We start from the raw sequence: 56104 nt of genomic DNA, 5'->3' as shown, positions 1-56104 counted from the left end.
CTCAAGAAACCCGGCAGCGTCGGTGTTAGCCCCCACCAGGCGCCGATCGAATGCGGGATAGATCGTGTTTACAGCGCCAATACGCTTCGCAGCATCGTCAACAGAGGCGAGATGCGCCATCACCGCCTGTTTGTGCGGCATAGTAACGTTGCAGCCGCGCCAATGGGGATCGTCAGAGACACGGTCGCAATAGGCCGCCAACTCTCTAGCAGCGACGCATTCGGCGGTGTAATCGGCTTCAATTCCAAGCTTTTCCAGCCAGAAGCCGTGAATGGCCGGCGATTTCGATTGCGCGATGGGGTCGCCGATGACTTGGGCGTAGGGACAGGTCATCCGAGCAAGGCACCCTCTTCGCGCAAGGCTTGGAGCACGGGTAGCAAAGGCATGCCGAGAATTGTGAACTGATCGCCCTCGATCCGCTCGAACAGCTGCACCCCCATCGCCTCGATCCGAAACACGCCAACCGTGTGACCCACTTCGGGCCATTCGGCGTCGAGATAGCGGTCGATGAAGGTCTCGGACAACTCGCGCACGTGCAAAACTGCCCGGCTCGGCGCGCTCCACACGCAGGTATCACCGCGCACAAGCGCGGCGGCGCTGTGCAGTTCAAGCGGTCTGCCCGAAAAGAAGCGCAGATGCTCGACCGCGTTGTCGCGACTGGTGGGTTTGTCGAAGCGCTGTCCATCCACGACCACAAGGGAGTCGCTGCCCAGAACCAAGCGATCCGGATGAAGCGCGGCGAGCGCCGCTGCTTTGGCCACGCTGAGCGCTTCGGCAACCTCCGGGGGGCTTGCGCCGGTCAGTCCTTCTTCGATCGCGCGCTCGTCCACTTGCGCCGGGATCGCCTCGTACTCAACGCCCGCCGCGTCGAGCATGGCCCGGCGCGAGGCCGACTTGGAGGCAAGAATCAGTTCGGGAGCGCTCATATCGGTTTTGAGACGCCGCCTTCCGCCGGTTTTTGCGGGCGTCGGCGATCCTGAACCAGTCGGATAATGGCGGCCGCGCTTTCCTCGATCGAGCGGCGGGTCACGTCGATTACCGGCCAACCGTTGTCCGCAAACATCCGGCGGGCAAAGAGCAGCTCCTCTTTCACGCGCTCATTGTCGACATAGGACGTTTCCGTCCCTTCGTTGAGCGACAGCAATCGGTTGCGGCGGATTTGCACGAGGCGTTCGGCCGCTGTGGTGAGGCCGATGACAAGTGGATGGCGCAATCCGAAAAGTTCGGCCGGGGGAGGGCTTTCGACGACCAGTGGGATGTTGGCGACCTTGTAGCCGCGGTTCGCCAGATAAATGCTCGTCGGCGTCTTGGAGCTGCGCGACACGCCGGCAAGAACGATATCGGCCTCTTCCCAGTCCTGATAATTCACCCCGTCATCATGCGCGATCGTGTACTGGATCGCGTCCACGCGCTTGAAATAGTCGGCGTCCATCGCGTGCTGGCGTCCCGGACGCGCTACAACCTCCTGCCCCAGCTGCGATTCCAGCGCGGTTGTCACCTGATCGAGGACGGCCACGGCGGGCAGGCCCAGATGACGGCAATGCTCTTCCAGCCGCTCGCGCGTCTCCGGGTTCACAAGCGTGTAAAACACGAGACCCGGATTCTCGGCGAGATCGGTCACAATGCGATCGAGGTGCTGCCTCGAGCGGACCATTGGCCAGAAATACCGGCTAACGCTCGGGTTCTCGAATTGCGCGAGCGAGGCTTTCGCAATCATTTCAAGCGTTTCGCCTGTCGAATCCGAAACAAGATGGAGGTTGAGCCGATTCATGCGATTCGTCGGGTGTTGATGCGTTGCCCTGTGGAAAGTCGCGCGCATAAACCACGGGAGAGCGCCGACGACAAGCTGAGGAGCGAATTGGCTCCCCGCTCGCAGCAAATTTACCCGGGTGGTTTCTCGACACGAAATCGCGTTTGCACACAGGGTGACAAGACCGGGGATAGATTGCGATTGACACAGGACGCGTGCGGATTCGCCCCTGTGCGCAAAAGCTGTTCACAGTCGAACAAATCGTGCAGGGAATTGCAATTCCCGCTTTCCACAGGGCCAACCAAACCCATCATCCCTTTATAAATATCATTTATTTGTTTTAAGGATCGCCCATGCCTGGCCCTTTGCTCGACACCTTGAAGGGTGTGAAACAACCCGTCGCTCCCGTATGGCTCATGCGTCAAGCGGGGCGCTATCTTCCCGAATATCGAGAGCTGCGTGCGGAAAAAGGGGGGTTTCTCGAGCTCGTCTACGACAGCGAGGCCGCCGCTGAGATCACGGTCCAGCCAATCCGTCGGTTTGCGTTTGATGGGGCCATCTTGTTCTCCGATATCCTGATCGTCCCCCATGCGATGGGTCAGGGATTGGCGTTTCTGGCCGGGGAAGGGCCCAAGATGAGCCCGACTCTGCTGGAGGCCGACCTGTCTGACTTTGCGCCAGCGCACGAACGCTTTGATCCGATTTATGAAACCGTGCGTCGAACCCGCGCCATGATCGGTGATGAGGTCACCATGCTTGGCTTTGCGGGGTCTCCCTGGACAGTTGCAACCTACATGATCGCAGGCGAGGGATCGAAAGATCAGGGCCCGGCGCGCTTGCTCGCTTATCGCGATCCGGGCCGTTTGCAGGCCATTTGCGACGCGATTTCAGAGGTTTCGATCACCTATCTGCGCGGTCAAATCGATGCAGGGGCCGAGGCGGTGCAGTTGTTTGACAGCTGGTCGGGAAGTCTGGCACCCGATGAATTTGAACGCTGGGTGATCGCGCCCAACGCCAAGATCACCGAAGCTCTCAAGCAATCGCACCCGGATACGCCGGTTATCGGTTTTCCAAAGGGTGCGGGAGCGAAACTGCCTGCCTACGCGCGAGAGACCGGCGTGGACGCCGTGGGTCTTGACGAAACCCTGGATCCTGTGTGGGCGCACACTTCGCTGCCAGACGGAATGCCGGTTCAGGGCAATCTCGATCCGTTGCTGGTCGAGGCCGGGGGTCCCGCCTTGCCCGAGCGATGCCGAGCGATCCTGAAGGCGTTCGAAGATCGCCCGCACGTCTTCAACCTTGGCCATGGGATCGGGCAGTTTACGCCGATCAGCCACGTTGAAGAGCTTCTGTCGGCGGTGCGAGGCTAGAGTGATGGACGCTCTTCTGTCTGTCAGCGACTGGCTACGCGTTGGTCACGTGATCTTTATGGTGTTCTGGCTCGCCGGGCTTTTCATGTTGCCGCGACAATGCATCTACATGCTGGATCACGCGCCGGGGTCTCCGGGCGAAGTGAAATGGGCCAATCGCATGGGCAAGCTGCGCAAGATCATTCTCACGCCCAGCCTCATTCTCGTCTGGGTGCTTGGGTTGGCGATCGCGATACCGGGAGGCTATTTCAGCGGCGCGGGCTGGTTGCACGCCAAAGTCGCTCTGGTTGTGATCTTGTCGGGCTATCACGGTTGGCTGGTGGCGCAGACCAAGAAGATGGCCCGCGGGGAGCGGCCCTTGAGCGAAAAAACGCTGCGCATCATTGGCGAAGTGCCGGGCCTTTTGCTCGTGCTGATTGTGGCTCTCGTTTACATCAAGCCGTTTTGAGCTCGATTGCCCGGACCACGCCGTAATCTCGGATTGACCGCAGGGCTTTCGAATCGTATTTTGTGTTTGTCACCCCGGATGTAGGTCTGCGCGATCCGCGCGCAGCCGGTCTGCTTTCTCCAAGCCCAGCTATTTGTCGCCCATTCGCGGCAAGGCGCCTCCTTCAAAGAGGTACTGACCACCGGTTCTTCCCTGGCGCTCCGATGCAGCGGGCGCTTCTAGTGTCTGGAAATATTTTCTAATGCATCTCAAAGACTTAAAACAGAAAACGCCGGCGGAGCTCGTCAAGATGGCGGAAGAGCTCGGGGTTGAAGGCGCCTCGACCATGCGGCGCCAGGATCTGTTGTTCAGCATCCTGCGCGAACTCGCAGAAGACGACGAGTACGAAGAGAAGATCATGGGGATCGGCACGATCGAAGTGCTGCAAGATGGCTTCGGCTTTTTGCGTTCGCCCGAGGCAAACTACCTCGCCGGCCCGGACGATATCTATGTTTCGCCCAACCAGATCCGCAAATGGGGCCTTCGCACCGGCGACACTGTTGAAGGCGAGATTCGCGCACCGAAAGACGGGGAGCGGTATTTCGCGCTGACAAGCCTCAGCACGGTCAACTTCGAAGATCCCGAAGCGGTTCGTTTGCGAACCAATTTCGACAATCTCACCCCGCTCTATCCTGAGAAGAAGCTTAGCCTCGACACGCTTGATCCGACGGTGAAGGACAAGTCGGCCCGCGTGATCGACATCGTCGCTCCGCAAGGAAAAGGTCAACGCGCGCTGATTGTCGCGCCGCCGCGCACGGGTAAAACGGTTCTTCTCCAGAACATCGCCAAGGCCATCACGGACAATCACCCAGAGGTGTTCCTGTTGGTTCTCCTGGTTGATGAGCGTCCCGAAGAAGTCACCGACATGCAACGCAGTGTAAAAGGTGAGGTGATCTCCTCTACCTTTGACGAGCCAGCCAATCGCCACGTCCAAGTTGCTGAAATGGTTATAGAAAAGGCGAAAAGGCTGGTCGAGCATAAGAACGACGTCGTCATTCTTCTCGATTCGATCACGCGTCTTGGTCGCGCCTACAACACCGTGGTTCCCAGTTCGGGCAAAGTGTTGACCGGCGGTGTCGACGCGAACGCTCTTCAGCGGCCCAAACGCTTCTTTGGGGCGGCGCGCAACATCGAGGAGGGTGGGTCACTCTCAATCATCGCGACCGCGCTCATCGATACCGGTAGCCGCATGGATGAGGTCATTTTCGAAGAGTTCAAAGGTACCGGCAACTCGGAAATCGTCCTGGATCGCAAAGTGTCCGATAAACGGATCTTCCCCGCGCTCGATGTCGGCAAATCCGGCACTCGCAAGGAAGAGTTGCTGGTCGAGAAGGACAAGCTTTCGAAAATGTGGGTCTTGCGGCGCATCCTGATGCAGATGGGTACCGTAGACGCTATGGAGTTTCTCTTGGATAAAATGAAGGATTCCAAGACGAACGAGGATTTCTTCGATACGATGAACCAGTAAGCGCGGGGTCAGGGGAGGGCCCGCTTCCAGTGATAAGCCAATATCTTTACATCAGCACCGCGCCCAGTCTGTCGCGGGAAGACGTTGACGCGATCCTGGCCGCCAGCCAGCGGAACAATGCCGCGCGGGGCGTGACGGGATTGCTTCTTTATAATGGGCGCAATTTCCTGCAGCTCCTGGAAGGCGAGGAATCCGAACTCGTATCGCTGATGGTGAAGATCAGTCACGATTCGCGTCACACCGGCATATCGATGATCGACCGTAGGCTGGTCGAGAAGCGGGCTTGTCCGAACTGGGCGATGCGCCGCGTGATGATCGCGGAAAGTGTCGAGAAGCGGCGTGACCTTTTGAAAGCAGACCTTCCAGAAGGTCTTGACGCGCAGACGAGCAAGATCATCACCAATTTTGTCGTGCTGAATTGACGGCCTTGGCCCGGTACGGGCCCATGCGCTGCCCGCGCTCCATTGCGCGACATTGGCTATAGCCTCTAGTTAAGGCGGAGCATCGCCAAGAAAGGTTAAGGCCATGAAGATCACCATAGAAGTCGATTGCACACCCGAAGAGGCTCGCGCGTTCATGGGGCTTCCGGATGTGACCGAGGCCAATTCGGTGTACGTCGATAATATGACCAAGGTCATGAAAGGCGTAAGCGATCCTGGCCAGTTGAGGGAATACGCGGAAAGCCTCGCGCCCATGGGACAGGCGGGCCTGAAGCTGTTTCAGAATTTCATCGAAGGCGCGATGGCCGGTGGAGCGGTTCGATCGGCTCCCTCGTCGCGGCGCGAAGACAAGACAGACTAACAAGGTACCGGGGAAGCGATTCGGGTTTTGAACTCGAGGTGAGGTCATGACGTCTGCTCGCGATGGCGGTTCCACGATTGTTGCCCTTTCGAGCGGTGCCCCACCGGCGGCAATCGGCGTAATTCGCGTGAGCGGGCCGAAGGCAAAAGGCGCAGCGCGGGCGCTTGTCGGTCGTTTGTTGGAGCCACGACGCGCGACCTTGGCGCGTTTGCGGGATGCCGATGGCGCGCTTTTGGACGAGGCCTTGGTCCTGTGGTTTCCCGGTCCGCGTTCGGCGACGGGTGAAGATTTGCTTGAATTGCATTGCCATGGCGGCCGTGCGGTTGTGGACGCTGTGCATCGGGCTCTGGTCGCATTACCGGGCCTGAGGTCCGCTGAGGCAGGGGAGTTCACACGTAGAGCCTTTGCAAACGGCCGAATGGACCTGGCCCAGGCCGAGGGGCTTGCGGACCTTTTGGCCGCGGAGACCGAGCTTCAGCGTTCAACGGCTTTGGCGAGCGCGCAAGGGCAGTTGTCTGGACAGATCGGAGAATGGCGTGAGGCCGTTCTCAAGCTAAGCGCACAGGTCGAAGCGGCGCTTGATTTTTCCGATGAGGACGATGTCGAAGAATTGCCCGAGGGTTTCACGAAAAGCCTGGAAGAACTGGGCAGGGCGCTTGGGAACTGGCTGTCGCGAGCCCGAGCTGAGAAGTTGGGGGAGGGGTTCCGTGTGGCGCTGGCCGGCCCTCCCAATGCGGGCAAATCGAGCCTTTTTAACGCCCTTGTGGAGAGCGAGGCGGCCATAACCTCGCCAATTGCGGGCACAACCCGCGACGCTATCGAGCGGAATGTCTCGATTAACGGCATTCCTTTGAGTTTTGTCGATACCGCAGGTCTTCGCTCCGACAGCGAGGACGCCATTGAGCAGGTGGGCATCGATCGAGCCAAGTCCGAACTGGACCGGGCGGACCGTGTCTTGTGGCTAGGTCCGGAGGGTGAGGGCCCACGCGACGCTTGGGAGATTGCCTCCCGTTCGGATGCGGCCGACTTCGAGCCAAAGGCAGGCGCGCGCTTCAAAGTATCGGCGAAGACCGGGGAAGGCGTATCCGAGCTCAAAGTCGCGTTGGTGAAGGCCGCAGGCGGAACTCTGCCAAAGCCAGGCGAAGCGGCGCTCAATGCGCGCCAACATCATCTCCTATCCGAAGCTCACACCGCGCTTTGCGCCGCGTCGGATTCCACGGACCTTCTGATTGTCGGGGAGGAGTTGCGGACGGTGCGGCTCGCTTTCGACAGGCTTGTCGGTAGGACAACGACCGAAGATATGCTGGATGCCTTGTTCGGGCGTTTTTGCATAGGGAAGTAGCGGATTAGTACTTCTAGGCGTTGCGCGATGGCGTTTCACGTGAAACATCTTTGACCCCCAGACCGCAAATCCCTATTTGACCCGCCATGCAACGGTATGATGTTCTCGTGATCGGTGGCGGACACGCCGGTGTCGAAGCGGCGTGTGCGGCCGCGCGGATGGGCGCGCGCTCGGCGTTGATTAGCTTCGATCTTGGTGCGGTGGGCGCGATGAGTTGCAATCCCGCCATTGGAGGTCTCGGCAAGGGACACCTCGTTCGTGAAGTGGACGCTCTTGATGGTGTTCTGGGGCGGGCCGCGGATGCCGGAGCCATCCACTACCGCATGCTGAACCGATCCAAGGGGAGCGCGGTGTGGGGGCCGCGCGTCCAGGCCGACCGCGTGCTTTTCAAGGCGGAAGTTCAACGCCTGGTCCAAGCTCAGGCCAATCTCGACCTTGTCGAAGGGGAGGCGGCTGCTCTCGCGCTTCGTGGCGGACGTGTTGCAGGGGTCGAATTTGCGGACGGCGCGATTCTCGAAGCACCGCGTGTCATACTGTGCACAGGCACGTTTCTTGGCGGCGTTCTGTTTCGAGGGGAAGAGCGATTTGAGGGTGGGCGCGTCGGCGAGAACGCGGCAACCCGCCTTGCCGAGCAGCTTCGAGCGGCCGAATTGCCAATGGCTCGGCTCAAGACCGGTACTCCGCCGCGTCTGGACGGGCGGTCAATAGACTGGGCGTCCCTGCCCGAGCAGCCTTCGGATGATGAGAACTGGACCATGTCCGCGTTGTCCGAGCGGAGGGTCAACCCTCAGGTGTTCTGCGCGATCACGCGTACAACATTGGAAGCGCATGACGTTATTCGCGACAACTTTCATCGCTCACCACTGTTTTCTGGCGCTATAGATGCCGCGGGGCCGCGGTATTGCCCCTCGATTGAAGATAAGATTCACCGCTTCGGCGATCGCGACGGGCATCAGGTGTTTCTTGAGCCGGAAGGCTTGGACACGCATTTGGTCTATCCAAACGGGATCAGCACCTCGCTTCCCGTAGATGTCCAGCGCGCGGTCGTGCGCAGTATGCCGGGCCTTGACCGCGCTGAGATCGTCGAACCGGGCTATGCGGTGGAATACGATCACATCGATCCGCGCGCGCTAACCCCTGATCTCCAACTTCGTGCCATCCCCGGTCTGTATTGCGCAGGTCAGATCAACGGTACAACGGGCTATGAAGAGGCCGCTGCGCAGGGCTTGGTCGCCGGACTCGCCGCCGGAGGCGAGGCTATGGGACGCGCGCCTCCAAAGCTTGACCGCGCCAATTCCTACATCGCCGTCATGGTTGACGATCTGACCTTGCAAGGCGTGTCTGAGCCTTACCGGATGCTCACTTCTCGCGCGGAATACCGCTTGCGTCTTCGGGCGAACAACGCGTCCTCGCGCCTCACGGCTTTGGGGATAGCCGCCGGATGTGTCAGCGAGGAGCGGCGGCGTTGGTACGAGCGTCGTGAGGAGCTGCGCGCGCGCTTCATCGCCGGGTTCGAACGCGAAGTTGGCGCAAAGGATCTTGTCGATCACGGGTTGAAGGTGCGCCGTGATGGCGGGCAGAAGCGTATCGAAGAGTGGCTGCGGCACGACGGCATCGATCTCACTGTGCTTCAACCGTGGATCGGCGAAAATGTTGATCAAGATCTTGAGCTGGCTCAGGAGATGGCGGAAGATGCCGTCTACGCGCCTTACCTTGCGCGTCAGGATGCCGAACTCCAGGATCTGCGGGCGAGCGAGGGTTTGGCGCTGGCGCCTGATTTTCCGTACGCTCAAGTCCCCGGCCTTTCAAACGAAATGGTAGAGCGCCTCAGCGATGCCTCCCCGCCCACACTTGCCGCGGCGGGCCGGGTGTCTGGCGTCACCCCCGCAGCGCTAGCGGCGCTGCTTGTCCACGCTCGGCGAAGGGAAGCCGAAAAAGCCGACAGCGCGCCGAAAGCGGCGTGAGCGCGATCCTCCAGAACGAGGGCGCGGCGCGCGCTTATGTCGAGCGATGGGCGGACCGTGATGCGATGGCTCGCCTCGATCGCTTCGCGAGGCTTCTTCTTGAAGAGAACAAACGCCAAAACCTCATAAGCAAAGCGTCTGAAGGCGAGCTGTGGTTGCGGCACATTGCGGACAGCGCCCAGCTGATGGAGCATGTTCCACGTGAAACCTTCGAACATACCACTCCTGACCCGTGGCTCGATCTTGGAACGGGGGCGGGCTTTCCGGGTCTTGTGATCGCGTCCTTGCGACCGAATTCGCCCGTTGCTCTTGTCGAATCGCGCGCTCGGCGCGTCGAGTTTCTGGAGCGCTGTGTTTCAGAGTTGGGGTTGGCGCGCTGCCAAGTGCTGGGAGATCGGCTCGAGCGCATCGAACCGTTTCCGGCGAGTGTAATCTCCGCGCGAGCTTTTGCCCCGCTTGAAAAGCTCCTGCGTTTATCCGCACGCTTCTCCACAAGAGCGACGCGGTACATCTTGCCGAAGGGGCGCTCTGCGGCGCACGAATTGATTTCACAAAAGAAATCGATTCGGATGATGTTTCACGTGGAACAGTCGTTGACCGATTGCGACGCAGGCATCATCGTGAGCCGATAATCTACGCGATCAACTCTGGATTTCAACGAATCTGGTGCGGAAAAGGCCCGAAGGGGGGCACTAAAGCCATGCTTACCATCGCTGTAGCCAATCAAAAGGGTGGAGTGGGGAAGACGACCACCGCCATCAATGTTGCGACCGCAATGGCGGCGACAGGCTGGCGGACATTGCTTGTTGATCTCGATCCGCAGGGGAATGCATCCACGGGTTTGGGGGTTGACCCCTCGCATCGCGAGGTTTCGAGCTATGATCTGCTCGTGGAAGGCGCTCCGCTGGATGCGGCCATTAAAGAGACAGTCATCCCCGGCCTCGATATCGTCCCGGCCACGGTGGATCTGAGTGGGGCTGAAATTGAACTGGTTTCGGCGGACAATCGAACCGCGCGGCTCCGCAAAGCGCTGAGCGCGCATCGCGGTCACGATATCTGTTTTGTCGATTGCCCGCCCTCTCTGGGACTTCTGACGCTCAACGCGCTCTGCGCGGCCGACACGCTGTTAGTGCCCCTGCAATGCGAATTCTTTGCGCTGGAGGGGCTGAGCCAGCTTCTCCAGACCGTTGAATTGGTTCAGCAGCGTTTCAACCCCTCACTGGGTATCATTGGTGTCGCTCTGACCATGCACGATCGTCGCAACCGACTGACGGATCAGGTGTCGGACGATGTGCGCGATTGCCTCGGAAAATTGGTGTTCGAAACCGTGATTCCTCGCAATGTCCGACTGTCCGAGGCGCCTAGCCATGGGCTGCCCGCCCTTGTTTACGATCACGGATGCAATGGCAGCCGGGCTTACATCGCTTTGGCGCGCGAACTGATTGGACGATTTCCCCCCGAGAGGCAGGCCGCGTGAGTAAGGATTCGGACCCTATCCGCTTTTCCGTCCCGCAGCGCAGCGCCGCGGAGAGGAAAGGGATGAAGAAGCTTGGCCGTGGTCTCGGAGCGTTGATGGGTGAAGCGCAGCGGGAGGAACCTCTCGTGCAAAGCGCGCCGAGCGATCAAGACGGCGATGGCGCTGACGCCTCAGGCCCCGGCGCTTCGCCGCTAAGGTCGCTAAGTGTTGCGTCGATCGAACCCTTGCCGGGTAACCCGCGCAAGCGTTTCGACGAAGCGGCTCTTGAAGAGCTTGCAGGTTCGATTGCCGCGCGCGGTGTCATTCAGCCTATAATCGTGCGGCCCAGGGGGCAGGGCAAGTATCAGCTCGTTGCGGGTGAACGGCGTTGGCGGGCGGCGCAAAGAGCGCGTCTGCACCACATTCCTGCACTGGTTCGAGAATTGAGCGAGCGCGAAGTGGTCGCCTTGGCCCTCATCGAGAATCTTCAGCGAGAAGATCTGAATCCGGTTGAAGAAGCTCGGGCTTATCAAAGGCTTGCGGAAGAAGAGGGGATGACGCAGGCGGAAATCGCCCGCATGGTCGAGAAATCGCGCAGCCACGTCGCGAACCTCCAACGCTTGCTCGCTTTGCCCGAGGCGGTGCTTGACCTTGTGGAGGGCGGGAAGTTGTCCATGGGCCACGCCCGCGCCTTGATCGGCCAGGAAGACGCCGCAGAGCTTGCAAGACGTGCGGTGAACGACAACCTCTCCGTGCGGGACATCGAAAAGCTGGTTCGCAAACTTGCGCGCGATGTCCGCAGTTCGGGCGGAGCGTCGGTGCCCGAGACCGCACCAAAGTCTGACAACGCCGATATAGAGGCGGTGCAGACCCACTTGGAGGAATTCCTCGGGCTTCCCGTTCGAATCAAAGCCGACGCCGACCCGCGTTCAGGCCAGGTCACGATTCGCTATAAGACGCTCGATCAGCTTGATCTCGTATGCCAACGCCTAACCGGCGGCGATTTCTAGATCGCGCCTAAACCGAGAATATAAGAGCTTCTCCCTCGAAGCGCGTTCCTTTTCAACGGCTTGAGAAGAAACAAGCCGGCGCTCCTAAGGGCTTGGTAACCATACCTAAAAACGAAGGCTGAACCCGGGACTTCTACATAGGTGGCGATCGGACACGTTTGTCCGTTCGGCTAGCGCGTCCATTGGGGGCTACTTCAAAGGCGCGTCTGCAACGGCACAAAGACCACGCTTGGAAGGACCAATAATGACCAAGACCATTCGTTTCGGCGCCGCCGGCATTGCCATGCTCAGCGCGCTTGGTATGAGCACCGCCGCTCACGCTGACACCGCCACGGCCGACGCCACCGCGGAAATCCTCGAAGCTCTCCAGCTCGACCTCACCGACGGTGCGCTCGACTTTGGCGCGATCGTCGTGAACGGCGCCGACACGCTTACGCTTCAAGCGAACGGTGTGATGGACTGCGCGAACAAGCAGGTTGTCTGCAGCGGTGCTGTCGATAACCCGCTCTTCACGGTTCAGGGCACGGACGGCAAGGCCGTTACCATCAACCTTCCCACCGCATCGATCGATCTGACCCGCGTTGGCGGAACGGTCGGCACCTCGGCTGACACTCTCACGGTGGACAATTTCACTTCGAGCGAGGCCGGCAACGAAGTGACCCTTTCTGGTGGCAGCGCAACCTTCACCGTCGGCGGTACGCTGGACATTGGTGCCACGCAGAACGCCGGTATCTACGAAGGTACATTCGACGTTTCGGTCGACTATTCCTAAGCTTAGCTGATCGTCGGCGACACCTTTGGTCGCCGCTCGATCCGAGCCAAAAGGCGAAGCCGCGTCTCTTGCCCGGAGGCGCGGCTTTGTTTGTTTCATGCGAAATTTCAGACCGTTGATCGATGAGCGGCTCCGCGTGCGGCTCGGCGTTTAAGCGATCTTAACTCTGTTTGCTTACCACCCTCCGTAAATGCACGTGAACCGCTCTCTTGGGGGAGGTTCGATCTCCAAGGGGGGCTAATACCTGTAATGTCTTTCGCTTCACTGCGTCGCTTTGCGAGCCACGCGGCCATTGTCGCCGCGCTCTCCACCGTCAGTCTGACTGCGCCGGTCAACGCGCAAGGCGACCTTCTGGTTGCGCCGACTCGTGTTGTCTTGGACGGCAGCCGTGGAACCGAGATCATTCTCAGCAATATCGGCGCGGAAGACGCGACGTATCGCATTGGGCTCGAGCTGCGGCGTATGCAGGAAAACGGTCGGCTCGTCCCGATCGTAAAGACCGAGGCGACCGAGGCCGAAGAAGCCGCTTTGGGCATGATACGCTACGCCCCGCGCCGCATTACCCTTCCGCCGGGTCAGCCCCAGGCTGTGCGTCTGGCGGCCCGTCCGGGCCCGGATCTGCCCGATGGCGAGTATCGCGTGCACATGTCCTTTAAGGCCATCCCCAAGCCGCGCGAAGTTACGGATGAAGCGCCAAGCGACACAAGCGGTGTCGCCATTCAGCTCATCCCCATCTATGGCGTGACAATCCCGATCATTGTTCGCCACGGCCGTGTTCAGGCGCAAGTTGCGATAAACCAACCAAGGGTTGTTCAAACAGAGGCTGGTCCGCAATTGGCGCTGACCATGACCCGCGCTGGCGACAGCTCTACCTATGGAGAGCTGCGCGTGACCAAGCCGGGTGTGAAAGACCCGCTCGTTGTCAGCCGCGGTCTCGCCATTTATCCCGAGTTGGGGAGCCGCGATGTGCTCATCCCTCTGACAAGCGAGCAGGCTGCGAGCCTGACGGGTCAACTGCGCTTTGAATATCGCGAAATGCCTGATGCAGGCGGAAGGTTGATCGCTGCCGTAGACGCTGCGGTCGGCTGAACCGGGCGCCGAGGGAGCGAGCAAGCTACCCATTGGCTTAGCGGACCGATCTGATGTTTTTCCATCGCCACCGTTTCAGAAACGTCGCTGCGAGCATCGCCGCGACGCTTTCTGCGTTCGCGATGATCGCTCCTGTTTCGGCCCAGGCTCAAGACGCGACTGTCTCCCCGCCGCCGACCTGGGAAGCCAGCGAGGATGATTTCCTCCTGCTTCAGTTGCGGATAAAGCAGTACAAACTCACCTTCGACGTGCGCGGCTACCGCACCAATCAGGGCGTGTGTCTTGATCTGGCCGATGTCATCCAATCGCTCGACTTGCCCATCCGGATCGACAAGAAGTCGCGCCGCGCAACTGGGTGGTTGTTCGCCGAAGACCAGAGTTTCACGATCGATCTCGACTCCGATATGGTACAAAGCGTGAACAGTTCGGGTTCGAACGCCCGCGGCCCAATCGGGGACGACATCTATCAAACACCAGAGGGGTGGTGCGCCGATACGAAAGCGCTGTCGCAATGGTTTGGAATTGCATTCAAACCGGATCTCTACAATTCGATCGTTCTTCTCGAATCCGAGGAGAGCCTTCCCTTCATGCAGGCGATCGAGCGCAGAAGTCGCGCCGCGCGACTCCAGAAGAGGCGTCCCGCAACCTTCGATCTGTCCAAGTATCCAACGGCCGACATGGAGTACAAGCCTTGGCGCACGCCATCGGTCGATATCGTTGCGCGCGCTGGCACACGAACGGGCGGGCTCGGAGGGGATCAGACGACCGCGAATGTGGAAATCTTTGCATCGGGCGAAGCTCTGGGAGCCAGCTACAATGCGCGCTTTGCCACCGATGAGACGATGCGTCCGCAATCGCTGCGGCTAAGGGCATATCGGAACGATCCGCAGGGCGAGTTACTGGGACCGCTCAAAGCCACCGAAGTCGCCGTCGGCGACGTTGAAACGCTCGCGGGGCAGTTGACTGGCCAGACGGCGATTGGTCGCGGGGCCTTTGTGACCAACCGGCCCCTGGGGCGTCCGGCACGCTTCTCGCAGACCAGCTTGCGCGGCGTGCTCCCCACAGGCTGGGACGCGGAGCTGTATCGGAATGGTCAGCTTATCGCGTTCCAGGATGACCGTGGCGACGGTCGCTACGAATTTCTAGATATCGATCTGTTTTTTGGCCGGAACGACCTTGAGGTGGTTCTCTACGGCCCGCAAGGCCAGATCCGGCGAGAGAGATCGACGATCCCCGTCGGCCTCAATCAGATCGAGCCCGGGCAGACCTATTACTGGGCTGGCGTCGTCCAGAACGATCGCGATCTGATCGAGCTCGACGATGAAGCTGTCACGTCACCACAAAGATGGCGATGGGGCGTGGGGGTCGAGCGTGGCCTCGATCAACGGACAAGCGCCGCGATCGGTGCCCAGTCCCTCTTCTTTGCTGGCAAGCGTCGCACTTACGCAGAGGGCGCGCTTGCGCGCACCATTGGTAGCCTGCAGTTCGAGCTTGCGGGTGCGCACGAGTTTGGCGCGGGCAGCGTTACAGAGCTGAACGCCCTTGGTCGGCTTGGCAAATTCAACTTCGGGGCCGATGTGACGGTCGCCTTCGGAAATTTTCAGAGCGAGTTCGTCGATGGCGAGATTGATCACCGGGTTGGTTTCAATTTCGACACCTCGCTGCGATTGGGTCGATTGGCCGTGCCGGTTCAAGGATCGGTCAGCCGTTTGCGGCTGCGCGACGGATCAAAGGTTAATCAAATCCTAACCACCGCTTCAATCACGGCCGGCCGTCTCGCGCTGTCCGCGCAGATCGACCACCAGAGCGAAGTCGCCGGTGGGGCCAGTGGCGGTGGCGAGGGGCCAGGGCGCGACGATACGCGCTTCCGGTTGCTGGCTAACACCCGTTTTCGGGACGTGCGATTGCGTGGCAACGCGACGTTCCTGGTCGATGGGCCCGACGCGGGTCTGGAAACGGTCGATGTGCGAATGGATATGGACCTTGATGAGCGGTCCGAGCTTCAGGGGCAGCTGGAATACGCCTCGGTCAACGACGAGTTTCGCCTGACTGCGGGGTACACCAGGCGCTTCGACCAGCTTTCCTTGCGTGGCAACGGCTTTGTGACCTCGCTCGGCGGGGTGGGAGCGAACGTGCAGCTGGCCTTTAGCCTGGGACCTGACCCCGTATCGGGTGGCGTGCGTGTCACGCAAACCAAGCTTGCGCGCAGCGGTCAGGCGGCGGTCACCGTATTCCGAGATGAGGACGGCGACGGCCAGCGCGACCCGGATGAAGAGCTGCTCAAGGACGTGCTGGTCGAGGCGGGACTTCGCCGGACAAACGCTGTTACCGGCGAGAACGGTCGTACAATTGTCGATGATCTCAACCCCTTCCAGCCCGTGCTTGTGGGAGTCGACGAAAGCTCGCTTGGCGATCCCTTCCTGGCTCCGGCGATCAAGGGAGTTGTGGTAACGCCAAGACCCGGAGTGATTGCCAAGATCGAACTGCCGATCTCGCCTTCGGGAGAAATCGAGGGGCTACTGCTTAACCCCTCGGGGCTCGAGCAGCCCGGGGTCAAGCTTGAGCTGATCAATAAGGATGGGGCCGTCACGGCCGCAACGATCAGCGAATTCGATGGCTTTTTCTTATTCGAGCGTGTGCCCTACGGGCGCTACTCGCTTAGAGTCGCTGAGCACGCGGCGAAGACCCTTCAGGTCGCTCCCAACCTCCCAGGATCCGAGGGTGCAGACAGTGTCGAAGTGAAGCGCGGCTCAGACCTGGTGAGGCTCGGCGCGGTGAAATTGACACCCTTGGCCAATGAAATGTCCAACAACCCGCGCGACGGACCGAAGGAAGAGGAGCGCCCGCCGAAGGTTGCGGCGATCCAGCCAAGGGAAACGTCGGACTAGGCCACGCGCCACGAACTCAGTTCCCGATCATTTTGGGTGAAGGCCCCGGCGTCAGCTCCGGCGTCTGATCTTGCCGAGGAATGGTGCGAAGGGCGCCCGGTGCCGTTTCCTCGCGGATCGTCTCGCGCACTATCACCCTTTGCGGCTGATAGGTGGTGACCGGGATCATTGTCATCGTCTGCTGCTGAGGATAGCCGCCGACCGGTTGCTCGTATCCGTAGGTCGGATAGGTCTGATAATAGACCGGCTGACCAACAGGTGCGCGGCTTGGAATGGCGCGAGCCGCAACACGGGTCGTGCCCTGGCCATACTGGTCGAGATAGTTGTTCAACGCGGCCGCGCAGTCGTAGCGGTCTTCATCGTCTTCGCCGTCGAACAGGCTCCCGATGAGCACGCCGGCCAATCCTCCCACGCCTGCTCCGATGAGCGTGCCGGCGAGGGCTTCGCCCGATGCGGCGACCACGTTTCCGACAATTCCTCCGCCGATGGCCCCCAAGAGACCGCCAATGATAATGCCCTTGTCATCGTCGCTTTGCCCGACGGTTCGGCGCTCGCATTCGGCGATCCATTGTTCCCGGTTCAAAACCGCGGGAGCGTAACCAACGGCTGGATACACATTCGCGGGATAGTTTGCCGGGTAATACTGCGTCGCGGCTGGCGCGTTTCTGCCGATGCGGCGCGTGCGCGTGATCGTTTCCACACCGTCCTGACCCACGGTGGTCGTCGTAATCTCCTGATTGAGCGGGAGGCTCCTGTATTCCTCGGGAAGGGTGTCTATTTCGGCTTGCGACATCGGCTCCACAGAGCTGCTTTCGACCGGCGGCAGCGCGTCCTCTTGGGCGGCGGCGGGCAGGGCGAGCGCGAGGGCGGCCAGTCCGGTCGCAGCGCGGAGCGAAGTGCGGGTCGAAGGCATGTGTTTCCCCCCTTGAGAGAGGGCAACGCGACTCGCGGCCCTGGATCAGGTTATGGTTAGTTTTCAGTTTATCATCACGTTCACGCGCGAACCACGCGTCGCGGACGCCCTGTCTCGATTCGGGGCGAATGCGCGCGGGCTGCGCAGCGCCTTATCCGATGCGATCCGCGAGAAGTCTGGCGAGCGCCTCAATCCCCTCGGCGTCGGCCTCGGCGAAACGCGAGCGGCGTGGGCTGTCGAGATCGATCACCGCAATCACCTCGCCACCGCGCTTTATCGGGACGACCAATTCCGACTGGCTGGCCGCGTCGCAGGCGATGTGGCCCGCAAAAGCATGCACGTCCGCCACGCGCTGGGTCTCCCCGCTGGCTGCGGCCGTGCCGCACACCCCGACGCCAATGGGAATACGGATGCACGCCGGCCGACCAACGAACGGGCCGAGGACCAGTTCGCGGGCTTTGCCCGATTTGCTGTCGGCTAAACGATAGAACCCGGCCCAGTTGAGATCGGGAAGAAACTCCCAGAGAAGCGAAGCGATATTCGCCATATTCGCAACACTATCCGGTTCATCGGCGGTGAGCGCGTCGGCTGCCTCGCGCAGCTGACGATAAAGTTCTTGGGGGTCTGCGCCGGCTTCAGGTTTGAAATCATACATCACGTGGTCCTGTCGTGTTTCGCCGGTCACGCGAAGCGCGATGTTGTCTCGCGCGTGCGGCTCCCTTATCGCTTCTGTGTATGGGAATTCTTCGCAAGCTCGCAATCGCCTTGGTTGTCTTTCTGCTGTTGGCAGGCGGCGCTCTCTTCCTTCTGTCGCGCGGTGACACGGCGGACCTTTCCGTCGATGACGTGGCTGGCACCGATCCGACGCTGGAGGAACCGAATTCCGAAACCTTTCCCACAATCAACGTCGCGAAACCCGTGGGCTGGGGCGAGAGCGAAGCGCCGACAACCGCCGACGGTTTGAGCGTCAATCGCTTTGCGGAAGGGCTGGATCACCCCCGCGTGCTCTACGCGCTTCCCAATGGCGATGTGCTGGTCACACTCACCCGCGCTCCAGCAAAGGATGAGGGCAAGGGCGATGGCGGCGTTATGGCTGCAATCGAATCCTGGGTGGCCGAATACCTTTTCGAGCGGGCCGGCTCAGCGGGGCAATCGGCCAACCAAATCGTCCTTTTGCGCGATGCGGACGGGGACGGCGTCGCAGAAATCGAGAAGACCCTTTTGAGCGAGGGGCTGGATTCGCCTTCGGGCATGAGTTGGGCAAACGGCACGCTGTATGTGGCGAACCACAACGCGGTTCTGGCCTTTGACTACGAATTGGGCGCGGACGCCGTCACGTCGGCTCCCGAGAAGCTTATGGATCTGCCTCCGGGCGGCGGCCACTGGATGCGCAATATGGAAATCCACCCCGATGGCGATCGCCTGTTCATCGCCGTGGGCTCGGTCAGCAATATCGGCGAGAAGGGCATGGACGTCGAAGAGGGGCGAGCCATGATCTGGGAGTACAACCTCGAGAATGGCAGTTATCGTCCTTTTGGCGCTGGAATGCGCAACCCCAACGGCCTCGATTTCAGCCCCTGGTCGGGCGAATTGTGGACGACGGTGAACGAGCGCGACATGCTGGGTTCGGACCTCGTGCCCGATTACCTCACCAATGTTCCGATCGGTGTGCAGTATGGTTGGCCCTGGGTCTATTACCGCGACAATATCGATCGGCGCGTGGAGGCGCCCCGGCCCCGCTTCCTCATGGAGTACACGCGCCGCCCGGTTTACGCGGTCGGGCCACACGTTGCCGCGCTTGGCCTGGTCTTCACGAAAGAAGGGCATCGAATGGGCGGCGAAATGGCCAGCGGAGCCTTCATCGCCCGCCATGGGTCATGGAACCGAAAGCCCGCCTCGGGTTACGATGTTGTTTATGTTGCGTTCGATGAGCGGGGCTCGCCCACTGGAAAGCCGGTGCCGGTTCTTGAGGGATTCCTCAAGGACGATGGCACAACGCGCGGTCGTCCGACCTGGGTGGAGTGGGCGGGTGATGGCTCGCTGCTTGTCTCCGATGACACGGCGGGGATTATCTGGCGCACGCTTGCGCCGGGGTCGCAGCCTGGTGCCGGGATTGAGCCCATCGTGACCGAGAAGATCCCGCCGCCGCGTGAACTGCGCGATCCGCGCGCGACCCTTGAAGAGGATTATCTGCGCCGGCAGTCCGGCAACTAGGCGTTACAGCGATAGCCCGGCGCGTCCGGCAAGCTCGGTTGCGAATTGGAGCGCGGTGCGCCCGGAACGGTTCCCGCGTGCGATCGCCCAGGCCAACGCCTCTTCCTCATCAACCTCAAGGCCCAGCGGATCGGTGTAGGCGCGCAGGATCTCCAGATAGGTCTCCTGGTCGCTGGGATGAAACCCGAGGGTCAGGCCGAACCGATCCGCCAATGCCAAGGCGTCATCGCGCGCGTCGCGTTCGTGCAACGCGTCGTTTTCGCTGGCGTCGCGCTCGACTATGGCGCGGCGGTTCGATGTGACCGCAACCCTGACGCGCGGCGGGCGAGGCGACAGACCTCCATCAAGCAGACTGCGCAGGCTCAGCGTCTCGGCGCGTTGGTCTGCGCCAAACCCGAGATCGTCGATGAACAGCAGAAAGCTGCGCGGGACTTGGCCCAGCTCGGCAAGCAAGGCTGGCACGGAGTGGAGTGCCCTATTCTCGATCTGGACCAGAGCCAGCGCATCGGGCCGCTTGGATTGAACATGCGCGACGGCAGCGCGCACCAGAGCCGACTTGCCCATTCCGCGGGTTCCCCAGAGCAGAACGTCCTGCGCGGCGGCACCCTTGGCTAGGCGTTCGATATTGGCCGTGAGTGCGGCCTTTTGGTCATCAACACCGCGCAGGGTCGACAGCGGCCGGGCGTCGATCGGATCGACAGCCTTGGTCCGCTCGCCGTCCCAGACATAGCCGGGAGCGCGACTCCAGTCTTGAGGTGGGGCAAGAGGAGGAGCCAGCCGTTCGAGCGCGGCGGCAATTCGTTCGAACACCTCTCGCTGCGCGCTCACTCGGGTCAGCCCGCAAGTTTCTCGGCGGGCAGCGAATACAGCAGGTCCGCTCCGCCCACTGCACCGGCCTTGAGGCCAAGCGCCTCGGGCACGACGCGGTCAAGAAAGAACCGTACCGTCACCGGTTTGGTCTCGGCCAGCGCGGGAGCAGCACCGCCGGCAACCGCCTGGGCCTGCTTCATCAGCTGCCATCCGCTCACTGCTACCGCGGCCATAGTGCAGAACGGAACGCTGCCAGCCAAGCGATCGTCGAGGCTTGCCTCGTTACGCATCCACCGTGCAATCCCTGCGCATTCGTCGGCAAGAGCCGCCAAAGCGCCCTCATTGGCTGCGTCGCGCGCAATATCATCGAACAGCGAAATCATCGCTTCGCCGCCTTCAAGTCCCAGTTTGCGTGTAACCAGGTCGGCGGCCTGAATGCCGTTCGTGCCTTCGTAGATCGGCGCGATGCGCGAATCGCGCCAGTGCTGCGCGGCGCCCGTTTCCTCGACAAAGCCCATGCCGCCGTGGATCTGGATTCCAATTCCGCAGATTTCGACGCCCACATCGGTGCCCCAAGCCTTAAGTAGCGGGACGAGGATTTCGGCGCGGTTGGCAGCGTCCTTGTTGCCCACGGTTCCAAGGTCCACCTGGCCCGCGCAATAATAGAGCAGCGCTCGCGCGCCCTCGGTCAGGGCCTTCATCCGCACAATCATGCGGCGGACATCGGGATGTTCGATAATCGCAACCGGCGTCTTGTCCGGCGATCCGGCGCGCGCGGACTGCACGCGCTCCATCGCGTAGGCCATGGCCTGCTGCGTCGCGCGCTCTCCGATCTGAACGCCTTGATTTCCGACATTGATGCGCGCGTTGTTCATCATCGTGAACATCGCCATCAGGCCGCGATTTTCCGCCCCGACCATCTCGCCGATGCAGTCATCGTTATCGCCATAGGACATGACGCAGGTGGGCGATGCGTTGATGCCCAGCTTGTGCTCCAGACTGACCGGTCGCAGATCGTTACGCGGACCCAGCGAGCCATCGTCGTTCACATGGTACTTGGGCACTACGAAGAGCGAGATGCCGCGCGATCCTTCCGGTGCGTTTGGCAGGCGAGCGAGCACCAGATGAACGATGTTCTCGGCCAACTCGTGATCACCCCAGGTGATGTAGATCTTCTGGCCCTTGATCTTGTACTTGCCCGCGTGCGGGCCTTGCGTAATCGGTTCTGCGGTGGAGCGCAACGCTCCGACGTCGCTGCCGGCGGCGGGTTCGGTCAGGTTCATGGTGCCCGACCATTTGCCGCTGACGAGATCCGGGAGGTATTTGGCCTTTTGATCCCTGGAGCCATGATGCTCGAGCGCTTCGATCGCGCCGACCGAGAGCATCGGCAGCAGGTTGAAGGCCATATTGGCCGCGCCGAGGTTTTCGAGCACGTTGCACGAAAGCGTGAAGGGCAGGCCCTGCCCGCCAAAATCGATTGAGCTCGCGATCGAGTTCCAACCTTGTTCCACATAGGCGTCATAGGCTTCCTTGAACCCATCGGGCAGGCGCACGACCCCGTTCTCTAGGCGAGCGCCTTCGAGGTCGCCGACGCGGTTGAGCGGGGCGAATTCTCCGGCCGCAAATTGCCCGACGCCTTCGACAATGGCCTCCACCAGATCCGGCTCAGCGTGCGCGAACTTTTCATTCTGCGCAATTTCTTCGATTCCCGCGTTTACGCGGATGGCGAGCAGCTGGTCTTGGGTAGGGGGCGTGTATGCGTTCACGATGTTCGATCCCTCGAGTGGCCTGAAAAAGGAGACGGCGCACACTGGCAGCGCTCTTGGCTCCGGTTGCCGCAGTCTATAGCGCACGAGGCATGAGCGGCAAGAATGTAACCGAAGTCGTTTCGGCGAATAAGCAAGGTGTCTCGCGCGCCGCGAGAATCCTGGAACGCGGTGGGCTCGTCGCCGTGCCAACCGAGACGGTCTACGGCCTCGCCGCGCGCGCCGACAACGCCGAGGCGGTCGCCCGGATTTACGAGGCCAAGGGAAGACCCGACTTCAACCCGCTGATTGTGCATGTCACGGGTATCGATCAGGCGCAGGCGCTGGCCCGGATGCCATCGGCCGCGATCGATCTGGCGCGGCGGGAATGGCCCGGACCTCTCACCCTCGTTCTGCCCTTGCGCGATGGCGCGCGCTTGGCCCCGGCTGTCACGGCTGGCCTCCCAACCGTGGCCGTGCGGGCGCCGCGGCATCCGGTCATGCGCGCTTTGCTCAAGCGCGTCGCTTTCCCCCTGGCCGCGCCGTCGGCGAACCGCAGTGGGTTCATCAGTCCGACACGCGCCGAGCATGTGCTCGAATCCCTCGACGGTCGGATTGATCTCATCCTGGACGCCGGCGAAACCGAGGCAGGGCTTGAGTCCACGATTCTCGCCTGGCGCGCCGATGGAAGCTGGGACGAGCTGCGGCCGGGGCCGGTCGATTGGGCGAAGCCTGCGGGCACCCCTCGGGCTGCGCGAAGGGTTGAAGCCCCCGGCCAGCTCGCGAGCCACTATGCCCCGGGCAAGCCCGTTCGTCTTGATGCCGATCGCCCTGAGCCGAGCGAGTTCTTCATCGGGTTCGCGGCAGAGCATGGCGACTGCAATCTCTCTCCGACCGGCGATCTGAAAGAGGCCGCCGCGCGGCTTTATGACTGTCTTCATAAGGGCGCGGCCTCTGACAAGCCCTGCATTGCGGTAGCGCCTATTCCGCAATCGGGTATCGGGCGAGCGATCAACGACCGCCTGCGGCGGGCGGCGGCTCCTCGGGAGTAGGCGCCTTGGAAAGCGCGCTGAGTTGCTTCCTCAGTTCCTGAATGTCGGCGTAGGTGACGCGGGCGTTGTCGCAGGCCCGCCGATCCGGGCGATCCGGTCCTGAACAGCGTCTGAGCAGCTTGTCGTAACGGTTTTCTAGTTTGGAGATCGCCTCCTGGAGCGCGCGCATCTCTTGTTCGCGTTTCGACCCCGGGTCGTTCGCCAAGGAGGGAGTGATCAGCACCGCGAACCAGACGCTTGAAAGCAGAACGATTTGAACGCGACGCATGCGGCACCTTCGCGCCATCCTTCGATCAGGGCAAGGGCAGCCAAAGGTGCGCTTGAGGGATCCGATCTCGGCTATGCACCGTCTTCGTCTGGCTCCGCAGGGATCGTGGGAAGGAGCTCGTCGATCTCGGCTTTTACTTCTTCCGCTCTTTCGCAGGCGTCTTGATCGCCGCGCTCGCAATCCTCGCGCTCTTCTTCATGGTTGCGCTCAAGCTTGCCGAGCCTTTCTTCACGCTTGCGTAGCGCCTTGCCCCGATCTTCATCGGCCTCAGACTGGGTCGTGGTGGCCGCATCCACGCCCGCTGACGCCGCCTTGATCGGGGCCGTTACCACCTTGCTCGCAACGCAGCCGGATAGGCTCAAGGATAGGCCCAGGCAAAGCATCAAGGGAAGGATGAGCCGCATACGCCCATACTTCGCCAACAACCGGCGCTTTTCAACCCAAAGATGCGGCGTGTCTCTCAGCCTGTCTTATTCTGCTGACTCCGTGTCGCGCTCCGGATCGGCTTGCGACCCCGCATCCGCTGTTTGCGCAGGGCGGCAAGTTACAGCGCCCGAGCCAAACGAGCTTGTCTCACATGTCGCTTGGCCGGTGACGTTTACATTGCCAGAGCCCGCGATAGAGGTTTCGACACGGCCGTCCGACAGCAAGGTCACATCTCCTGAGCCGGCTATCGAGATCTCCACATTTTCGGCCTTAAGCTTCGAGAAGTCGACATCGCCTGAGCCGACGATGCTGATCTCAAGATCCGCCACCGTGCCGCTGGCGGTTAACGAACCCGATCCGGCGGACGAGACTTCCAGGTCGGCGGCGTCAACTTCGGCGACGATCACGGCCCCCGAACCCGCTATGTTGATCTCGGCTTTATCGGCGAGGGCTTCAGAGTCGATCGAGCCGCTACCAGCGAGCGAAATCTCGCGCGGTGGCGGCATGGTAATGCGCACGGTTGCGGTGCCGTCTGCGCTGCCTTCGCGACCAACGGCAAGGCTTTCGTCCGAGCGCTTGAAGCGCAGATCGTCGACAGCATCGCTGTCGCCTTCGACCTGAATATCAAGTGCATCGCCCACGGTAAGTATCAGATTATCCGGTCCGGCAAGAGCGATTTCGGTCGGGGCGCTGCCCGAAGTGTCGAGGTCCGCAAGGGGCTCCCCACCAAAGCCGGTGTCGAGATTGACGCAGCCCGACAGGCCTGCGCTCGACGCAATGAGCGCGGCGGCTCCCACAAGGCTTCGGGCGTGAAGGGTGGTGGCGATCTTCATGGCGTTTCTACTCCCGGTCGAATTGGTCAAAGGGCCAGATGCCCGACTAAGCGTATTGCACATGTAATACAGCAAGGCGGCCATGACAAGCCATCATGGTCACAGCCGCGTCCGTTCCTGCCACAAAAAAGGGCCACCCAAAGGGCGGCCCTTTTGGATGACGAGAGGCGTCGAGAGGTTCAGCTCTCTTCGGCGTTCTCGTAATATTGCGGAGCGTGCTCACGCAGAACTTCGAGGATCTTTTCCAGCGCGGTCGGCTCGTCCGTCTCTTCCATCGCCGCAAGCTCGCGCGCAAGGCGGCTCGAAGCCGCTTCGAAGATCTGTCGCTCCGAATAGCTTTGCTCGGGCTGATCGTCCGGGCGGAAGAGATCGCGCGTCACCTCGGCGATCGAAACCAGATCGCCTGAATTGATCTTGGCTTCGTATTCCTGTGCGCGGCGCGACCACATGGTGCGCTTGACCTTCGGTTTGCCCTTGAGCGTTTCGATCGCTTCTTTAAGCGTTTTATCCGAAGACAGCTTACGCATACCGATCGACTCAACCTTGTTGACCGGAACACGCAGCGTCATGCGCTCCTTTTCAAAGCGCAGCACGTACAGTTCCAACTGCATGCCGGCAATTTCTTCGCTCTGGAGTTCAATCACCCGGCCAACCCCGTGCTTGGGGTACACAACATAATCGCCTACGGTGAAAGCATCAGCGCTCGAAGCCATTCGCATTCCTTTCTTTTCGCACTCATCGGGCGCCGCCATAAGCGGTCAAGCGACGGGAGAGGTGGTAAAAACCGGGCTGGTCGGTGCCGCGTATACACGGCCCTCACCGCGAGGACGTGCCGGTCCGAAGCCGACGCGAATTCGCTGGCTGGTGCCCCGATACCAGTGTCGCTTTTGGTGAGTGACCTTTCTAATATTCGTACCCGTCACCGATCACCTCAGCGCGGTTGGTCGATTATATAACACAAATGCAACAATATTGCGAGTCGCTTGTGTTGCAATGCGGCGCGCCTTGCCCCACGCCATCGATCCGGGGGTGTCAGCCGCCGGAGCGGCCCTCGACAGAGCGCCTAGTCGCCTTCGCCGGGCTCCGGGCTGAAGTATTTTTCGAACTTGCCCTTTTCACCCTTGTGATCGTCGGCGTCTTCCGGCGGCTCTTTCTGGCTGGTGATGTTGGGCCAGGATGCCGAGTACTTGGTGTTCAGCTCCAGCCACTTTTCCAGCCCGTCCTCGGTATCCGGGAGGATCGCTTCCGCCGGGCATTCCGGCTCGCACACGCCGCAGTCGATGCACTCGCTGGGATTGATGACCAGCATGTTCTCGCCTTCGTAGAAGCAGTCCACCGGGCACACTTCCACACAATCGGTGTATTTGCATTTGATGCAGTCATCCGTGACGACGTAAGTCATTGAGGGGCTTTCATTCCATTGGACGCCGATGAACCAGCGCAACGCAAGCGCGCTGCTATGGTCATTTGCCGTGTCCAGTCAAGGTTACAGTCTATGTGTTCAGGCGCGATCGCGCTCTCGATAGAAGGTTTTCGCCAAGGACGGTGACAAACGCCGTTCCGGCAACGAGATAACTTCGACCACGCGTATGTCGTTCCCGACAGCGAATGTCAGGACGTCCCCTATACTCACCGTCTCGCTGACGCGCCGCACACGTTTTCTGTTGCACCGCAAAGATCGACCTTCAATCATCGCGCGGGCCAGCAAGCGTGTGCGGGCAAAGCGCAAATAGACCAAAAGTCGGTCGATCCGGAGTCCCTCGCCCCCTTTCTTGCTCATTTGCCAAGCAGGTCCGCCAACGCATGGAACGCTCCGCCTGCGCGAGCGGGGCCCGTCTCATCGCGTTTTGAGCGCTGGCGAGTTTGCGGCCCTTTCCTGGCATTGCCTGTCTTTGGCTCGGTCTTCTTACGGCCCTTTCGGCCTCCCGCCTTGGACGTTGCGCGCGTGTGGCCGCGTCCCCGCCTTTCCTCCGCGCGTCGTGGGCGCCATGTCCAGAAATCCGGTGCTGGCGGGCCCGCTGCGCCGTCGGCAAGCGATCGGCCACGCTGCAAGCGAAACCCGGCGCTTCCCAACAGGCGGCCCGCGTTCTCCGCCTCAAGACCAATCGAAATCGCCAACGCCAAGTCGATGCGAAAGCGCGGCGTGCGGGCTTTGCGCTCTTTGGGCAGAGCGTCTTGCGCTTGCACGGCCTTGGCGCGGCTCTCGAACGCGGCGCGAAGGATCTTTTCGGCAAGGTCAACACGAATGGCTTGCGAACCCGCCGGGCGATACCCCGCAGGCAAGCGCGTCGACCCGGAAAGCACCGGAAGCATGGCGGGTTCCAGTGGCCGGGTGTCGAGCCCGAGCGCGTGCAGCATCCGCCTTGGAGCGGGCTTCAGCAAAGCCGCCGCAAAGATATCGAGCGCGCCAAACGTCACGCCCAGCTTCCTGAGGAACGGACGCATTTCCTTGGGCAAATGTTCAAGCCCGGCCTTTTCGCGGCTGACGACACCGCGCGCATCGATCAATGTAATCAGCAACGCTCTGGCCTGGCTGCCCGCGTCTGGATTCCTCGCGGCCTCGGCCAGCGTTCGCAGCGGCGAAAGCGGCTCAAGCTGGCCTTCGAGCCAAGCGCTCAGCCCGGCCTGAAGGCGCCTGCGCGGCCCCTCGGGAAGGAGGGAAATCTCGCGCGCGAGCGCCAGCCGCGGGGCGCCAAGGTCCTCGGGCATCGCGATCTCAGCCAGCGAGCGCCCTTCCCAGCGGATTGCGCCATTGGTGATTTCCAGCTCGCCGAGGCCTTCTTCCAGCAACCAATCCGCCCGCTGCGACAGGATGTCAGGCAGAGCTTTCTCGCCCGCGGCAAGGAGCATCTTGCGATCCGCCAGCGTCGCGTCGGGGTCCACCGCGAAGCGAAAGCCATCGAGGCGCCCGATAGTCTCGCCCTCGACGCTCATCCGCCCGTCGGCTTCCAGAGTCACGGGCAGCGCACCGGCGTTTTGTCCCAGCGATTTCATCAGCAAGGTTGTCCTTCGGTTTACAAATCTCTCGGTCAACCGCGCGTGCAGGGCGTCGGAGAGCTTGGCTTCAACGCCCCGCGCGCGGGCCGCCATTTCGTCGCGCGCCAGCACCCAATCGGGACGTTGGCAGATATAGGCCCAGGATCGAATCGCCGCGATGCGGCCTTGCAGCGTGTCGATATCACCGCTCGTCCGGTCAAGCTCGGCGATGCGAGCGGCGACGAAATCGGCGCCGAGATAACCGCCCTGCAAATCCTCCCAAAGCCGGACCACAAACCGAGCGTGCGGATCAACACCCACCTGACGAAAATCGGGAAGCGAGCACGCTTCCCAGAACCGTCGGACCGCGCCCGCCCCCCGTATCGTGTCCGCGAACGGTTCGCTCACCAGACGCTTGAGCACAGCAAGATCAATCGCCGGCGGCGCCGCTTTGAGCACATCGTGGCGCGGACGGTGTTCGAGATCGCCGATCAGCACCTTGAGCGTATCAAAGCGTGGTTCGGCCTCGCGCCAATGGAGCTTGGTGAGCGGCGCGAATTTGTGCTCTTCGATCGCGAAGATCTCTTCGTCGGTGAATTCAAGAGGGGCGCCCGATCGCGTACCGCCTCCGGTCAGCGTGCCGAAACTGCCATCGCGCTGGTGCCGGCCCGCACGCCCGGCGATCTGTGCCATTTCGGCGGGCGAGAGCCGACGCTTGCGATTGCCGTCGAATTTCGAGAGCGCGGCGAAGGCGACATGGTTGAGGTCGAGGTTGAGACCCATCCCGATCGCGTCGGTCGCTACGATGTAGTCAACCTCACCGTTTTGGAACAATTCGACCTGTTTGTTACGTGTTTCCGGTGAAAGAGCGCCCATCACAACCGCTGCGCCGCCACGAAAGCGCCGAAGCGCCTCCGCCATCGCGTAGACCTGCTCCACCGAGAAGGCGACCACCGCGCTGCGCGGCGGCAGGCGCGAGAGTTTGGTGCTGCCCGAATGCGTGAGGGTCGAAAAGCGCGGCCGCTCGATAAGCTCCGCGCGAGGGATCAGCGCCCTGACAAGTGGCTCAAGCGTCGCGGAGCCAAGGATCATGGTCTCCTCGCGTCCGCGCGCGTGCAGCAGCCGGTCGGTGAAGATATGCCCGCGTTCGGGATCCGCGCCGATTTGCGCCTCATCCAGCGCAACAAAGGCATGACCGCCGCCAAGGCGGTCCATCGCTTCGGCCGTGCAGCAAAAGTAGCGCGCGTCTGGCGGTTCGATCCGTTGCTCTCCGGTTATCAGCGCAACCTGATTGTCGCCTTTGATCGCGCGCAATCGATCATAGACCTCGCGCGCGAGCAGCCGAAGCGGAAATCCCATCATCCCCGAGGAGTGGGCGCACATCCGCTCTATCGCGAGATGCGTCTTGCCGGTGTTGGTTGGACCAAGCACCGCGCGCACGCGCCCCGTGCCCGCAACTGGGCGAGAAATGTCGGACGAAGAGGGGATCACGCGAATAACTGTGTCAGGCTTATGCAGCGGGGGCAACAGGGCCTATCTAAGCGTTTTCCTGTTCTGGATAACCCCTCGTCGCATCGGTGACGCGGCTGGTCGATCCTTAAACGCGTGTTTACCGTAATGCGCCAAGGCATGATGTAACGGACCAGACCGCGCTATGCGCGCGGATCGACAGGCCAAGACAACGAACGGGACACCGTGGACCGAGGGCGCAACATCAATCGCGAAGATCTGCATTCGGAAAGTGCATCGAGTGTTGCTGCGGCTCGCACCGGTCGAGACGTGGCCGACTATCTTCAGAACGCGAGCGATCACGCGGCGTCCGGCAGACCTCCCAGGGCAACGCGCCAGGCCCTGGCGCGCGTGCGCGGTTGGAAGGATCGCTTCGACGAATGGAAGCTGCGCGCGGGAAGCACTCTCAATCGTTTCGATCTCACGCCGGATCTGGCCGACAACATCGGCAGCGCACGCTGGTTTCGTGGTCTGGTGACAATGCTCGGCCTGGGGGCTGTGGCCTTGATGTTCTGGCCCGATCTCACGCCGCTTGAGGCGCGCTCCGCCATGCCGCTGGACGACGCGATCCGGACCGAGTTGCGCCGCCATGCCATCACGCCCCTGGCTCTTGGAGCGGACACAGGCCGCCGCATGGCCCCGACCGACGCGGTTATCCCGCTGGCGAGCGCTCCCGAACGCCCACGCATCGAACTGGTCTCGAAGCTGGCTCCCGGTGACAGCTTTGCCAGCGCCCTGCGCCGCGCCGGTGTGTCGGCGAGCGATATCGATCGGGTCAGCGCGCTGATCAGCCCGGCGATCACGCTCAGCGAGGTCGAGCCCGGGACCACCCTGGACATCGTGCTTGGTCGGCGCTCGGAGCAGGGCGCGCCGCGCCCCCTGGACGCGCTATCGTTTCGAGCGCGATTTGATCTTGAACTCAAGGTTGACCGAACGGGACGCGACGAGCTGGGCAATCCGATCGGTCCGCTAGCGCTTGAGCGCAATCCCATCCGCGTTGACGAGACACCGCTGCGTTTGCGCGGGAAAGTGGGCTCTAGCCTTTACCGTTCGATGCGCGCCGCGGGCGTCCCGGCGAGCGCGGTGCAGGATTACCTTCGCGCGCTCGACGCGCAGCTCGACATGAATCGCGAAGTCGCAAGCAGCGATGAATTCGACATTATCATCGCCTACCGCCGCGCAGCGACGGGCGAACGCCAGGCCGGGCAGCTGCTCTACGCCGGCATTGATCGCGGGGGGCAGCCCAAGGTGCAACTCATGCGCTGGGGAAGCGATGGACGTTTCTACGAAGCATCCGGCACCGGCGAGGAGCGCACCGGCCTCGCGCGGCCCGTGCCGGGCGCCGTGACATCGGGCTTTGGGATGCGTCGCCACCCGATCCTCGGTTATCGCCGCATGCACGCCGGGCTGGACTTCCGCGCCCGCAGGGGCACGCCGATTGTCGCTGTTACCGACGGGCGCGTGGTTTCCGCCGGCCGTGCGGGCGGGTGCGGGATCACCGTCAAGCTGCAACATTCGGGCAACCTCGCCACGCGGTATTGCCATATGAGCCGTCTCGCCGTTCGCCGCGGCGCGCAGGTGAAGCGCGGGCAGGTCATTGGCTATGTCGGATCGACCGGCCTCTCCACCGGACCGCATCTGCACTACGAAATGTATCGCGGGGGCAAGGCCATCAACCCGGCCAGCGTGAAATACGTGACGCGATCGACTTTGAGCGGCACCGAACTCATCGATTTCAAGCGGCAGCTGATCAAATTGAAGGAAATCGAGGTGGGTGTCGCGCTGGAAGACCTGGTTCCGATGGAGAGCGAGATCGGCGAGCCCGAGCGCGAGATCGAGAAGATCAGCGGCGACGCGCGCGAATAGCCGCCAGGACCGGTGCATCATTGCCAGCCGGCCCGCTTTACGGCTACCTGCGTCAGCATGACTGGACGCTATCCTAACACACGCCTGCGCCGCACCCGCGCTACCGGTTGGAGCCGTGCGCTGCATCGCGAAACACTGCTGACGCCCGCGGACCTGATCTGGCCGCTCTTCATCACGGAAGGAGAGGGGGTTGAGGAGCCGATATCCAGCCTGCCCGGTGTTTCGCGCTGGTCCATCGACGGGATCGTCGCGCGCGCCAAGGAGGCGGTGTCGCTCGGCGTGCCTGTCCTCGCGCTGTTTCCGAACACTCAGCCCGAGCGCCGCTCGGACGATGGGGCCGAAGCGCTTAACCCCGATAACCTGATGTGCCGCGCCATCCGCGCCATCAAGGACGCGTGCGGCGATGATATCGGCGTGCTCACCGACGTAGCGCTCGACCCCTACACCGCGCACGGACAGGACGGGCTGCTCGACGATAGGGGCTACGTCGTGAACGATGAGACCGTGGCGGTTCTGGTCGATCAGGCGCTCAACCAGGCCAAGGCGGGCGCGGACATCATCGCGCCGTCCGACATGATGGACGGGCGTATCGGCGCGATCCGCATGGCGTTGGAGATGGGCGAGCATCGCAACGTCCAGATCATGAGCTACGCCGCGAAATACGCCAGCGCTTTCTACGGGCCGTTCCGCGACGCGGTGGGCTCTGGCGGGCTGCTAAAAGGCGACAAGAAGAGCTACCAGATGGATCCCGCCAACTCCGACGAAGCGCTACGCGAGGTCGAACTCGACATCGCCGAGGGTGCGGACAGCGTGATGGTGAAGCCGGGTCTGGCCTATCTCGACATCATCTACCGTGTGAAGCGCGCATTCGGCGTGCCGGTCTTCGCTTACCAGGTGAGCGGCGAATACGCGATGATCGAAGCCGCCGCAGGGGTGGGCGCGGGCGATCGCGACGCGCTGCTCATGGAAAAGCTGCTGGCGTTCAAGCGCGCCGGGTGCAGCGGCATCCTGACCTATCACGCGCCGGTGGCCGCCAAGCTTCTGAATGGCTGACACTTCCTGCGCCTTTTATCACGAGACCGAGCGGCTGATCCTGCGCGATTGGCGCGAGGAGGATTGGGCGCCGTTCTGGGAAGGGACAAACACACCAGCTGTGACCGAGTGGATCGGCGGCGTTGCCGACGAGGAAACCAAGACCAGGGCCCAAGACCGCCTGGTGCGGTTTGCCCGCGATTGGGGGCACACCTTCTGGTGCGTCGAGCGCCGGTCGGACGGTGCGGTCCTCGGCTTTTGCGGATTGAAGCGTTGCACCGATGAAAACGGCCCGTTCGGCATGATGGAAGCCGGCTGGCGTTTGCGCGAGGACGCGTGGGGCAAGGGTTACGCGAAGGAAGGGGCGATCGCGGCGCTGGACCTGTCGTTCGACCGCTTTGGCGCTGACGAGACGATCGCCATGACCTTTCAAGGCAACACCGCAAGCTGGGGCTTGATGCGCCGCCTTGGCATGGAACGGCGGCCCGAGCTCGATTTCAAGGACGAGGTCTGGCCGCAATACAACGAACCGGTCATCGTCTACGCCATTGGCCGCGAAAAGTGGAAGGAAACCAGACCTTGACCGAGCAACGTCGCTTTCCGGGCGTCAACATCATTCCGATCCACGGCAAGACACCAAGGATCCACGAAACCGCCTTCATCGCGCCGGGATGTACCATCATCGGCGATGTCGAGATCGGGGCGCAGTCCTCGATCTGGTACAATTGCGTGGTGCGCGCGGATGTCTTCACGATCCGGATCGGCGAGCGGACCAATGTGCAGGACGGAAGCGTGCTTCACTGCGACCCGCCGCGCCCCGGCGACGAAGAAGGCTGCCCGCTGATCATCGGCGACGATGTCCTGATCGGCCATATGGCGATGGTCCACGGCTGCACGATTCACGATCGCGGCTTTGTCGGGCTGGGAGCGATTGCGATGAACAAGTCGGTGATCGGCTCCGATGCAATGCTGGGCGCGGGCGCCATGCTGACCGAGCGCAAAGTGATGGGGGAGCGCGAATTGTGGGCGGGGCGTCCGGCCAAGCTGATGCGCGAATTGCCCGACGCTGCGATTGCAGGAATGCGCGCGGGCGTTGCGCACTACGCCGAAAACGCTAAGCACCATGCTGAAGCAGTGGGCGAAGCTGTATGACCATGCGCCTGCAAAGGTGACAAAGGTGACAAAGGTGACAGTGTGTCACCCACGAATTCCTCTCCACTACTCATTTATTTCAAGGCTTTGCTGGCAGAAAGCGAAGGTGACATTTATCCAACCTGAAACAGGGTTGCGGATACAGTTTTCAAAGAGCCGAGCGCAGTCTGACGCGGCGAAGGCGTGTAGGAAAGCGTCGATCCGCTGGTCAGCCCTCAGCCCGTCGGCTGGCGGATATAGCCGAACATGTGTGGCACGAAATCGGCCTTGCCGACTTCAAGACCCTCCTTGCGCAGGATCGCGTAGGCCGCTGTCGTGTGGAAGTAGAATTGCGGCACCGACCAGTCGCGCACATAGGATATGGTGGTCATGTCGAAGACCATCCCGTTCGGGATGGCGAGCTCCAGCGCAGCCTCGTCGGCGGCGAAGTCTCGCTTTTCCCATTCATCGAGCTGTTCGAGCGTCGAACCGATGCGCACAATCGCTTCTTCGAGCGTGGCGGGGTCCTCTTCTCTTGAGACAAAGGTAACGCCAGCGACCCGCTCGATAGCCTCGCCGACCATGTTGCACAGGAAGCGGATTTGCGTGGACAGCGGGTGCATGTCGTCCGCCAGCCGCGCTTGCAGCAGCGCGTCGCCGCGCGGGTCGGCGGCGGCTTTGGTTAGCAGGCCCTTGAGCGTGCCGAGCATATGGCGCTGGGTGGGTACGAGCAGATCTTTGGCGTTCATGACGTGTCTCCTTTGCGGCCCGGACTAGGCGTTTCTGCGGCACATGCCCATTCCCTTTCGGTTCGCTCGTCATTGCGAGCCGCGAAGCGGTGCGGCAATCCAGAGCGTCAATGCGATACGCTCTGGATTGCTTCGCCTCCGGCTCGCAATGACGAATTCCCTAAGGTCAATCCCCACCAGCGCCCGCTCTCGGGCCGAAGGACCGCAAGCGCGACCGCGCGTCCGCAGCGAAGCGAGGAAACGGCTAGTCTCTGACTAGCTGACGAAGACTCTCGATCCGGTCCGCCTCGTGCACCGGCTTGTCCCAGCGGATGCGATGGATGCGCGGAAAGCGCATCGCAAGGCCGCTCTTGTGACGCTTCGAAGTGTGCACGGAGTCGAAAGCGACCTCGAAGACGAGCGTGCGCTCGACCTCGCGCACGGGGCCAAACCGATTGAGCGTCGTCTGCCGCACCAGCTTGTCGAGCTTCTTGAGCTCGGCGTCGGTGAAGCCCGAATAGGCCTTGCCCACAGGCAGCAGCTCGGCGCCTGCATCGGGGTCGCCATCCCAGCAGCCGAACGTGTAGTCCGAATAGAAGCTGGAGCGTTTGCCGCTGCCGCGCTGCGCGTACATCAGCACGCAATCCACCAGCAGTGGATCGCGTTTCCACTTGTACCACAGGCCCACCTTGCGCCCCGCAATATAGGGGCTGTCGCGCCGTTTGAGCATCAGCCCCTCAATCGCGTCGTCGCGTGCCCCGGCGCGGATCTGCGCGAGGTGTTCGAAATCGCGCGCCTCGACCAGCGAGGAGAGGTCGAAATGGCTGTCCGGCAGGCGCTCCATGAGCGCTTCGAGACGGGCGCGGCGCGTTTCCCAGCTGTGTTCGCGCAGGTCTTCGCCTTCGAGCAGCAGGGTGTCGTACAGCCTGACAAAGGCCGGCGCTTCGGTGAGCATTTTCTTCGAGACCGTCTTGCGCCCGAGCCGCTGTTGCAGCGCGTTGAAACTGGCCGCGCCGCCCGCTTCGCCGCCTTGCGTGATCCCGCGCACCAGCAACTCGCCATCGAGCACGGCGTCAAAGGGCAGAACGTCGAGCAATTCCGGGAAGGTCGCCGAAATATCATCGCCCGAGCGCGAATAGAGCCGGGTTTGCGGGTTCCCCTCCGCGTCGGTCACGCGCACCAGCTGGACTCGGATGCCGTCCCACTTCCATTCGGCAGCGAAGTCCTCAAGGTCCACCACCGTCTCTTCGAGCGGATGGGCGAGCATGAACGGGCGGAACAGCGGGCGGTGCGCCACATCGGGCGGGTCCGAACCATCGGCCGCCCAGGCGAACAGCTCGGTGTAGGGCGGCTCAAGCGCGTGCCAGTATTCCTCGACATCCTCGACATCGACCTGGAACGCCTGCGCGAACGCGGTCTTGGCGAGCCGCGCGGACACTCCGATCCGCATTCCTCCGGTGGCGAGCTTGATCAGGGCGTAGCGGCCCGAGGAATCGAGGCCATCGAGCAGCTTTGGCAGTTCGCTGGGCGCGGTGGCGCGCGTGAGGGAGGTGAGCAAACCGACGGTCTCATCGAGGCCGGGCGAGTCCTGCGGCGCACTCTCTTGTGGTTCGGGCCACAAGAGGCTCGCGGTTTCCGCCGTGTCGCCAACGAAGTCGCGGCTGAGCGTCCACAGGACCGGATCGACCCGCTCCATCAACAGGTTGCGAATGGTCGAGCTCTTCACCGCCGGAAAGTCGAGCTCCCCCGTCAGCGCGGCCATGGCCCAGCCGCGATCCGGATCGGGCGTCTCGCGCAGATAGGCGCTCAGCAGAGCGAGCTTTCGGTTGCGGCTGCCGGTGTAGACCAGCGCGTCGAGCAGGGCGGCGAACCGGTTCATGCCCGCACGGACAAAAGGGCTTGCGCGGAACCTTCAGGCCGCAGACATGTACCAACATCAAGGGCCGATTCCGGCCTAGCGCTCTCACATCTCAAAAAGGAATCCCACGCATGAAAACGACCGCCTTTGCTGCCCTTCTCATCCTCGGCGCCGCCACCCCGGCCATGGCCGATAGCCCCATGGAGACGACCGACGAGGCGGTTGCAAAGCTGTCGATCGACAATTCGATCGAAGAGCTGATGGCAAACGAGGTGACCGCCGCGGTCCTGCTCAAGCACATTCCCGGCATCGACGAACACCCGGCCTACGGTCAGTTCAAGGGTATGAGCCTGATCGAGCTTCAGCCCTGGTCGGCGGGCGCGGTGACCGACGAGATCATCGCTGCGGTCAAGGCGGACCTCGAAGCGCTCGCGTAAATCGGCGTTCGCTGGGCGAGGGTGACTAGTCATCCTCGTCCTCGCGACCGACCAGTGCGAGCGCGCGCGCCCGGCGCTGGTGGAGTTCGCACCAGCGCAGCAGCGCCTCTTCGCGGCCATGGGTGATCCAGGTTTCCGCAGGGTTCACCTGCGCGATGGTCTGTGTCAGCTCATCCCAGTCGGCGTGGTCGGAAATCACCAGCGGCAGCTCCACCCCGCGTTGGCGCGCGCGCTGACGCACACGCATCCAGCCCGACGCCATCGCCGTGATCGGCTCGGGCAAACGGCGCGACCAGCGATCGTTTAGCGCGCTGGGCGGAGCGATGATTATACGCCCGCGCATGTCTTCCTTGGTGTGGTCGGAGACAAGCCGCAATTCACCCAGGTTCACGCCGTTCTCTTCGTAAAGCCGGCACATCTTCTCCATTGCGCCGTGGAGATAGATCGGATCGTCGTGACCGGCGGCGCGAAGCTCGGCGATCACGCGCTGCGCCTTGCCGAGCGCGTAGGCGCCCACCAGCACGCATTGCTCGGGATGCCGGGCTAGCGCTGCAAGGAGCTTCGCCATCTCCTCTTCGATCGGCGGATGGGCGAAAACCGGCAGGCCGAACGTCGCCTCGGTGATGAAGACGTCGCACGGCGTCACTTCGAAGGGCGCGCAGGTGGGGTCGGCGCGGCGCTTGTAATCGCCGGTGATGACCACCCGTTCGCCCGCGTGTTCGAGCAGGATCTGGGCCGATCCCAGCACGTGGCCCGCAGGAATATAGGTGGCCTCCACGCCCCCCGGCAGCCGGATCGTCTCGCCATATTGCACCGGCACGGCGCCCTTGCGCGTGTTGTAGCGCAGCTCCATGATCGCAAGCGTTTCCGGGGTGGCGATGGTCTCGCCATGCCCGCCCCGCGCGTGGTCGGCGTGGCCATGCGTCACCAGCGCCCTGTCGACCGCTCGGCCCGGATCGATCCAGCAATCCGCAGGGACGACCTGCACGCCCCAGGGTTCGGACCGGATCCAGGAAAAGGGCGCGCTCATACGAGGAATAAACCCAGATGCGCGCGCCCGCGTTCCCGGATCGGGGGAAGGCCTACTCGCCGCTGTTAATCGCTTGTGTCCATGGTCGGCGGCGCCGAAGGTTCGATTGAAGCGGGCTTGGTGCGGTACTTCTCGAACCACTTGATCACGCTGTCGGTGCGCGCGGCCTGCTGGCTGGGCGATTGCGTGAGGTTGTTGTGGCTCGAATCGGGTGTGATGACGAGCGCGGTGTCGACGCCCAGCAGCTTGAGCGCACCGTAGAACTGCTCGGCTTCCGAACGCGGCGTGCGGTAATCTTCGGCGCCCACAAGCACCAGCGTGGGCGTTTTGATATTGGCAGCCGCGGCCAGCGGCGAGCGCTTCCAGTAATGCTCGGGCTCCTCCCACGGCTGGGCGCCGAGCCAATAGCGGCCAAAGAACGGATAGAGATCCGCCATCAGCGCCATCGTCGTCCAGTTGATCACCGGCTTGTGCGAGGCCGCCGCCTTGAACCGGTCGGTCTGCCCGACGACCCACGCGGTCAGGATACCGCCGCCCGAACCTCCGGTGACGAACAAATTGTCCGGGTCCGCGTAGCCCGCCGCAATTGCCGCATCGACCGCGGCCATCAACTCTGCCTGGTTGCTGATCGGATAATTGTCCTCGATCCGGTCGGCGAAAGTCTCGCCATAGCCGGTCGAGCCGCCCGGATTGGTGAACAGGACGGCGTAGCCCGCTGCGCCGTAAAGCTGGTAATCCGCCGAGAATTCGGGCCCATAGGATGCGTAAGGGCCGCCGTGCATCTCGAGGATCGTCGGCACCTTATCGCCGGGTGTGTAGCCGGGCGGCAGCGTGATCCATGCCGGAATCTTGACGCCATCGGGAGCCGTCACGTCGAGCGCGATGGTCTCGCCCAGCTCCTTGTCCGCAAGATGCAGCGCGTTGAGCGAGGTCAGCACTTTCTTGCCGCTGCGCCCCTCATAACCGACATCGGGCGGCGCCACCGAACTCGCCGTGGTGAAGGCCAGATCGCCGCGCTCGCTCACCGACCATTCGCCGCCGGTATAGGGGAGCGCGTAATAGGGGCTGCCAAGCCGCGCGTCCAACGGGCTTGGGCGGCTGGCGTTGAGGCCGACCTTTGCGACCCGGTGCTCGCCATCGCTTTCATAGCTGACGAACAGCCCGGCCTTGGCCCATTCGATACCGTCATAGCCGCGATCGAACCCCGCAATCAGCTGGCGCGAGCCCGTGCCATCGGCGTTCATGACGTAGAGGTTCGTCTGGTCGAACGCGTTGCCGACATCGTCGCGGCCCAGATAGGCGATCCGTGTCCCGTCGGGCGAGACCTGCGGGGCAGCGTCGGGGCCCTTTCGGTCGGTAAGAGCCGTGATTTCGCCGCTGGCGATATCGAGGCGATAGATTTCCGATTCCAGCGGTTCGGTTTCCCAGTCCTCGTTGCGGTTGCCGGAATAGTAGAGCGCGCGGCCATCCGGTGCCCATTCGACCGCGCCGCCATTGGAATATTCGCCATAGGTGAGCTGGCGCGGCGCGCCTCCCGACGCGTTGACGAGGAAGAGCTGCCGCGTGCCCGGCTTGACGTAGCTGCCGCCGTCGCGGCGATAGGTGACGCGCTCGATAATCTGCAACGGCTTGCCCCATTGGGCGCCTTCCGGCTTGGCGGGCGGCTTTCCGAGCGAGAGCCCCTTGCCGGCAACGCGCGCCGTGTACGCGATGCTGCTTCCATCGGGCGACCAGGTAATGCCGCTCGGGCCTTCAGGCAGAGCCGTGATGTTGGCGCTCTGCCCCGTGTCCATCCAGCGCACATGCAGTTCGGGTCCGCCGCCGCTCTGCGTCGAGACGTAAGCGAGCCTTTTCCCATCGGGCGACCAGCGCGGTGAGACATGCGCGCCTTCTCCGGTCACAAGCGGGGTCTGCGCGCCCGACGCCACGTCGATCAGCCAGATGGAGCTCACCGCCTTGTCGGTCATGATGTCGTTAGTGCGCCGGACATAGGCGATCTTCGAGCCGTCGGGGCTGATCTGCGGGTCGGCGGCGACGCTAAGCCCAAAGAGGTCCGCGCCGGTGAATCTGGTCTCCGGCCCGCTTGCGGCCTTGTGTTCGCTGTGATTGTCTTCGCTGTGATTGTCCGCAGCCAGGGGTGCAGACAGAGCGAGCGCGGTGGCGGCGAGGAGTAGCGTGCGTGCAATCATGAAAAATCGGCCCCTGAGATAAGATCAGGGGCCGATCAAACATATTCGCGCGGCAAAGGCCAGAGCCTTGCGGGGCCTAGCTCTTGGTGTCGCTGCCCGATTCCTCGGGCTTGGTGTCGCTCCCACCACTTGCCGGAGGCGTCTTTTTCGCCGTTGGCTTCTTCTTGGCCGGCGGTTTGCGCCGGGACTTGGACTTGGGAGGGGCAGGCGTGAGTTCGAAACTCGGTTTGCCGTCCTTGATCGTGACATGGACTTCGCCGCCATCGGCGAGCTTGCCGAACAACAGCTCTTCGGCGAGCGGTTGCTTGATCCGATCCTGGATCAGGCGGCCCATCGGGCGCGCGCCATACAGCTTGTCATAGCCTTTGTCCGCGAGCCACGAACGCGCGTCGCTGTCGAACTGGATGTGGACGTTCTGTTCGGCGAGCTGGAGTTCGAGTTCGAGGATGAACTTGTCGACCACGCGCGCAACGGTGCTCTTGCCGAGATAGGCAAACGGCACGATCGCATCCAGACGGTTGCGGAATTCCGGGGTGAACATCTTCTTCACCGCTTCGGACCCGGCGTCTTCCTTCGACACATCGCCAAAGCCGATGCCCTGCCGCGCCATGTCGGCGGCGCCCGCATTGGTCGTCATGATGAGCACGACGTTGCGGAAATCGACCGTCTTGCCGTGGTGGTCGGTCAAACGGCCGTTATCCATCACCTGCAAGAGGATGTTGAACAGGTCCGGGTGCGCCTTTTCGATTTCGTCGAGCAGCAGCACGCAATGCGGATTCTGATCAACCGCATCGGTTAACAGACCGCCCTGGTCGTAACCAACATAGCCCGGAGGCGCGCCGATCAGGCGGCTGACCGAGTGGCGCTCCATATATTCCGACATGTCGAAGCGCTTCAATTCGATCCCCATGATCGAGGCGAGCTGGCGTGCGACTTCGGTCTTGCCGACACCGGTCGGGCCGGAGAACAGGAACGAGCCAATCGGCTTGTCCGGATCGCGCAAGCCGGCACGGCTCAGCTTCATCGCGGTCGACAGGCGCGTAATCGCCTCATCCTGGCCGTAAACCACGTGTTTGAGATCGCGTTCGAGGTTCTCGAGCGCCTTCTTGTCGTCCTTCGAAACCGATTTCGGCGGGATGCGCGCCATTGTGGCGATGACCGCTTCGATTTCCTTGGCGGTGATCTTTTTCTTGCGTCGGCTGGGCGGCACCAGCATCTGCATCGCGCCCACCTCGTCGATTACGTCGATCGCCTTGTCGGGCAGCTTGCGGTCGTTGATGTAGCGCGCCGACAGCTCGACCGCGGTCTTGAGCGCATCGGGCGTGTATTTGACGTTGTGGTGCTCCTCGAAGGCGCTGCGCAGACCCTTGAGGATCTTCACCGTATCCTCGATGGTCGGCTCGTTCACGTCGATCTTCTGGAACCGGCGCAGCAGCGCGCGGTCCTTTTCGAAGTGGTTGCGGAATTCCTTGTAGGTGGTCGAACCGATGCAGCGGATCGTGCCGCCGCTCAGCGCCGGCTTCAACAGGTTCGAGGCGTCCATCGCCCCGCCGCTGGTCGCGCCCGCGCCGATGACGGTGTGAATCTCGTCGATGAAGAGCACCGCGTGGGGCATCCCCTCAAGCTCGGCGACGACCTGCTTCAGGCGCTCTTCGAAGTCGCCGCGATAGCGCGTGCCCGCCAGCAGCGCGCCCATGTCGAGCGAATAGATCACCGCTTCTTCGAGCACTTCGGGCACATCGCCTTCGACGATCTTGCGCGCCAGACCTTCGGCGATCGCGGTCTTGCCGACGCCGGGATCGCCAACATATAGCGGGTTGTTTTTCGAGCGGCGGCACAGGATCTGGACCGTGCGGTCCACTTCCGGCCCGCGACCGATCAGCGGATCGACCTTTCCGGCTTCGGCCTTGGCGTTGAGGTTGACCGTGAACTGGTCGAGCGCGGTCTCCTTCTTGTTGGCCTCGCCCTTGGTTTTTTCCGTGGCTTCCTCGCCCGTCTCCTCCTGCCCCTGCGGGGTCTTGGATTCGATCTGGCGACCACCCTTGCCGATGCCGTGGCTGATATAGCTCACCGCGTCGAGCCGGCTCATATCCTGCTGCTGGAGGAAATAGACCGCGTAGCTGTCCCGCTCGGAGAACAGCGCCACCAGCACGTTGGCGCCGGTCACCGTGTCCTTGCCCGAGGATTGCACATGCAGGATCGCGCGCTGAATCACGCGCTGAAAGCCCGCCGTGGGCTGGGGATCGGCGTTCTCCTCGGTCTTGAGCGACTGATATTCGTGGTCGAGATATTGCTTCACGACGTCGCCAAGCTCGGCCAGGTCGACCCCGCACGCGCCCATCACCTGCGCGGCGTCTTCATCGTCGATGAGCGCGAGCAGCAGATGCTCGAGCGTCGCGTATTCGTGACGGCGCTCCGACGCGTTGCTGAGCGCGTTGTGCAAGGTGCGTTCGAGGTTCTGTGCAAAACTGGGCATGAGGGAGCCTTATCGAGGGTCGGTGAAAATTCCGCGAACGGGAACGTAGTAAGAGGGGTGCCCATCATATGGGTCGCAGGGCGCGAATTGCGAATCCTTCGTCGCGAAAGTCTGGTGTGTCACGATTTGGGTCCGCCAAACAGCGCATCGGCCGCGGCGCGGTGGGCGCTGGCCTTGTCCTGATGCGCGCGCACGCGAGCAATTTCCGCCTCAAGCAGCGCCACGCGCGTGTCCAGTTCATCGTGCGAATAGGGGTCAAGGTCTTCGGCAGCGAGCCGTTGCGCGGCGTCTTTCGCGGCGTCTCCGGAGAGACTCGGGCGCTCGTCGTCTTCCATTGACCCGGAGCATCCAAGCGCAGCGGCTTGCTGTCAATGCATGACGAAGCTATTCGCTCCGCCATCGCAGGGTAGTTGGCGGACTGCGGGGGCTGATTTGGGGGCGTAGCGGTGATGAACGGTGCTAAATTGCCACAGGTGATGGACGCGATCGGCTTTGCAAACCCCGGTGGTCCCGAGGTGCTCGAAACAGAGCGGGTTGCGGTGCCCGAACCGGGTGAGGGCGAGGTTCTCATCAAAGTGGCTTATGCGGGCGTCAATCGCCCGGATTGCATTCAGCGCTCGGGCGCCTATCCGCCGCCGCCCGGCGCCTCGCCGATCATCGGACTCGAAGTGGCGGGCGAGGTCGTGGCGGTCGGCGCCGGCGTGCCCGAAGAAGCGATCGGCGCGCGCGTCGCCGCGTTGACGCCCGGTGGCGGCTACGCCGAGTATTGCACCACGCCCTGGGGGCATTGTCTGCCCGTTCCCCAAACCCTGCCGCTCAAGTCCGCCGCCGCGCTGCCCGAGACGCTGTTCACCGTCTGGCACAACGTGTTCGAGCGCGGTCTCGCCCGCGATGGGGAGCGCCTGCTTGTGCACGGCGGAACCAGCGGGATCGGCACAATGGCGATCATGCTGGCGAAGGCGTTCGGCGTGCAGGCGATCACCACTTGCGGCGACGAGGCAAAGTGCGAGGCGGCGCGCAAGCTCGGCGCGGACCTGGCGATCAATTACCGCGAAGAGGATTTTGTCGAGGCGGTGAAGGCGTTCACCGGCGGTGAAGGGGTGGACGTCGTTCTCGACATGGTGTCGGGCGACTACGTGCCGCGCAACCTCAAATGTCTGGCCGAAGACGGCCGGCACGTGACCATCGCCGTGCTGGGCGGTGCAAAGGCCGAGCTGTTCATGCCGATGATCATGAGGCGGCGTCTGACGCTGACCGGATCGACCCTGCGCCCGCGTTCCATCGCCTTCAAATCCGCGCTGGCGGATGAGATCGAAGCCAACGTCTGGCCGCTGTTCACCAGCGGTGAGCTTGCGCCCGTGATGGATCAGACCTTCCCGCTTGGCGAGGCCGCCGCGGCCCACGCTCGCATGGAAGCGGGCGAGCACATCGGCAAGATTGTTCTGGAGGTCGCGAAGGGCGATTAGCGCTCGCTTCAAGCGCGGGGTTTGCGACCCTGCTTTGTTGCCTTAAAGATGCAGGCAGGCCCCCAAGCGGCGTTTTGACGCGCGCAGCTGTGGATTTACGCAAAACCGTCATCGGGTTGTGAATCCCCTGTCACAAAACCCTGTCAGGGGCGCCTTAGTAGACGCAGCGCAATCGAGGCCGTATCGATGTCCGAGTCCATCTTGTCCGACCTGCCCGAGGTTCCGACCGACGGCGATCCGTTGGTCGCGAAAATCGCCAACCTGCCCATCGCGCAGCCCCGGACGCCTGAGCCGGAGGGCCACAAGCGGACCCGCTATCGCACGATCTGGATCAGCGACGTCCATCTGGGCACCAAGGGCTGCAACGCCGATATGCTGATCGACTTTCTGGACAACACCGACAGCGAGACGATGTACCTCGTCGGCGATATCCTTGATGGATGGCGGCTCAAGAAGAAGTTCTACTGGCCCGCGGCGCATAACGACATCGTCTGGCGCATCCTCAAACGCGCCAAGCGCGGCACGCGGATCGTCTATATCCCGGGCAATCACGACGAGATGTTCCGTCAGTTCACCGGGCTCAACTTTGGCGGGATCGAAATCCGCCGCGTCGCCTTTCACGACACCGCCGATGGCCGCCGCCTGATGGTCCTGCACGGCGATGAGTTCGACGCGGTGATGCTCTCGCAGCGCTGGCTCGCTTTTGTCGGCGACTGGACCTATCGCGCCGCGATGCAGCTCAACGTGCTGGTCAACGGTGTGCGCAAGGCGATGGGCAAGCCCTATTGGTCGCTTTCCAAGGCCGCCAAGCACAAGGTCAAGAACGCGGTCGAATTCATCGGCAAGTATGAGGAAGTCGTCGCCAAGGCGGCGGGCCAACGCGGCGTGGACGGCGTTGTGTGCGGCCACATTCACACCGCTGAGTTTCGTCAGTTCGATTTTAACGGCAAGCCGGTAGAATACTGGAACGATGGCGACTGGGTCGAGGGTTGCAACGCGCTGGTCGAGCACGAGGACGGACGGATGGAAATCCTGAACTGGCCGGATGTCATCAAGCAGCGCGGTCAGCAAGAGGCGGAGCGTGGCTCAGCCGTCCGGGCCGAGGCAGACGCGGACGCCAAGGACCCCGATCCCGACCGCAAGGCCGCCTGATCACCGCTTCAACGGACCCGTGGCTGCACAACGATGACCTCGCCGCTCCTCTCTCGCCCCTCCGCCGAAACGCGCCGCGCAGCGCCGAATTCGATCGCTATCGTGACCGATGCGTGGCACCCGCAAACCAACGGCGTGGTTCGCACGCTTTCGACCACCTGCGAGATCCTGCGCCGTTGGGGGCATGACGTCACGGTGATCTCCCCGGAGGACTACCCTTCCTTCCCAGCGCCGACATACCCTGAAATCCGGCTGGCGGTCACATGGCCGGGCGCGGTGGGTCGCCAATTGGCGCGAATCAAACCCGAAGCGGTCCATATCGCCACCGAAGGTCCGCTCGGTTTCGCGGCGCGGCGCTATTGCATGAACCGCAAAGTGCCGTTCACGACCGCCTATCACACTCAGTTTCCCGACTATTTCGCGCGCCGCACGGGCCTCTCGGCCGACTGGTTCTGGCCCTATATTCGCCGCTTCCACCGGCCGGCTGAACGGATCATGGTCGCGACCGAGACGATCCGCTCCCAGCTTCGCGCGCAAGGCCTGACCCAGCTCACCCACTGGAGTCGCGGGGTGGACCTTTCCTGCTTTTCCCCCGATGCGCCGCCTCCGCCCGAATACGCCGCGCTTGAGGGGCCGATCATGCTCTATGTCGGGCGTGTGGCGATCGAGAAGAACATTGAGGCTTTCCTCGAAAGCGCGCGTGTGGGCACCAAGGTGGTGGTTGGCGACGGTCCGGCGCGCGCCGCGCTTCAGGCGAAGTATCCCGATGCGGTGTTCCTGGGCAAACGCACCGGGCGCGATCTCGCCGGATGCTATGCGGGCGCCGATGTGTTCGTCTTTCCGAGCAAGACCGACACGTTCGGCCTAGTCATGATCGAGGCGCTGGCGTGCGGCACGCCGGTCGCAGCGTACCGTGTGCCGGGCCCTGTCGACATTCTGAGCGACGGGGTCGGAGCGATGGCAGACGAGCTCGACCGTGCGATCGCGCGCGCGCTCGGGCTTGATGGCGCGGACTGCGTCGATTACGCGGCCGGCTTCACCTGGGAGGCGGCGACGCGGCAATTCCTGAACGGACTGGTCGCGCTAGAGGATGAGCAATGCGTTTCGCTGCAGGCGACGCCCGCGCTCTAATTTGACCGCTCGCAAGGCTGCTGCTTGCGACTTGGACCGGTTTGGCTTATCTGAGCCACAGCAGCGGCCGCTCCGGGAAGGGGCGGCCCTTATTATTTCTAACGGAGATTTCGTTATGGCCACCCCAAAAGCAAAGGGGGATCAGCCCAAGCCGCTGATGCCGCACGCGACCGCCACATGGCTGGTCGATCACACCGGCCTTAGCTTTGAACAGATCGCGGAATTCTGCGGCCTCCACATCCTTGAGGTGCAGGCGATGGCGGATGATCTGGCGGGCAGCAAATACACCGGGCGCGACCCCGTTCACGCGGGCGAGCTAACCCTTGAAGAGATCAAGACGGGCGAAGAGAATTCGGATTACGCGCTGAAGATGCACAAGGCTCCGGTCGAAGTGACGCGCACCAAGGGCCCGCGCTACACACCGGTGTCCAAGCGTCAGGACAAGCCCGACGGCATTGCCTGGATCCTGCGCAACCACCCCGAGGTGTCCGATGCGCAGATCTCCAAACTCATCGGCACCACGCGCAACACGATCGGTGCGATTCGCGAGCGCACGCACTGGAACATCCAGAACATTCAGCCCAAGGATCCGGTTACGCTCGGCCTGTGTTCGCAGCGTGAGCTCGACGCGGTGGTCGCCAAGGCGGCGAAGCGCGCCGGCATTGTCGAAGAAGCGGCTGAAGCGAGCGAAGGCGAAGACACGCGCAGCGAAAAGGACAAGCTGATCGAAGAACTGCGCGCCGAACGCGAGGCGAACGCAAAGGCCGCTGCCGAAGCCGCGCAGGAAGCCGAAGCCGAAGCGTGGCTTGCCGCCAAGCGCGAAGCGGAAGAGGCCGAAGAAAACGCCGCGCCCGCGGCGGCTGAAGAGGCGTTTGCCACGCCTGCAGAGGAAAAGCCATCGGACGAGTGACCTTCGCAAACCCGGTCATCCAACGTAAAAGGGGCGGCTTCGGTCGCCCTTTTTATTTTGCGAGGGAGCCTGGCGTTCGAAAAGCCGTTTGAGGAATCTCAAGAACCGACGCCCATAGGATCGGGTTTCGCTTGTGCCTGGAGAGGGGATCATCCATGGCTACTGACATGAATGTAAATAGCGCGTCGCAAGGTCAAATGGCCTATCACCACCCGACACCCTGGAGCGCCCGTTTCGAACCGATGACGCTGCCGGAAATGCTGGCGCGCACGGTCGCTCTCGATCCGGACGCGCCCTTCCTGCATTTTCTCGGGCGGACCTATTCTTACGGTGCAATTCAGGCCGAAGCGGAACATTTCGCGTCCGCACTGATCCAAATGGGTGTACAAAAGGGCGATCGGATCGGTCTGTTCCTGCCCAACGTGCCGATCTACGCCTCGGCCTATTACGGGGCGATGATGGCGGGGGCCATTGTGGTCAATTTCTCGCCGCTCTATTCGGTTGAAGAGCTGGCCTGGCAGGTCGACGACAGCGGCGCGCGGATGCTGGTCACGCTGGATGTGCCCGACCTGTACCGGACCGCGTCCGAAGTGCTGGAGAATTCCGAACTCGAAAAGCTGATCGTGGGGCGGCTTGCCGATATGCTGCCCTGGGCGAAGGGCACGGCGCTCAAGCTCTTTCGGCGCAAGGACATCGCGGACGTGGCGTGGGACGAAAACGTTCTCGACTGGGGGCGGTGTATCGCCAGCCCCGGGCGCGCCCTGCCCGATGATATAACGCCCGATGATATAACGCCCGACGATCTGGCTCTGCTGCAATACACCGGCGGCACCACCGGGCGGCCGAAAGGCGCGATGCTGGGCCACAGCCAATTGTCGATCAACGCGCAGCAGGTGGCCGCGATCAATCCCTTCGGCGATCCGCGCGGCGAGGTCTTCATGGGCGCGCTGCCCTTTTTCCATGTCTTCGCCAACACCGCCCTTCTCAATCACGCGGTGGTGAGCGGCGGGGCGATCGCCCTGGTCCCGCGCTTTGACGCATGTCAGGTCCTCAAGACCATCGAGCGATACAAGGCCACCGGATTTCCCGGTGTGCCGACCATGTTTCAGGCAATGCTCGACCACCCCGATCTCGCCAAGACCGATCTTTCAAGCCTGAAGGTCTGCATTTCGGGCGGCGCGCCCATGCCCGCCCCGGTCCACACCCGCTTTGAAGAGGTGACCGGCGTTCGGGTGTGCGAAGGCTACGGCCTGACCGAGAGCGCAGGTGTGGTGTCGGCCAACCCTTACGCGGGAACCCGCAGGAAGGGCACGATCGGCCAATTGGTCCCCGGCACTGAGGTTGCGCTGCTCGACAAGGAGGACCCGACCAGACTCGCGCCCGAGGGCGAGCCCGGCGAACTGGCGGTCCACGGGCCGCAGGTCATGCGTGGCTATTGGAACCGCCCTGAAACGGCGCAAGAGGTGTTCGTCGAACGCGGCGGGAAGACATATCTGCGCACCGGCGATGTCGCGGTCATGCACGACGATGGCTTCCTCGAGATCGTCGATCGGATCAAGGACATGATCTCGGTGGGCGGCTTCAAGGTCTTCCCGAGCGTCGTCGAAGACGCGATCCTGAAGCACGATGCGGTCAAGGAAGCGCTCGTCATCGGAGTGCCCGAAGACTATCGCGGTGAGGTGCCGCGCGCTTACGTCACGCTCCAGACCGAGGGCGCCGAAACGGCGGATGCGCTCAGAGAGTGGCTGAACGCGCGCATTGGCAAGCATGAGCGGGTCGACGAAGTGGTCATCCGCGACGAGCTGCCCAAAACGATGATCGGAAAACTTGACCGCAAGGCTCTGCGCTCGGCGGTGATCGGCGGCTGATCGAACGCAAAAGCGCCCCGCCCCCGCAGGAGCGCGGCGCTTTTCAGGGCCCGGCGGATAAGGCCGACCTTATACCGGTCAGTTGGCGATCTGCAACGTCGTCTGGTCGGGCGACTTGGGCGCCGTTGACGATCCGGTTTCCTTCGGCTTCTTGACCGCCGGACGCTGGGTGTTCGGTGCAAAGCGCCCTTCGACCTGCGCGCCCTGCTCGATGGTCAGCGCGTCGTAATGAACGTCACCATCGACCTGCGCGCTCTTGAGAACCGTGAGTTCGCGCGCGGTGATCGAACCGTTGACCTTGCCCGAAAGACGCGCGGTTTCCGCGGTGATGGCGCCGCTGATATTGCTGGTCTCGCCCTGGACCAGGCTGGCGCATTTGATATCGCCTTCGACCGTCCCGTCAATGTGGAGATCAGCCGAAGCGGTGATGTCGCCCTTGATCGAGATGTCCGAGCCGATGACGGAGAAAGTGGAGTTGGAATTGCCGACCATGGGTGATTTTCCTTGCGGTTTAGCTTGCGGAGGAGGGGGTGGAGCGGAATGTTCCGGTTCCGCGGGCTTCTTTGAGAACATCAGGGGCGGCCTCCAGGAAGGGGCGCGGATTGACCGCGCGGTTGTTGATACGGACCTCGAAGTGCAGGTGCGGGCCGGTTGAGCGACCCGTATTGCCCAGCCCGGCGATGGTCTCCCCTACGTCTACCCGGTCACCCACCGCCACGTCAAAGCGGGAAAGGTGGGCGTAACGGGTCACTATGCCGTTCGGATGCGCGACATCGACCGTTTTTCCGTAGCCTGACTTCCAGCCCACGAATTTCACCGTGCCCGCAGCGGCGGCGAAAATGGGCGAGCCGATCGGGCCACCGTAATCGATGCCGCCATGCATTGCGCTGCGCCCCGTAAAGGGATCGCGGCGATAGCCATAGGGCGAGGTCACGCGGCCATCGGGGGTCGGCACGACTTGCGGAACGCCATCGAGTGCGCGCTCGAGCGCGTCCATGCGCGCCAGGCTAAGCCCCAGCCGCTCGAAGCGCGGATCGATGTCGCCGTCGGCCGAGGTCGCGAGAAGATCGAGCGGGCCGCCCATCGGCGCGCGCGCAGCGCTGCGCAGCACGCCCCGCGGATCCAGGTTGAGCTTGCGCATCGCCTTTTCGGCCTTCTGCGCCCGCCAATCCGCAAAGCGCGTCATGTTCTCGACAAACGCAATCTGGCGCGCTTCGATTTCCGCAAGGCCACGCGCCTTGGGAAAGAATTCGCCGATCTTCTCGACGGTTTCGCCGGTCTCTTGGGTGCTGTCGGTTACATTGACGCCCGCGCCGCGCACCTCATCGGGCAGCATTTCCTGCATGGCGTCGAGGAATTCCTGACGCGCGTTGAGATCTTCGACCACGCGTTCAAGGTCGTTTCCATACGCCTGAATCCGCTCTTTCGAGGTCTCAATCCGCGCCTTTTCCTGCTCGAACGAGGCAAGGCTGGCTTCGGCCCGGTATTGGTTCCACCCCATTACGCCGAGCGATGAGACCCAAACGAGCGCGACGCCAGCGACAGCGCCGGCGGCCGACATCTGCAGACGCGAAGACAGTTTGATGAAGCGAACCTGCCCGTCGGAGCGCATGAAGAACTCGCGATCGGGAAACCATCCGCGAACGCGCTCGACCATAAGCCGCACGTTCGAAACTTGCGATGAAGGAGAGTCTGACAAAGCGGCCCCGTGCTTATTGCGTGCTTTTATGTTTTTTTCGTTGCCAGTCGGCTAACAAGGGAGTGGTTAAGGGTCGATTGCCAAACCCATACGAACCGTTGAACTGATCCGATTTCGCGATGAACGGTTCAGCTCGGAGAAAGAAACGCGATACGCTACACATTGCAGAGTATTTCTGGGCGACTTCGCGTTTGGCAATTAGTCAGATTTGGCCTGCCAGGTTTCGAATCGTGTTCGGCTCCGAGCATCCTGACAGCGACCGGGCGGGCTGCTAGGGCCCTTGCGTATGATGCGACGACCAGAACCTGTCTCCTCGCCCCGGTTGCCTGCCGCGGCGGCACGGCGCGCGGTGACACCGCGTTGACGCGGGACTAAGGCGTCGATTCTGAACTCATGACCCGTGTACCAAGACGCATCGGCCTGTTGGGCGGCAGCTTCAATCCCGCGCATGGCGGCCACCGCCGCGTTTCGATCTTCACCATGAACGCTCTGGGCCTTGATGAGGTGTGGTGGCTGGTCTCGCCCGGAAACCCGCTCAAGCCCAGCGACGATATGGCCAGTCTCCACGCCCGCCTGCGCTCCGCTCAACACCACGCGCGGCGCGCGCGGATCGTGCCGACCGCGATCGAGCTTGAGCTGGATACGCGCTACACTGTGGATACTTTGGCCAAGCTGACAAAGCGCTATCCAAACCGCGAATTTGTGTGGCTTATGGGGGCTGACAACCTGGCGCAGTTCCATCTTTGGAAGGGTTGGCGACGGATCGCGCGGGCCATGCCGATTGCAGTCATTGCGCGCCCGGGTTATAACGCGGACGCCATGACGAGCCCCGCCATGGCCTGGCTCAGGCGCTACTCGGTGTCTGCCGCCAGCTTTCGGAAACGGGGGCGATGGAGCGCACCGGCCCTGGTGTTTTTGCGTTTCGATCCGGATCATCGCTCGGCCACGGCCCTTCGCCGTGCCAACGCCGACTGGGCGTCTGATCTTCTGGATGCTTCGCGATCGCTGGACCACAGCGCCGCTCCACGGGATCGGCTCACATTTCGCCGCATCGAGGGATGGGAGGAGGCATGAGGCTTGCCGGCCTTTCGCCATCCCCCTTGTCCAGCGGCGGACGCATCCCACGTCATTGCCCTGAAATCTGGAGAACTCTGCTTGCCACATACACAGGCACACACAGCGGCGCCTCTCAACGAGGCCCGGAAGGTGATACCCACCATGCCCGCTGACGCGGCGAACGATCTGCACGAACTGGTCCTCGCTCAATTGGACGATGACCAGGCGATGGAGGTCGTCTCGATCCCGCTCGAAGGCAAAAGCTCGGTCGCCGATTACATGGTGATCGCGAGCGGTCGCTCGACCCGGCAGGTTGCGTCCATGGCGCAAAAGCTGGCCGAGAAGGTCAAACAGTCGGGTTATGGCCCGGCACGGATCGAAGGCCTTCCAGCGGCGGACTGGGTCCTGATCGATGCGGGCGATGTGGTCATCCACCTGTTCCGCCCCGAAGTGCGCAGCTTTTACAATCTTGAACGCATGTGGTCGTTCGAGGGCGGGGAAGCGCAGGCTTCCTGAGTCTTGCGAAGCCGCCTCCGCGGCTTGGTCCTCGGTGCTATTCCCTCCGCCCAATCTTGGGCGTGTTTATCCTGAGCGGCTGGCTTACCAGCCAGCCGAAGGGGGGCACCTGCGGGCGCGCGGTCGCCCTTGCGGTTTGCTGGGTAGCGCTGGATCGAAATCTAAGATTTCGCAAGGCCAAGGGCCGACCGCAGCGGGTCCGCAGGGGAAGATTCCCCGGAGGACGTCTAGCGAGGACGAAGCCGCGGATGCGGCGTCATGAAACAAAACTCCCACCCCAAGGACTCCCTCACCATCCTCCTCCATGTCATCGCTCGCGGAAAGATCGCTCGCTCGCCCGAAGCCGAGCTCGTCGCGCGCTACCAGAAGCGTATTACCTGGCCGCTGAAGCTTACCGAACTGCCCGAAACCGGTGGCCGCACGCCGGATCCGCAAACCCCGTGCAAGACCGTGCTTCTCGATGAGCGCGGCAAGGCGATGGGATCTGAGGAGTTTGCCGCAGTCCTCCAAAAGTGGCGCGATACAGGGACGCGCGAAGCGCGCTTCGTGCTCGGCGCGGCGGACGGGCATTCCAGCGAACAGCGCGCTGGCGCTGACCTGCTGCTTGCCTTCGGTCCCGCGACCTGGCCGCACCTGCTGGCGCGCGCGATGCTGATGGAGCAGCTCTATCGCGCGACCTCTATCCTTGCCGGGCATCCCTATCATCGGGCATGAGGGAGGCGATGGTTCGCCAATCTCTCCTGGTCCTGATGTTTGCGGCGGCGACGTTCGGCGCGCTGGCCGCTTCTGTTTCGCAGAGCGGGGCCCAGCGCCCGGTCGCTATACTCGCCCCCGATGAAGCGCGCGAGCAGCTTGCCCGCGCCACGAAGGAGAGCGAGGCGGCTCAAGAACGCGCGGCGCGGTTTGCGAAGGAGGCCGAGGAAGCGGAGGAAGCGACAGACCGCACAGCGCGCGAAGTCGCCGCGCTGGCCGCGCGGATTCAAACCACCGAGGCCGATATCGCGGCCGCGCGGGCGCGCTATTCGCTTGCGCAGTTGGAGCGAGCGACACTCGCGCGGCGTCTTGCCAGCCGGCAGGAACCGCTGGTGGCACTGACCGCTGCGTTGCAGACAAACGCGCGTCGCCCGCTTGCCTTATCCGCCTTTCAACCCGGCTCGCTCAAGGATGTCGTTTATGTCCGGGCGGTTCTCGATAGCGCGGTCCCTCAGATCCAGGAGCGAACTGCCGCGCTCCGAAGCGAGCTGGAAGAGGGCCGCCGGCTGGAGCGTCGTGCGCGCCGGGCGCTGACCGAATTGCGGGCGAGCGAGAAAATGCTCGAGGAACGACGCGTCGAGCTCGCCGCCGCGGAAAGGCAGGCGCGCCTCGATTCCTCCGTTGCGCGCGGGAACGCAGCGCGAGAACAGGAGCGGGCGCTGGCTCTGGCTGAAGAGGCGCGTGATCTCGATGGCCTTGTCGAGCGGCTGGATGAAGCCGCACGGTTGCGCGCGCGGCTGGCCCGGCTTCCAGGGCCGATCTTGAGGCCGGGCGCCAACGCTGAGGCGAGCGGCGCGCTGGACGCGCAGCCTACCGCCCCTGAGCCGTCGCCGAGCCCGACACCCGGCGCTTCGCTTGCCGGCTTTCAACTGCCTGTGCAGGGGCGCACGGTGACCGGATTCGGCGAACAGCGCGCGAGCGGCCTGCGATCCAAAGGGCTCGCGCTGTTGCCCCAACCCGGCGCGCAGATCGTCGCGCCCGCCGATGGCCGGGTTGCGTTTTCGGGCCCTTATGAAGGGTTCGGGCGGATCGTGATCCTCGAACACAAGGGTGGCTGGACAAGCCTGGTCACGGGGCTGGCGCGGGCCGATGTTGCGGTCGGCGACGCGCTGATCGCCGGTTCGCCCATGGGAGTGGCCGACAGCGCGGGCGGCGTGATCGCCATCGAGCTGCGCCGCGACGGTGAACCGGTCAACCCGCTCGACCACGTGCGATGAACCGCTGAAACCGAAGCGCGGGGCCGCGCGTAGCCTCTTATATAGACACTTCGTCTTTGACCCGCAGCGGGACGCGAGACCAACCGATACGCGTTCTCATCTGGCGTTCAGGCCCACATGTCTATACGAATGTGTTTGAAAGGAGCCCGTCCACCTCATGAAAATTGCAGCTCTTCTGCGCAACACCGCGCTCGTCGCCGCTGGCGCGGCCTTGGCCACCACCGGATCCGTCTTTGCCCAGGCCGATGGTCGTGCAGGCCCGGAATTCTCGAAGCTCTTCGCGACTTATCAGCGGATCAAGGCGAGCTATGTCGAGGATGTAAGCGATGATCAGCTCGTTCGTGGGGCGATCGACGGAATGCTCGCCTCGCTTGACCCGCATTCGGGCTTTCTCGATGGGACCGACTTGCAGCGGCTCGAAACGATGATCGACGGCAATTATTCCGGGCTCGGCCTGTCGGTTGTCCAGGAAGACGGCGCGGTGAAGGTCATTTCACCGTTCCGCGGCTCTCCCGCGGACGAAGCGGGCCTGAAAGCGGGCGACTTCATCACCCACCTTGATGGCGAGCTCATCTATGGCGGCGAACTGGACGACGCGGTGGCGCGCATGCGCGGGAAAGCGGGCACGTCGATCCAGCTGACGATCTTTCGCCCGGGCCGCGATGAACCGTTTGAGGTCGACGTCACGCGTGGGCTGATCGAGCTTGAGCCGGTGACGCACGAACTGATGCCCGGCAATATCGGCCATATCATGGTCAACGAGTTCTCCGCCGATGTGGGCGCCGACGTCCACAAGGCCTGGACCGCGATGCAGGAAGAGGCGACCGGTCGGATGAGCGGACTGGTGCTGGATCTGCGTTCCAATCCCGGCGGCAGCCTGGATGAAGCGGTGGCGCTTTCGGATCTGTTCCTCGACAGCGGCGAAATCGTTTCGCAGCGCGGGCGCGGCTGGGGCGAGAGCTTCAAGGTCGAGGCCGACGATCTCGACTACTATCTTGACCGCAGCTATTCGCGGGCGACCGCTCAGCTGTTCATGGGCGACATGGCCAAGGGCGTGCCGGTGATTGTCCTCATCGATGCGGGCTCGGCTTCGGCCTCCGAGATCGTCGCCGGCGCGCTGCAGGATCACCGCCGCGCGCTCGTGATGGGCGACCGCAGCTTTGGCAAGGGTTCGGTGCAATCGCTCTTGCCGCTGGGCCGCGACTCGGCGCTCAAGCTGACCACGGCGCGCTACTTCACGCCTTCGGGCAAGTCGGTGCAGGAAGGCGGGATCACCCCCGACATCAAGGTGCCGCAGCTTTCCGATCCTGATCTTGCGCTGCGCGAGAAGTATCAGACGCGCGAGAGCGATCTGCGCGGTCACCTTATCAACGAGCTTGGGCTTAAGGACGAAGAGCTTGAAGCGGACAAGATCGACGATCCGCGCTTCCAGCTGACCGCAGAGCAGCTTGAGGAGCAGGGCGTTGAGGACTTCCAGTTGCACTACGCGCTGGAAACTTTGCGCCGCACCACCAAGAGCTCGGTGGCGCTGCTCGACTGAAAGCTCTAGAGCGCGCGCATGACGCGACACGCTCTTGCGCGCCTTCTGGCGCTTGCTCTGTCGGGCGGCCTTCTGGCCGGCGCCTATGTCTCCGAACTCGTTTTCGGGCTGTATCCGTGCGAGATGTGCTGGTGGCAGCGCTGGCCGCATTTCGCAGCGCTCGGCCTTGCCGCTCTGGCCTTTGCCGCGCCGCTGCCGCGTTTCTGGACCGGTCTGTCGGGTTTGGCGATCCTGGTATCGGGTCTTATCGGAGGCTTTCACGCAGGGGTGGAATACGGGTGGTGGGAGGGCATCACCGGTTGCGCGGTGATCGATCCCAACGCCAATGTCCTTGACCCGGGTGCGGCGCCGCTTATCCGGTGCGATGTCGCGCCCTGGAGCCTCTTTGGCGTTTCGCTGGCGGGCTTCAATTTCCTCTTTTCATGTCTCGGGGCGATTGCCATCTTGGCTCTCACAGTGGGACGACAAGAACGAGCAAGACGATGACAAGCCCTATCGATCGCGACGAAATCCACCGCATGATCCGGGTGGACCAGGCTGGCGAATTCGGCGCAACGCGGATTTACGAAGGCCAGTTGGCGGTGATGGGCGATCGCGGCCCGCATTCGGCCGAAATCCGCCACATGGCCGAGGATGAAGAAGTCCACCGCAAGGAGTTTGACGCTCTCATGGCGCGCCGCCGCGTGCGCCCTACCGCGCTTCATTCGTTCTGGTCCGCTGCGGGATACGCCCTGGGCGCGGGCACGGCTCTTTTGGGGCCCGAGGCGGCCATGGCGTGCACCGCCGCCGTCGAAGAGGAGATCGACCGGCATTACACCGATCAACTCGACCGGCTGAAGGAAAGCGGCGCCGACCCGGAACTCGCCGACATGATCGAGCGCTTTCGCGAGGAGGAGCGCGAACACC

At 62.7% G+C, this 56104-nt stretch carries 54 protein-coding genes (2 of these 54 cut by a window edge); 32 read left to right on the top strand and 22 right to left on the bottom strand.

Annotation, left to right across the window (positions count from 1 at the left end; genetic code table 11):
* The 3 genes in view from QNI87_RS08085 to QNI87_RS08075 are tightly spaced (each overlapping or abutting the next) and all read right to left on the bottom strand, a layout consistent with a single transcriptional unit that may run on beyond the window.
* Window positions 1-333, bottom strand: the 5' portion of a protein-coding gene (locus tag QNI87_RS08085; RefSeq protein ID WP_300595669.1) for a shikimate dehydrogenase. 525 nt of this gene lie to the left of the window's left edge; the window shows 333 of its 858 coding nt (coding positions 1-333); it begins with the start codon at window positions 331-333; its stop codon lies beyond the left edge, outside the window.
* Window positions 330-926: a Maf family protein gene (locus QNI87_RS08080; protein ID WP_300595668.1), complete on the bottom strand. Its 597-nt coding sequence runs from the start codon at window positions 924-926 to the stop codon at window positions 330-332. Before QNI87_RS08080 ends, QNI87_RS08085 begins: the two co-directional genes overlap by 4 nt.
* On the bottom strand, window positions 923-1771 hold the full coding sequence (locus QNI87_RS08075) for a pyruvate, water dikinase regulatory protein (RefSeq protein WP_300595667.1): 849 nt from the start codon (window positions 1769-1771) through the stop codon (window positions 923-925). The genes QNI87_RS08080 and QNI87_RS08075 overlap by 4 nt, the downstream gene beginning before the upstream one ends.
* 332 nt (window positions 1772-2103) lie before the next feature.
* Here QNI87_RS08075 and hemE point away from each other — a divergent pair, with 332 nt between their 5' ends.
* The 13 genes from hemE (at window position 2104) to QNI87_RS08010 (ending at window position 16397) form a co-directional block, all read left to right on the top strand.
* On the top strand, window positions 2104-3120 hold the full coding sequence (gene hemE / locus QNI87_RS08070; RefSeq protein ID WP_300595666.1) for a uroporphyrinogen decarboxylase: 1017 nt from the start codon (window positions 2104-2106) through the stop codon (window positions 3118-3120).
* 4 nt (window positions 3121-3124) lie between these two features.
* Window positions 3125-3568 (top strand): CopD family protein, encoded by a 444-nt coding sequence (locus QNI87_RS08065; protein WP_300595665.1) that lies wholly within the window; start codon window positions 3125-3127, stop codon window positions 3566-3568.
* Window positions 3569-3809: 241 nt separating this feature from the next.
* On the top strand, window positions 3810-5075 hold the full coding sequence (gene rho, locus QNI87_RS08060) for a transcription termination factor Rho (RefSeq protein WP_300595664.1): 1266 nt from the start codon (window positions 3810-3812) through the stop codon (window positions 5073-5075).
* A gap of 29 nt (window positions 5076-5104) precedes the next feature.
* On the top strand, window positions 5105-5497 hold the full coding sequence (locus QNI87_RS08055; protein WP_300595663.1) for a BLUF domain-containing protein: 393 nt from the start codon (window positions 5105-5107) through the stop codon (window positions 5495-5497).
* 103 nt (window positions 5498-5600) lie between these two features.
* Window positions 5601-5876: a DUF6489 family protein gene (locus QNI87_RS08050; protein WP_300595662.1), complete on the top strand. Its 276-nt coding sequence runs from the start codon at window positions 5601-5603 to the stop codon at window positions 5874-5876.
* A 46-nt stretch (window positions 5877-5922) separates the two neighbouring features.
* The gene (gene mnmE, locus QNI87_RS08045) at window positions 5923-7218 is read left to right on the top strand and encodes a tRNA uridine-5-carboxymethylaminomethyl(34) synthesis GTPase MnmE (RefSeq protein WP_300595661.1); all 1296 of its coding nucleotides are present in this window, start codon (window positions 5923-5925) and stop codon (window positions 7216-7218) included.
* An 86-nt stretch (window positions 7219-7304) separates the two neighbouring features.
* The gene (mnmG, locus tag QNI87_RS08040; RefSeq protein WP_300595660.1) at window positions 7305-9182 is read left to right on the top strand and encodes a tRNA uridine-5-carboxymethylaminomethyl(34) synthesis enzyme MnmG; all 1878 of its coding nucleotides are present in this window, start codon (window positions 7305-7307) and stop codon (window positions 9180-9182) included.
* A gap of 65 nt (window positions 9183-9247) precedes the next feature.
* Window positions 9248-9814, top strand: coding sequence for a 16S rRNA (guanine(527)-N(7))-methyltransferase RsmG (gene rsmG, locus QNI87_RS08035; protein ID WP_300595779.1), 567 nt, complete (start codon window positions 9248-9250; stop codon window positions 9812-9814).
* 68 nt (window positions 9815-9882) lie between these two features.
* Window positions 9883-10659, top strand: a complete 777-nt coding sequence (locus QNI87_RS08030) for an AAA family ATPase (protein WP_300595659.1) — start codon at window positions 9883-9885, stop codon at window positions 10657-10659.
* 62 nt (window positions 10660-10721) lie between these two features.
* On the top strand, window positions 10722-11648 hold the full coding sequence (locus QNI87_RS08025) for a ParB/RepB/Spo0J family partition protein (protein ID WP_300595658.1): 927 nt from the start codon (window positions 10722-10724) through the stop codon (window positions 11646-11648).
* 244 nt (window positions 11649-11892) lie between these two features.
* Window positions 11893-12420, top strand: coding sequence for a DUF4402 domain-containing protein (locus QNI87_RS08020; protein WP_300595657.1), 528 nt, complete (start codon window positions 11893-11895; stop codon window positions 12418-12420).
* 249 nt (window positions 12421-12669) lie between these two features.
* Window positions 12670-13509, top strand: coding sequence for a molecular chaperone (locus tag QNI87_RS08015; protein ID WP_300595656.1), 840 nt, complete (start codon window positions 12670-12672; stop codon window positions 13507-13509).
* Between the two features lie 53 nt (window positions 13510-13562).
* Window positions 13563-16397, top strand: coding sequence for a carboxypeptidase-like regulatory domain-containing protein (locus QNI87_RS08010; protein WP_300595655.1), 2835 nt, complete (start codon window positions 13563-13565; stop codon window positions 16395-16397).
* A 16-nt stretch (window positions 16398-16413) separates the two neighbouring features.
* Here QNI87_RS08010 and QNI87_RS08005 read toward each other — a convergent pair whose 3' ends face one another.
* Together QNI87_RS08005 and QNI87_RS08000 are read right to left on the bottom strand one after the other, a co-directional pair.
* Complete coding sequence (locus tag QNI87_RS08005) at window positions 16414-17310, bottom strand: hypothetical protein (RefSeq protein ID WP_300595654.1); 897 nt, start codon at window positions 17308-17310, stop codon at window positions 16414-16416.
* 151 nt (window positions 17311-17461) lie between these two features.
* The gene (locus QNI87_RS08000; RefSeq protein ID WP_300595653.1) at window positions 17462-17965 is read right to left on the bottom strand and encodes a GAF domain-containing protein; all 504 of its coding nucleotides are present in this window, start codon (window positions 17963-17965) and stop codon (window positions 17462-17464) included.
* 80 nt (window positions 17966-18045) lie between these two features.
* Here QNI87_RS08000 and QNI87_RS07995 point away from each other — a divergent pair, with 80 nt between their 5' ends.
* The gene (locus QNI87_RS07995) at window positions 18046-19524 is read left to right on the top strand and encodes a PQQ-dependent sugar dehydrogenase (protein WP_300595652.1); all 1479 of its coding nucleotides are present in this window, start codon (window positions 18046-18048) and stop codon (window positions 19522-19524) included.
* Window positions 19525-19527: 3 nt separating this feature from the next.
* Here QNI87_RS07995 and QNI87_RS07990 read toward each other — a convergent pair whose 3' ends face one another.
* Window positions 19528-20352 (bottom strand): DUF815 domain-containing protein, encoded by an 825-nt coding sequence (locus QNI87_RS07990; protein WP_300595651.1) that lies wholly within the window; start codon window positions 20350-20352, stop codon window positions 19528-19530.
* Window positions 20353-20357: 5 nt separating this feature from the next.
* Complete coding sequence (locus QNI87_RS07985) at window positions 20358-22100, bottom strand: acyl-CoA dehydrogenase (protein ID WP_300595650.1); 1743 nt, start codon at window positions 22098-22100, stop codon at window positions 20358-20360.
* Window positions 22101-22192: 92 nt separating this feature from the next.
* On the opposite strand from QNI87_RS07985, the gene QNI87_RS07980 reads away from it, so the two are divergent.
* Complete coding sequence (locus QNI87_RS07980; RefSeq protein WP_300595649.1) at window positions 22193-23131, top strand: L-threonylcarbamoyladenylate synthase; 939 nt, start codon at window positions 22193-22195, stop codon at window positions 23129-23131.
* On the opposite strand, the gene QNI87_RS07975 is transcribed toward QNI87_RS07980, so the two are convergent.
* The 7 genes from QNI87_RS07975 to QNI87_RS07950 all read right to left on the bottom strand — a co-directional run bounded on the left by QNI87_RS07975 (window position 23091) and on the right by QNI87_RS07950 (window position 29017).
* Complete coding sequence (locus tag QNI87_RS07975; protein ID WP_300595648.1) at window positions 23091-23399, bottom strand: hypothetical protein; 309 nt, start codon at window positions 23397-23399, stop codon at window positions 23091-23093. The genes QNI87_RS07980 and QNI87_RS07975 overlap by 41 nt on opposite strands.
* A 71-nt stretch (window positions 23400-23470) precedes the next feature.
* Complete coding sequence (locus tag QNI87_RS07970) at window positions 23471-23803, bottom strand: DUF6726 family protein (RefSeq protein ID WP_300595647.1); 333 nt, start codon at window positions 23801-23803, stop codon at window positions 23471-23473.
* A 66-nt stretch (window positions 23804-23869) separates the two neighbouring features.
* Complete coding sequence (locus tag QNI87_RS07965; RefSeq protein WP_300595646.1) at window positions 23870-24658, bottom strand: head GIN domain-containing protein; 789 nt, start codon at window positions 24656-24658, stop codon at window positions 23870-23872.
* 179 nt (window positions 24659-24837) lie between these two features.
* Window positions 24838-25371 (bottom strand): CarD family transcriptional regulator, encoded by a 534-nt coding sequence (locus QNI87_RS07960; protein WP_300595645.1) that lies wholly within the window; start codon window positions 25369-25371, stop codon window positions 24838-24840.
* Between the two features lie 350 nt (window positions 25372-25721).
* Window positions 25722-26060, bottom strand: a complete 339-nt coding sequence (gene fdxA / locus QNI87_RS07955) for a ferredoxin FdxA (protein WP_300595644.1) — start codon at window positions 26058-26060, stop codon at window positions 25722-25724.
* A gap of 99 nt (window positions 26061-26159) precedes the next feature.
* A complete protein-coding gene (locus QNI87_RS15740; protein WP_366146172.1) occupies window positions 26160-26438 on the bottom strand; it encodes a S4 domain-containing protein in 279 nt (92 codons plus the stop codon).
* Entirely contained in the window at window positions 26435-29017 is a 2583-nt protein-coding gene (locus QNI87_RS07950; RefSeq protein WP_300595778.1) for a helicase-related protein, read from the bottom strand. The genes QNI87_RS15740 and QNI87_RS07950 overlap by 4 nt, the downstream gene beginning before the upstream one ends.
* Window positions 29018-29329: 312 nt before the next feature.
* Between QNI87_RS07950 and QNI87_RS07945 the strand changes: the two genes are divergently transcribed.
* From QNI87_RS07945 to QNI87_RS07930, 4 genes are read left to right on the top strand one after another with little or no spacing between them, the layout of a single operon-like run.
* Window positions 29330-31009: a M23 family metallopeptidase gene (locus QNI87_RS07945; RefSeq protein WP_300595643.1), complete on the top strand. Its 1680-nt coding sequence runs from the start codon at window positions 29330-29332 to the stop codon at window positions 31007-31009.
* Between the two features lie 57 nt (window positions 31010-31066).
* Window positions 31067-32062 carry a porphobilinogen synthase gene (hemB, locus tag QNI87_RS07940; RefSeq protein WP_300595642.1) on the top strand — a complete coding sequence of 332 codons (996 nt, stop codon included), beginning with the start codon at window positions 31067-31069 and terminating at the stop codon, window positions 32060-32062.
* Window positions 32055-32624, top strand: a complete 570-nt coding sequence (locus QNI87_RS07935; protein WP_300595641.1) for a GNAT family N-acetyltransferase — start codon at window positions 32055-32057, stop codon at window positions 32622-32624. Before hemB ends, QNI87_RS07935 begins: the two co-directional genes overlap by 8 nt.
* Window positions 32621-33193 carry a gamma carbonic anhydrase family protein gene (locus QNI87_RS07930; protein WP_300595640.1) on the top strand — a complete coding sequence of 191 codons (573 nt, stop codon included), beginning with the start codon at window positions 32621-32623 and terminating at the stop codon, window positions 33191-33193. Before QNI87_RS07935 ends, QNI87_RS07930 begins: the two co-directional genes overlap by 4 nt.
* A gap of 215 nt (window positions 33194-33408) precedes the next feature.
* Here QNI87_RS07930 and QNI87_RS07925 read toward each other — a convergent pair whose 3' ends face one another.
* Both QNI87_RS07925 and QNI87_RS07920 read right to left on the bottom strand, forming a co-directional pair.
* A complete protein-coding gene (locus tag QNI87_RS07925; protein ID WP_300595639.1) occupies window positions 33409-33921 on the bottom strand; it encodes a DUF1993 domain-containing protein in 513 nt (170 codons plus the stop codon).
* A 244-nt stretch (window positions 33922-34165) separates the two neighbouring features.
* Window positions 34166-35779 carry a cisplatin damage response ATP-dependent DNA ligase gene (locus tag QNI87_RS07920; protein ID WP_300595638.1) on the bottom strand — a complete coding sequence of 538 codons (1614 nt, stop codon included), beginning with the start codon at window positions 35777-35779 and terminating at the stop codon, window positions 34166-34168.
* 110 nt (window positions 35780-35889) lie between these two features.
* On the opposite strand from QNI87_RS07920, the gene QNI87_RS07915 reads away from it, so the two are divergent.
* Window positions 35890-36195 carry a hypothetical protein gene (locus QNI87_RS07915; protein ID WP_300595637.1) on the top strand — a complete coding sequence of 102 codons (306 nt, stop codon included), beginning with the start codon at window positions 35890-35892 and terminating at the stop codon, window positions 36193-36195.
* 25 nt (window positions 36196-36220) lie between these two features.
* Here QNI87_RS07915 and QNI87_RS07910 read toward each other — a convergent pair whose 3' ends face one another.
* From QNI87_RS07910 to QNI87_RS07895, 4 genes are all read right to left on the bottom strand, one after another.
* Entirely contained in the window at window positions 36221-37225 is a 1005-nt protein-coding gene (locus tag QNI87_RS07910; RefSeq protein ID WP_300595636.1) for a ligase-associated DNA damage response exonuclease, read from the bottom strand.
* Window positions 37226-37290: 65 nt separating this feature from the next.
* Window positions 37291-39414: a S9 family peptidase gene (locus QNI87_RS07905; RefSeq protein WP_300595635.1), complete on the bottom strand. Its 2124-nt coding sequence runs from the start codon at window positions 39412-39414 to the stop codon at window positions 37291-37293.
* Window positions 39415-39490: 76 nt separating this feature from the next.
* Window positions 39491-41890, bottom strand: a complete 2400-nt coding sequence (clpA, locus tag QNI87_RS07900; protein ID WP_300595634.1) for an ATP-dependent Clp protease ATP-binding subunit ClpA — start codon at window positions 41888-41890, stop codon at window positions 39491-39493.
* 119 nt (window positions 41891-42009) lie between these two features.
* A complete protein-coding gene (locus QNI87_RS07895; protein WP_300595633.1) occupies window positions 42010-42225 on the bottom strand; it encodes a DUF1192 family protein in 216 nt (71 codons plus the stop codon).
* Between the two features lie 114 nt (window positions 42226-42339).
* Between QNI87_RS07895 and QNI87_RS07890 the strand changes: the two genes are divergently transcribed.
* From QNI87_RS07890 to QNI87_RS07870, 5 genes are all read left to right on the top strand, one after another.
* Window positions 42340-43356: an NAD(P)H-quinone oxidoreductase gene (locus QNI87_RS07890; RefSeq protein ID WP_300595631.1), complete on the top strand. Its 1017-nt coding sequence runs from the start codon at window positions 42340-42342 to the stop codon at window positions 43354-43356.
* Window positions 43357-43542: 186 nt separating this feature from the next.
* Window positions 43543-44508 carry a UDP-2,3-diacylglucosamine diphosphatase gene (locus QNI87_RS07885; RefSeq protein ID WP_300595630.1) on the top strand — a complete coding sequence of 322 codons (966 nt, stop codon included), beginning with the start codon at window positions 43543-43545 and terminating at the stop codon, window positions 44506-44508.
* 33 nt (window positions 44509-44541) lie between these two features.
* Entirely contained in the window at window positions 44542-45639 is a 1098-nt protein-coding gene (locus QNI87_RS07880) for a glycosyltransferase family 1 protein (RefSeq protein WP_300595629.1), read from the top strand.
* Window positions 45640-45754: 115 nt separating this feature from the next.
* Window positions 45755-46549 (top strand): DUF1013 domain-containing protein, encoded by a 795-nt coding sequence (locus tag QNI87_RS07875; protein WP_300595628.1) that lies wholly within the window; start codon window positions 45755-45757, stop codon window positions 46547-46549.
* Window positions 46550-46704: 155 nt separating this feature from the next.
* Window positions 46705-48417: a long-chain fatty acid--CoA ligase gene (locus QNI87_RS07870; RefSeq protein WP_300595627.1), complete on the top strand. Its 1713-nt coding sequence runs from the start codon at window positions 46705-46707 to the stop codon at window positions 48415-48417.
* 78 nt (window positions 48418-48495) lie between these two features.
* Here QNI87_RS07870 and QNI87_RS07865 read toward each other — a convergent pair whose 3' ends face one another.
* Complete coding sequence (locus QNI87_RS07865; RefSeq protein ID WP_300595626.1) at window positions 48496-48909, bottom strand: polymer-forming cytoskeletal protein; 414 nt, start codon at window positions 48907-48909, stop codon at window positions 48496-48498.
* Between the two features lie 19 nt (window positions 48910-48928).
* Window positions 48929-50074 carry a M23 family metallopeptidase gene (locus QNI87_RS07860; RefSeq protein WP_300595625.1) on the bottom strand — a complete coding sequence of 382 codons (1146 nt, stop codon included), beginning with the start codon at window positions 50072-50074 and terminating at the stop codon, window positions 48929-48931.
* A gap of 435 nt (window positions 50075-50509) precedes the next feature.
* Here QNI87_RS07860 and QNI87_RS07855 point away from each other — a divergent pair, with 435 nt between their 5' ends.
* The 7 genes from QNI87_RS07855 to QNI87_RS07825 all read left to right on the top strand — a co-directional run.
* Window positions 50510-51190: a nicotinate-nucleotide adenylyltransferase gene (locus QNI87_RS07855; RefSeq protein ID WP_300595624.1), complete on the top strand. Its 681-nt coding sequence runs from the start codon at window positions 50510-50512 to the stop codon at window positions 51188-51190.
* A gap of 144 nt (window positions 51191-51334) precedes the next feature.
* The gene (gene rsfS / locus QNI87_RS07850) at window positions 51335-51688 is read left to right on the top strand and encodes a ribosome silencing factor (protein WP_300595623.1); all 354 of its coding nucleotides are present in this window, start codon (window positions 51335-51337) and stop codon (window positions 51686-51688) included.
* 294 nt (window positions 51689-51982) lie between these two features.
* On the top strand, window positions 51983-52402 hold the full coding sequence (locus QNI87_RS07845) for a 23S rRNA (pseudouridine(1915)-N(3))-methyltransferase RlmH (protein ID WP_300595777.1): 420 nt from the start codon (window positions 51983-51985) through the stop codon (window positions 52400-52402).
* Window positions 52403-52410: 8 nt separating this feature from the next.
* Window positions 52411-53658: a peptidoglycan DD-metalloendopeptidase family protein gene (locus QNI87_RS07840; protein WP_300595622.1), complete on the top strand. Its 1248-nt coding sequence runs from the start codon at window positions 52411-52413 to the stop codon at window positions 53656-53658.
* Window positions 53659-53815: 157 nt separating this feature from the next.
* Window positions 53816-55198 (top strand): S41 family peptidase, encoded by a 1383-nt coding sequence (locus tag QNI87_RS07835; protein ID WP_300595621.1) that lies wholly within the window; start codon window positions 53816-53818, stop codon window positions 55196-55198.
* Between the two features lie 18 nt (window positions 55199-55216).
* Complete coding sequence (locus QNI87_RS07830) at window positions 55217-55684, top strand: disulfide bond formation protein B (protein WP_300595620.1); 468 nt, start codon at window positions 55217-55219, stop codon at window positions 55682-55684.
* Window positions 55681-56104, top strand: the 5' portion of a protein-coding gene (locus QNI87_RS07825) for a demethoxyubiquinone hydroxylase family protein (protein ID WP_300595619.1). It continues 110 nt past the right edge of the window; the window shows 424 of its 534 coding nt (coding positions 1-424); it begins with the start codon at window positions 55681-55683; its stop codon lies off the right edge, out of view. Before QNI87_RS07830 ends, QNI87_RS07825 begins: the two co-directional genes overlap by 4 nt.

Origin of the sequence: Erythrobacter sp. (assembly GCF_030066995.1) — a bacterium.
Lineage (GTDB): Bacteria > Pseudomonadota > Alphaproteobacteria > Sphingomonadales > Sphingomonadaceae > Erythrobacter.
Note: the sequence above shows the minus strand (reverse complement) of the source record. Positions and strands in the feature narration are given on the sequence as shown.

Coding starts and splice junctions, on each gene's coding strand:
- QNI87_RS08010 (WP_300595655.1), top strand. CDS start 13,563: ATGTTTTTCCATCGCCACCGTTTCAGAAACGTCGCTGCGAGCATCGCC.
- fdxA (WP_300595644.1), bottom strand. CDS start 26,060: ATGACTTACGTCGTCACGGATGACTGCATCAAATGCAAATACACCGAT.
- QNI87_RS15740 (WP_366146172.1), bottom strand. CDS start 26,438: ATGAGCAAGAAAGGGGGCGAGGGACTCCGGATCGACCGACTTTTGGTC.
- QNI87_RS08025 (WP_300595658.1), top strand. CDS start 10,722: ATGAAGAAGCTTGGCCGTGGTCTCGGAGCGTTGATGGGTGAAGCGCAG.
- QNI87_RS08075 (WP_300595667.1), bottom strand. CDS start 1,771: ATGAATCGGCTCAACCTCCATCTTGTTTCGGATTCGACAGGCGAAACG.
- rho (WP_300595664.1), top strand. CDS start 3,810: ATGCATCTCAAAGACTTAAAACAGAAAACGCCGGCGGAGCTCGTCAAG.
- rsfS (WP_300595623.1), top strand. CDS start 51,335: ATGCCCGCTGACGCGGCGAACGATCTGCACGAACTGGTCCTCGCTCAA.
- QNI87_RS07975 (WP_300595648.1), bottom strand. CDS start 23,399: ATGCGTCGCGTTCAAATCGTTCTGCTTTCAAGCGTCTGGTTCGCGGTG.
- QNI87_RS07965 (WP_300595646.1), bottom strand. CDS start 24,658: ATGAAGATCGCCACCACCCTTCACGCCCGAAGCCTTGTGGGAGCCGCC.
- QNI87_RS08005 (WP_300595654.1), bottom strand. CDS start 17,310: ATGCCTTCGACCCGCACTTCGCTCCGCGCTGCGACCGGACTGGCCGCC.
- QNI87_RS07840 (WP_300595622.1), top strand. CDS start 52,411: ATGGTTCGCCAATCTCTCCTGGTCCTGATGTTTGCGGCGGCGACGTTC.
- QNI87_RS08015 (WP_300595656.1), top strand. CDS start 12,670: ATGTCTTTCGCTTCACTGCGTCGCTTTGCGAGCCACGCGGCCATTGTC.
- hemB (WP_300595642.1), top strand. CDS start 31,067: ATGACTGGACGCTATCCTAACACACGCCTGCGCCGCACCCGCGCTACC.
- QNI87_RS07830 (WP_300595620.1), top strand. CDS start 55,217: ATGACGCGACACGCTCTTGCGCGCCTTCTGGCGCTTGCTCTGTCGGGC.
- QNI87_RS08050 (WP_300595662.1), top strand. CDS start 5,601: ATGAAGATCACCATAGAAGTCGATTGCACACCCGAAGAGGCTCGCGCG.
- QNI87_RS08065 (WP_300595665.1), top strand. CDS start 3,125: ATGGACGCTCTTCTGTCTGTCAGCGACTGGCTACGCGTTGGTCACGTG.
- QNI87_RS07910 (WP_300595636.1), bottom strand. CDS start 37,225: ATGAGCGCGCCCTTTTCCTGGATCCGGTCCGAACCCTGGGGCGTGCAG.
- QNI87_RS07920 (WP_300595638.1), bottom strand. CDS start 35,779: ATGAACCGGTTCGCCGCCCTGCTCGACGCGCTGGTCTACACCGGCAGC.
- QNI87_RS08030 (WP_300595659.1), top strand. CDS start 9,883: ATGCTTACCATCGCTGTAGCCAATCAAAAGGGTGGAGTGGGGAAGACG.
- QNI87_RS08020 (WP_300595657.1), top strand. CDS start 11,893: ATGACCAAGACCATTCGTTTCGGCGCCGCCGGCATTGCCATGCTCAGC.
- mnmE (WP_300595661.1), top strand. CDS start 5,923: ATGACGTCTGCTCGCGATGGCGGTTCCACGATTGTTGCCCTTTCGAGC.
- QNI87_RS07890 (WP_300595631.1), top strand. CDS start 42,340: ATGAACGGTGCTAAATTGCCACAGGTGATGGACGCGATCGGCTTTGCA.
- QNI87_RS07865 (WP_300595626.1), bottom strand. CDS start 48,909: ATGGTCGGCAATTCCAACTCCACTTTCTCCGTCATCGGCTCGGACATC.
- QNI87_RS07855 (WP_300595624.1), top strand. CDS start 50,510: ATGACCCGTGTACCAAGACGCATCGGCCTGTTGGGCGGCAGCTTCAAT.
- mnmG (WP_300595660.1), top strand. CDS start 7,305: ATGCAACGGTATGATGTTCTCGTGATCGGTGGCGGACACGCCGGTGTC.
- QNI87_RS07905 (WP_300595635.1), bottom strand. CDS start 39,414: ATGATTGCACGCACGCTACTCCTCGCCGCCACCGCGCTCGCTCTGTCT.
- QNI87_RS07895 (WP_300595633.1), bottom strand. CDS start 42,225: ATGGAAGACGACGAGCGCCCGAGTCTCTCCGGAGACGCCGCGAAAGAC.
- QNI87_RS08000 (WP_300595653.1), bottom strand. CDS start 17,965: ATGTATGATTTCAAACCTGAAGCCGGCGCAGACCCCCAAGAACTTTAT.
- QNI87_RS07950 (WP_300595778.1), bottom strand. CDS start 29,017: ATGTGCGCCCACTCCTCGGGGATGATGGGATTTCCGCTTCGGCTGCTC.
- QNI87_RS07960 (WP_300595645.1), bottom strand. CDS start 25,371: ATGGCTTCGAGCGCTGATGCTTTCACCGTAGGCGATTATGTTGTGTAC.
- QNI87_RS07980 (WP_300595649.1), top strand. CDS start 22,193: ATGAGCGGCAAGAATGTAACCGAAGTCGTTTCGGCGAATAAGCAAGGT.
- QNI87_RS07995 (WP_300595652.1), top strand. CDS start 18,046: ATGGGAATTCTTCGCAAGCTCGCAATCGCCTTGGTTGTCTTTCTGCTG.
- QNI87_RS07915 (WP_300595637.1), top strand. CDS start 35,890: ATGAAAACGACCGCCTTTGCTGCCCTTCTCATCCTCGGCGCCGCCACC.
- QNI87_RS07880 (WP_300595629.1), top strand. CDS start 44,542: ATGACCTCGCCGCTCCTCTCTCGCCCCTCCGCCGAAACGCGCCGCGCA.
- rsmG (WP_300595779.1), top strand. CDS start 9,248: ATGGCTCGCCTCGATCGCTTCGCGAGGCTTCTTCTTGAAGAGAACAAA.
- QNI87_RS07860 (WP_300595625.1), bottom strand. CDS start 50,074: ATGGTCGAGCGCGTTCGCGGATGGTTTCCCGATCGCGAGTTCTTCATG.
- QNI87_RS07970 (WP_300595647.1), bottom strand. CDS start 23,803: ATGCGGCTCATCCTTCCCTTGATGCTTTGCCTGGGCCTATCCTTGAGC.
- QNI87_RS07925 (WP_300595639.1), bottom strand. CDS start 33,921: ATGAACGCCAAAGATCTGCTCGTACCCACCCAGCGCCATATGCTCGGC.
- clpA (WP_300595634.1), bottom strand. CDS start 41,890: ATGCCCAGTTTTGCACAGAACCTCGAACGCACCTTGCACAACGCGCTC.
- QNI87_RS08080 (WP_300595668.1), bottom strand. CDS start 926: ATGAGCGCTCCCGAACTGATTCTTGCCTCCAAGTCGGCCTCGCGCCGG.
- QNI87_RS07885 (WP_300595630.1), top strand. CDS start 43,543: ATGTCCGAGTCCATCTTGTCCGACCTGCCCGAGGTTCCGACCGACGGC.
- QNI87_RS07935 (WP_300595641.1), top strand. CDS start 32,055: ATGGCTGACACTTCCTGCGCCTTTTATCACGAGACCGAGCGGCTGATC.
- hemE (WP_300595666.1), top strand. CDS start 2,104: ATGCCTGGCCCTTTGCTCGACACCTTGAAGGGTGTGAAACAACCCGTC.
- QNI87_RS07870 (WP_300595627.1), top strand. CDS start 46,705: ATGGCTACTGACATGAATGTAAATAGCGCGTCGCAAGGTCAAATGGCC.
- QNI87_RS07835 (WP_300595621.1), top strand. CDS start 53,816: ATGAAAATTGCAGCTCTTCTGCGCAACACCGCGCTCGTCGCCGCTGGC.
- QNI87_RS07875 (WP_300595628.1), top strand. CDS start 45,755: ATGGCCACCCCAAAAGCAAAGGGGGATCAGCCCAAGCCGCTGATGCCG.